This is a genomic window from Nocardioides sp. YIM B13467, assembly GCF_042788075.1.
Classification (GTDB): Bacteria; Actinomycetota; Actinomycetes; order Propionibacteriales; family Nocardioidaceae; genus Nocardioides.
Map to the genome: position 1 here is coordinate 112,725 of NZ_JBHZPJ010000046.1, position 54,890 is coordinate 167,614.

General features: G+C 69.4%; 53 protein-coding genes and 3 pseudogenes (2 of these 56 cut by a window edge). 15 read left to right on the top strand and 41 right to left on the bottom strand.

Annotated elements, in window-relative coordinates; translation table 11 throughout:
• From ACFX43_RS07860 to ACFX43_RS07875, 4 genes are all read right to left on the bottom strand, one after another.
• Nucleotides 1-505, bottom strand: partial view of a PaaI family thioesterase gene (locus tag ACFX43_RS07860; RefSeq protein WP_378819109.1) — the 5' portion only. 29 nt of this gene lie to the left of the window's left edge; only the first 505 of its 534 coding nucleotides appear in the window; its start codon is at nt 503-505; the stop codon falls past the left edge of the window.
• Nucleotides 506-511: 6 nt separating this feature from the next.
• Nucleotides 512-1,678 carry an acetyl-CoA C-acyltransferase gene (locus ACFX43_RS07865; protein WP_378819112.1) on the bottom strand — a complete coding sequence of 389 codons (1,167 nt, stop codon included), beginning with the start codon at nt 1,676-1,678 and terminating at the stop codon, nt 512-514.
• A 71-nt stretch (nt 1,679-1,749) separates the two neighbouring features.
• Complete coding sequence (locus ACFX43_RS07870) at nt 1,750-2,544, bottom strand: thioesterase family protein (RefSeq protein ID WP_378819114.1); 795 nt, start codon at nt 2,542-2,544, stop codon at nt 1,750-1,752.
• A gap of 20 nt (nt 2,545-2,564) precedes the next feature.
• On the bottom strand, nt 2,565-3,260 hold the full coding sequence (locus tag ACFX43_RS07875; protein WP_378819117.1) for an SDR family oxidoreductase: 696 nt from the start codon (nt 3,258-3,260) through the stop codon (nt 2,565-2,567).
• A 101-nt stretch (nt 3,261-3,361) separates the two neighbouring features.
• Between ACFX43_RS07875 and ACFX43_RS07880 the strand changes: the two genes are divergently transcribed.
• On the top strand, nt 3,362-3,796 hold the full coding sequence (locus ACFX43_RS07880) for a winged helix-turn-helix transcriptional regulator (protein WP_378819120.1): 435 nt from the start codon (nt 3,362-3,364) through the stop codon (nt 3,794-3,796).
• Nucleotides 3,797-3,814: 18 nt separating this feature from the next.
• Here the strand turns inward: ACFX43_RS07880 and ACFX43_RS07885 are convergent.
• The 4 genes and pseudogenes from ACFX43_RS07885 to ACFX43_RS07900 form a co-directional block, all read right to left on the bottom strand.
• Nucleotides 3,815-3,965: pseudogene (locus tag ACFX43_RS07885) on the bottom strand (integrase core domain-containing protein); the annotation flags it as partial.
• A gap of 93 nt (nt 3,966-4,058) precedes the next feature.
• Nucleotides 4,059-4,505 carry a class F sortase gene (locus tag ACFX43_RS07890; RefSeq protein ID WP_378819123.1) on the bottom strand — a complete coding sequence of 149 codons (447 nt, stop codon included), beginning with the start codon at nt 4,503-4,505 and terminating at the stop codon, nt 4,059-4,061.
• 218 nt (nt 4,506-4,723) lie between these two features.
• The gene (locus tag ACFX43_RS07895; RefSeq protein ID WP_378819125.1) at nt 4,724-5,701 is read right to left on the bottom strand and encodes an ice-binding family protein; all 978 of its coding nucleotides are present in this window, start codon (nt 5,699-5,701) and stop codon (nt 4,724-4,726) included.
• 532 nt (nt 5,702-6,233) lie between these two features.
• Nucleotides 6,234-6,695: a DUF3817 domain-containing protein gene (locus ACFX43_RS07900; protein WP_378819127.1), complete on the bottom strand. Its 462-nt coding sequence runs from the start codon at nt 6,693-6,695 to the stop codon at nt 6,234-6,236.
• A 65-nt stretch (nt 6,696-6,760) separates the two neighbouring features.
• Between ACFX43_RS07900 and ACFX43_RS07905 the strand changes: the two genes are divergently transcribed.
• The 3 genes from ACFX43_RS07905 (at nt 6,761) to ACFX43_RS07915 (ending at nt 8,489) form a co-directional block, all read left to right on the top strand.
• The gene (locus ACFX43_RS07905) at nt 6,761-7,315 is read left to right on the top strand and encodes a Dps family protein (RefSeq protein WP_378819130.1); all 555 of its coding nucleotides are present in this window, start codon (nt 6,761-6,763) and stop codon (nt 7,313-7,315) included.
• Between the two features lie 9 nt (nt 7,316-7,324).
• Nucleotides 7,325-7,720 (top strand): hypothetical protein, encoded by a 396-nt coding sequence (locus tag ACFX43_RS07910; protein ID WP_378819133.1) that lies wholly within the window; start codon nt 7,325-7,327, stop codon nt 7,718-7,720.
• Between the two features lie 94 nt (nt 7,721-7,814).
• Nucleotides 7,815-8,489: a DUF6766 family protein gene (locus ACFX43_RS07915; protein ID WP_378819136.1), complete on the top strand. Its 675-nt coding sequence runs from the start codon at nt 7,815-7,817 to the stop codon at nt 8,487-8,489.
• A gap of 23 nt (nt 8,490-8,512) precedes the next feature.
• On the opposite strand, the gene ACFX43_RS07920 is transcribed toward ACFX43_RS07915, so the two are convergent.
• From ACFX43_RS07920 to ACFX43_RS07940, 5 genes are read right to left on the bottom strand one after another with little or no spacing between them, the layout of a single operon-like run.
• Nucleotides 8,513-9,532, bottom strand: a complete 1,020-nt coding sequence (locus ACFX43_RS07920; RefSeq protein WP_378819139.1) for a DNA topoisomerase IB — start codon at nt 9,530-9,532, stop codon at nt 8,513-8,515.
• Nucleotides 9,533-9,544: 12 nt separating this feature from the next.
• On the bottom strand, nt 9,545-9,766 hold the full coding sequence (locus tag ACFX43_RS07925) for a CDGSH iron-sulfur domain-containing protein (protein ID WP_378819142.1): 222 nt from the start codon (nt 9,764-9,766) through the stop codon (nt 9,545-9,547).
• Complete coding sequence (locus tag ACFX43_RS07930) at nt 9,763-10,698, bottom strand: iron-containing redox enzyme family protein (protein WP_378819145.1); 936 nt, start codon at nt 10,696-10,698, stop codon at nt 9,763-9,765. Before ACFX43_RS07930 ends, ACFX43_RS07925 begins: the two co-directional genes overlap by 4 nt.
• Nucleotides 10,699-10,716: 18 nt before the next feature.
• A complete protein-coding gene (locus tag ACFX43_RS07935) occupies nt 10,717-11,367 on the bottom strand; it encodes a methyltransferase (protein ID WP_378819148.1) in 651 nt (216 codons plus the stop codon).
• 34 nt (nt 11,368-11,401) lie between these two features.
• Complete coding sequence (locus ACFX43_RS07940; protein ID WP_378819151.1) at nt 11,402-12,541, bottom strand: glutamate--cysteine ligase; 1,140 nt, start codon at nt 12,539-12,541, stop codon at nt 11,402-11,404.
• A 35-nt stretch (nt 12,542-12,576) separates the two neighbouring features.
• Between ACFX43_RS07940 and ACFX43_RS07945 the strand changes: the two genes are divergently transcribed.
• The gene (locus ACFX43_RS07945) at nt 12,577-13,401 is read left to right on the top strand and encodes a class II glutamine amidotransferase (RefSeq protein ID WP_378819154.1); all 825 of its coding nucleotides are present in this window, start codon (nt 12,577-12,579) and stop codon (nt 13,399-13,401) included.
• A gap of 177 nt (nt 13,402-13,578) precedes the next feature.
• Nucleotides 13,579-14,721, top strand: coding sequence for a S1C family serine protease (locus tag ACFX43_RS07950; protein ID WP_378819157.1), 1,143 nt, complete (start codon nt 13,579-13,581; stop codon nt 14,719-14,721).
• Nucleotides 14,722-14,849: 128 nt separating this feature from the next.
• On the opposite strand, the gene ACFX43_RS07955 is transcribed toward ACFX43_RS07950, so the two are convergent.
• Genes ACFX43_RS07955 through ACFX43_RS07980 form a run of 6 tightly spaced genes read right to left on the bottom strand, consistent with a single transcriptional unit; the run spans nt 14,850 to nt 21,774 of the window.
• The gene (locus ACFX43_RS07955; RefSeq protein ID WP_378819159.1) at nt 14,850-15,050 is read right to left on the bottom strand and encodes a ferredoxin; all 201 of its coding nucleotides are present in this window, start codon (nt 15,048-15,050) and stop codon (nt 14,850-14,852) included.
• Nucleotides 15,050-16,234 carry a cytochrome P450 gene (locus ACFX43_RS07960; RefSeq protein WP_378840790.1) on the bottom strand — a complete coding sequence of 395 codons (1,185 nt, stop codon included), beginning with the start codon at nt 16,232-16,234 and terminating at the stop codon, nt 15,050-15,052. The genes ACFX43_RS07955 and ACFX43_RS07960 overlap by 1 nt, the downstream gene beginning before the upstream one ends.
• A gap of 5 nt (nt 16,235-16,239) precedes the next feature.
• Nucleotides 16,240-17,805, bottom strand: a complete 1,566-nt coding sequence (locus tag ACFX43_RS07965) for a bifunctional 3-(3-hydroxy-phenyl)propionate/3-hydroxycinnamic acid hydroxylase (protein ID WP_378819162.1) — start codon at nt 17,803-17,805, stop codon at nt 16,240-16,242.
• Nucleotides 17,802-19,694: an acyl-CoA synthetase gene (locus tag ACFX43_RS07970; protein WP_378819164.1), complete on the bottom strand. Its 1,893-nt coding sequence runs from the start codon at nt 19,692-19,694 to the stop codon at nt 17,802-17,804. Before ACFX43_RS07970 ends, ACFX43_RS07965 begins: the two co-directional genes overlap by 4 nt.
• A complete protein-coding gene (locus ACFX43_RS07975; RefSeq protein WP_378819166.1) occupies nt 19,691-20,644 on the bottom strand; it encodes a fumarylacetoacetate hydrolase family protein in 954 nt (317 codons plus the stop codon). The genes ACFX43_RS07970 and ACFX43_RS07975 overlap by 4 nt, the downstream gene beginning before the upstream one ends.
• On the bottom strand, nt 20,641-21,774 hold the full coding sequence (locus ACFX43_RS07980) for a VOC family protein (protein WP_378819169.1): 1,134 nt from the start codon (nt 21,772-21,774) through the stop codon (nt 20,641-20,643). Before ACFX43_RS07980 ends, ACFX43_RS07975 begins: the two co-directional genes overlap by 4 nt.
• 127 nt (nt 21,775-21,901) lie before the next feature.
• Between ACFX43_RS07980 and ACFX43_RS07985 the strand changes: the two genes are divergently transcribed.
• Entirely contained in the window at nt 21,902-22,597 is a 696-nt protein-coding gene (locus tag ACFX43_RS07985; RefSeq protein WP_378819171.1) for a TetR/AcrR family transcriptional regulator, read from the top strand.
• Nucleotides 22,598-22,751: 154 nt separating this feature from the next.
• Here the strand turns inward: ACFX43_RS07985 and ACFX43_RS07990 are convergent, their stop codons facing one another.
• Together ACFX43_RS07990 and ACFX43_RS07995 are read right to left on the bottom strand one after the other, a co-directional pair.
• Nucleotides 22,752-24,272 carry an amino acid permease gene (locus ACFX43_RS07990; protein WP_378819173.1) on the bottom strand — a complete coding sequence of 507 codons (1,521 nt, stop codon included), beginning with the start codon at nt 24,270-24,272 and terminating at the stop codon, nt 22,752-22,754.
• Nucleotides 24,269-24,493 (bottom strand): hypothetical protein, encoded by a 225-nt coding sequence (locus ACFX43_RS07995; RefSeq protein WP_378819176.1) that lies wholly within the window; start codon nt 24,491-24,493, stop codon nt 24,269-24,271. Before ACFX43_RS07995 ends, ACFX43_RS07990 begins: the two co-directional genes overlap by 4 nt.
• 158 nt (nt 24,494-24,651) lie before the next feature.
• On the opposite strand from ACFX43_RS07995, the gene ACFX43_RS08000 reads away from it, so the two are divergent.
• Nucleotides 24,652-25,521: a family 16 glycosylhydrolase gene (locus ACFX43_RS08000; RefSeq protein WP_378819178.1), complete on the top strand. Its 870-nt coding sequence runs from the start codon at nt 24,652-24,654 to the stop codon at nt 25,519-25,521.
• Here ACFX43_RS08000 and ACFX43_RS08005 read toward each other — a convergent pair.
• Nucleotides 25,415-26,107, bottom strand: a complete 693-nt coding sequence (locus ACFX43_RS08005; RefSeq protein WP_378819180.1) for a response regulator — start codon at nt 26,105-26,107, stop codon at nt 25,415-25,417. The genes ACFX43_RS08000 and ACFX43_RS08005 overlap by 107 nt on opposite strands.
• Nucleotides 26,104-27,228 (bottom strand): sensor histidine kinase, encoded by a 1,125-nt coding sequence (locus tag ACFX43_RS08010; RefSeq protein WP_378819183.1) that lies wholly within the window; start codon nt 27,226-27,228, stop codon nt 26,104-26,106. Before ACFX43_RS08010 ends, ACFX43_RS08005 begins: the two co-directional genes overlap by 4 nt.
• A gap of 138 nt (nt 27,229-27,366) precedes the next feature.
• Between ACFX43_RS08010 and ACFX43_RS08015 the strand changes: the two genes are divergently transcribed.
• A complete protein-coding gene (locus tag ACFX43_RS08015) occupies nt 27,367-28,266 on the top strand; it encodes a crotonase/enoyl-CoA hydratase family protein (RefSeq protein ID WP_378819186.1) in 900 nt (299 codons plus the stop codon).
• A gap of 156 nt (nt 28,267-28,422) precedes the next feature.
• Here the strand turns inward: ACFX43_RS08015 and ACFX43_RS08020 are convergent, their stop codons facing one another.
• A complete protein-coding gene (locus ACFX43_RS08020; RefSeq protein ID WP_378819189.1) occupies nt 28,423-28,920 on the bottom strand; it encodes a gluconokinase in 498 nt (165 codons plus the stop codon).
• Nucleotides 28,920-29,657, bottom strand: a complete 738-nt coding sequence (locus ACFX43_RS08025; RefSeq protein WP_378819192.1) for a dienelactone hydrolase family protein — start codon at nt 29,655-29,657, stop codon at nt 28,920-28,922. Before ACFX43_RS08025 ends, ACFX43_RS08020 begins: the two co-directional genes overlap by 1 nt.
• Nucleotides 29,658-29,700: 43 nt before the next feature.
• On the opposite strand from ACFX43_RS08025, the gene ACFX43_RS08030 reads away from it, so the two are divergent.
• On the top strand, nt 29,701-30,186 hold the full coding sequence (locus ACFX43_RS08030; protein WP_378819195.1) for an SRPBCC family protein: 486 nt from the start codon (nt 29,701-29,703) through the stop codon (nt 30,184-30,186).
• A 3-nt stretch (nt 30,187-30,189) separates the two neighbouring features.
• Here ACFX43_RS08030 and ACFX43_RS08035 read toward each other — a convergent pair whose 3' ends face one another.
• The 5 genes from ACFX43_RS08035 to ACFX43_RS08055 all read right to left on the bottom strand — a co-directional run bounded on the left by ACFX43_RS08035 (nt 30,190) and on the right by ACFX43_RS08055 (nt 36,304).
• Complete coding sequence (locus ACFX43_RS08035) at nt 30,190-30,996, bottom strand: 3'(2'),5'-bisphosphate nucleotidase CysQ (protein WP_378819198.1); 807 nt, start codon at nt 30,994-30,996, stop codon at nt 30,190-30,192.
• Between the two features lie 10 nt (nt 30,997-31,006).
• Nucleotides 31,007-33,070: a protein kinase gene (locus tag ACFX43_RS08040; protein WP_378819201.1), complete on the bottom strand. Its 2,064-nt coding sequence runs from the start codon at nt 33,068-33,070 to the stop codon at nt 31,007-31,009.
• Nucleotides 33,071-33,151: 81 nt separating this feature from the next.
• Nucleotides 33,152-34,498: an exopolysaccharide biosynthesis polyprenyl glycosylphosphotransferase gene (locus tag ACFX43_RS08045; RefSeq protein WP_378819206.1), complete on the bottom strand. Its 1,347-nt coding sequence runs from the start codon at nt 34,496-34,498 to the stop codon at nt 33,152-33,154.
• 140 nt (nt 34,499-34,638) lie between these two features.
• Nucleotides 34,639-35,331 (bottom strand): response regulator transcription factor, encoded by a 693-nt coding sequence (locus tag ACFX43_RS08050; protein WP_091052720.1) that lies wholly within the window; start codon nt 35,329-35,331, stop codon nt 34,639-34,641.
• Nucleotides 35,312-36,304 carry a sensor histidine kinase gene (locus ACFX43_RS08055; protein ID WP_378819210.1) on the bottom strand — a complete coding sequence of 331 codons (993 nt, stop codon included), beginning with the start codon at nt 36,302-36,304 and terminating at the stop codon, nt 35,312-35,314. The genes ACFX43_RS08050 and ACFX43_RS08055 overlap by 20 nt, the downstream gene beginning before the upstream one ends.
• Before the next feature lie 366 nt (nt 36,305-36,670).
• Here ACFX43_RS08055 and ACFX43_RS08060 point away from each other — a divergent pair, with 366 nt between their 5' ends.
• Entirely contained in the window at nt 36,671-37,333 is a 663-nt protein-coding gene (locus ACFX43_RS08060) for a LuxR C-terminal-related transcriptional regulator (RefSeq protein ID WP_378819213.1), read from the top strand.
• Here ACFX43_RS08060 and pth read toward each other — a convergent pair.
• The gene (pth, locus tag ACFX43_RS08065; protein ID WP_378819216.1) at nt 37,323-37,931 is read right to left on the bottom strand and encodes an aminoacyl-tRNA hydrolase; all 609 of its coding nucleotides are present in this window, start codon (nt 37,929-37,931) and stop codon (nt 37,323-37,325) included. The two genes, ACFX43_RS08060 and pth, sit on opposite strands and share 11 nt — an antisense overlap.
• Before the next feature lie 7 nt (nt 37,932-37,938).
• Nucleotides 37,939-38,559, bottom strand: coding sequence for a 50S ribosomal protein L25/general stress protein Ctc (locus ACFX43_RS08070; RefSeq protein WP_378819218.1), 621 nt, complete (start codon nt 38,557-38,559; stop codon nt 37,939-37,941).
• Between the two features lie 222 nt (nt 38,560-38,781).
• Between ACFX43_RS08070 and pepN the strand changes: the two genes are divergently transcribed.
• Together pepN and ACFX43_RS08080 are read left to right on the top strand one after the other, a co-directional pair.
• Nucleotides 38,782-41,229 carry an aminopeptidase N gene (pepN, locus tag ACFX43_RS08075; RefSeq protein WP_378819220.1) on the top strand — a complete coding sequence of 816 codons (2,448 nt, stop codon included), beginning with the start codon at nt 38,782-38,784 and terminating at the stop codon, nt 41,227-41,229.
• A 48-nt stretch (nt 41,230-41,277) separates the two neighbouring features.
• On the top strand, nt 41,278-42,291 hold the full coding sequence (locus ACFX43_RS08080; protein WP_378819223.1) for an LCP family protein: 1,014 nt from the start codon (nt 41,278-41,280) through the stop codon (nt 42,289-42,291).
• A gap of 322 nt (nt 42,292-42,613) precedes the next feature.
• Here ACFX43_RS08080 and ACFX43_RS08085 read toward each other — a convergent pair whose 3' ends face one another.
• The 5 genes from ACFX43_RS08085 to ACFX43_RS08105 form a co-directional block, all read right to left on the bottom strand.
• Complete coding sequence (locus ACFX43_RS08085; RefSeq protein ID WP_378819224.1) at nt 42,614-43,876, bottom strand: DUF222 domain-containing protein; 1,263 nt, start codon at nt 43,874-43,876, stop codon at nt 42,614-42,616.
• A gap of 389 nt (nt 43,877-44,265) precedes the next feature.
• On the bottom strand, nt 44,266-44,787 hold the full coding sequence (locus ACFX43_RS08090; protein ID WP_378819226.1) for a putative immunity protein: 522 nt from the start codon (nt 44,785-44,787) through the stop codon (nt 44,266-44,268).
• A 12-nt stretch (nt 44,788-44,799) separates the two neighbouring features.
• Nucleotides 44,800-45,774: a ribose-phosphate diphosphokinase gene (locus ACFX43_RS08095; protein WP_378819229.1), complete on the bottom strand. Its 975-nt coding sequence runs from the start codon at nt 45,772-45,774 to the stop codon at nt 44,800-44,802.
• Between the two features lie 74 nt (nt 45,775-45,848).
• Nucleotides 45,849-47,315, bottom strand: coding sequence for a bifunctional UDP-N-acetylglucosamine diphosphorylase/glucosamine-1-phosphate N-acetyltransferase GlmU (gene glmU / locus ACFX43_RS08100; RefSeq protein ID WP_378819231.1), 1,467 nt, complete (start codon nt 47,313-47,315; stop codon nt 45,849-45,851).
• A gap of 203 nt (nt 47,316-47,518) precedes the next feature.
• Nucleotides 47,519-48,277 (bottom strand): SDR family oxidoreductase, encoded by a 759-nt coding sequence (locus ACFX43_RS08105; protein ID WP_378819234.1) that lies wholly within the window; start codon nt 48,275-48,277, stop codon nt 47,519-47,521.
• Nucleotides 48,278-48,379: 102 nt separating this feature from the next.
• On the opposite strand from ACFX43_RS08105, the gene ACFX43_RS08110 reads away from it, so the two are divergent.
• Nucleotides 48,380-49,222 carry a helix-turn-helix transcriptional regulator gene (locus ACFX43_RS08110; RefSeq protein WP_378819237.1) on the top strand — a complete coding sequence of 281 codons (843 nt, stop codon included), beginning with the start codon at nt 48,380-48,382 and terminating at the stop codon, nt 49,220-49,222.
• Here the strand turns inward: ACFX43_RS08110 and ACFX43_RS08115 are convergent.
• Nucleotides 49,219-51,348 (bottom strand): SpoIIE family protein phosphatase, encoded by a 2,130-nt coding sequence (locus tag ACFX43_RS08115; protein ID WP_378819240.1) that lies wholly within the window; start codon nt 51,346-51,348, stop codon nt 49,219-49,221. The two genes, ACFX43_RS08110 and ACFX43_RS08115, sit on opposite strands and share 4 nt — an antisense overlap.
• 572 nt (nt 51,349-51,920) lie before the next feature.
• Here ACFX43_RS08115 and ACFX43_RS08120 point away from each other — a divergent pair.
• Nucleotides 51,921-52,820: pseudogene (locus ACFX43_RS08120) on the top strand (HAMP domain-containing protein); the annotation flags it as partial.
• Between the two features lie 72 nt (nt 52,821-52,892).
• On the opposite strand, the pseudogene ACFX43_RS08125 reads toward ACFX43_RS08120, so the two are convergent.
• The 3 genes and pseudogenes from ACFX43_RS08125 to ACFX43_RS08135 all read right to left on the bottom strand — a co-directional run.
• Nucleotides 52,893-53,630, bottom strand: a pseudogene (locus ACFX43_RS08125) (3-keto-5-aminohexanoate cleavage protein); the annotation flags it as partial.
• A gap of 117 nt (nt 53,631-53,747) precedes the next feature.
• Entirely contained in the window at nt 53,748-54,047 is a 300-nt protein-coding gene (locus ACFX43_RS08130; RefSeq protein ID WP_045549621.1) for a DUF1416 domain-containing protein, read from the bottom strand.
• Between the two features lie 2 nt (nt 54,048-54,049).
• Nucleotides 54,050-54,890: the 3' portion of a sulfurtransferase gene (locus ACFX43_RS08135; RefSeq protein WP_378819245.1), read on the bottom strand. The gene runs 8 nt beyond the window's last position; only the last 841 of its 849 coding nucleotides appear in the window; the start codon falls outside the window, past its right edge; its stop codon occupies nt 54,050-54,052.

Here is a 54,890-nt window from a genome sequence, read left to right on the forward strand (position 1 = left end):
CGATCGCGTGACCGATGACGCGGCCGGTCTTGTCGGTGATCTCGGCTTCGGCCGTCGCGGCGCGGCGTCCGATGGTCACGACGCGGCCCTCGCAGGTGAGGGTGCCGCTGTCGAGCGTGGCTGCGCGGGTGAACTTGATGGTCAGGTCGAGCGATGTGTAGCCGGTGCCCGCGTTCAGCTTGGTGTGGACCGCACACCCGAGAGCCGAGTCGGCGAGGGTCGCCAGGATGCCGCCGTGCACGGTGCCGATGGGGTTGTAGTGCCATTCCTCGGGCGTGAGCTCGAAGACGGCCCGGCCGTCGCTGACCTCGACCAGGGCCATGCCGAGGGTCGCGTTGATCGGGGGCGGCGGGAGCTCGCTGTCTCCCAGCTGCTTGAAGAAGTCGAGCCCGTCGAGCTCCCGGGCGGCGGTGGCGAAGAGCTGTGGGTCGGCCCATGAGTAGGTGCGTTCGCGCACCTCTCGGGACTGCTCGGAGGTCGTGTTCTGGGTCGTGGTCTGGGTCATGGCGGTTCAGATCCGCTCGATGATCGTGGCGTTCGCCAGCCCGCCGGCCTCGCACATGACCTGCAGTCCGTAGCGGCCGCCGGTCTGCTCGAGGTTGTTCAGCAATGTGGTCATCAGCCGGGCGCCGGACCCGCCCAGCGGGTGCCCGATCGCGATGGCGCCGCCGTTGATGTTGACCTTGGCGAGGTCGGCCCCCGTCTCCTTCTGCCAGGCGAGTACGACGGAGGCGAATGCCTCGTTGACCTCGAAGGCGTCGATGTCGTCGATGGAGAGTCCGGCGCGGGCCAGCACCTTCTGGGTCGCAGGGATGATGCCGGTGAGCATGAAGATCGGGTCGTCGCCGGCGACCGCGAAGGAGTGGACCCGCGCCCTCGGGGTCAGGCCGAGGCGTGCGGCGGCCTCCTCGGATGCGACGAGGAGCGCGGCGGAGCCGTCGTTGATGGGGGAGCTGTTGCCGGCAGTGACGCGCCAGTCGATGTCGGGGAACCTGGCCACGGAGCCCTCGTCCTTGAATGCCAGTCGAAGACCCGCGAGCGAGTCAGCCGTGGACGACGGCCGGATCGTCTCGTCGACGCGCAGGTCGTTCACGTAGGTGACCTGCGAGTCGAAGTGTCCGTTCTTCCATGCCGCCGCGGCGCGCTGGTGCGACTCCGCTGCGAACTCGTCCAGCTCGGTGCGGGAGAGGTCCCACTTGTTGGCGATCAGCTCGGCCGAGATGCCCTGGAGGACCAGACCACCGTCGTAGCGGGCGTTCACCCTGCTGCCGTAGAAGTCCTTGCCCAGGAACTGCGACCCCATCGGAACGCGGCTCATCGACTCCACGCCGGAGGCGATGGCCACGTCGTACGCGCCGGCGATCACGCCCTGTGCGGCGAAGTGGAGCGCCTGCTGTGAGCTGCCGCACTGCCGGTCGACCGTGACGCCGGGGACCGACTCCGGGAATCCGGCGCCGAGCAGAGCCCAGCGGGCGGTGTTGCCCGACTGCTCGCCGACCTGCCCGACCGCGCCGCTGATCACGTCATCGACGACGGCAGGGTCGATGCCGGTGCGTTCGACGAGCGCGGCGAGCGTGTGCGCATGTAGGTCGACGGCGTGGATCTCGGAGTAGGCGCCGCCGGGCTTGCCCTTGGCTACAGGCGTACGGACGGCGTCGACGATGAATGCGTTCGGCATGGTGGTCCTCTTTCTCGTTCAAGCGGTGGTTTGCGAGTCGGGTCGGAACAGCGAACGTGCTGGAGCGTGGCTCAGCGGGGCGCGACCATCAGCGGCTGCGCGACCATGGCGAAGGTGCCGTGCTCGTCGGCCATGTCGCCCTGGGCGAGGCCGATACCGTCCGGGCCGATGGTGCTGCGGGCGTCGAGCAGCATCCACTCGCTCGTGGGTGGTCGCTCGATGGTGACGGTCACGGTCGGCGGGATGAAGTACCACGAGCTCATCGGCAGTGAGCCGGAGAGGCCGTTGGTGGAGTCGGCCAGGGTGAGGAGGCGCTGCACCGGGGAGGCCTGCTCGCCGGCGACCAGCGGGACACGCAGGCGCGCCCACACCGTCGCCGGGCCGGGCTCGTAACCTCCGCTGACGAACCGCCAGTCGATGGCGCGGCCGTAGCCCCAATCGGGGCTGACTCCCTCGAAGAAGCGCTCGGAGGAGGCCGGCGGGATGTCGGGAACCTTCTCCTCAGGACGCCAGTGTTCGCGAGTCGAGCCCGGCGTGGCCCGGATCAGCCACGCGCTCGCCTTGACGGCGAGCCGGTCACCGGCCCACAGCGAGGCCTCGATGAGCTCGACGCGACGACCCGGCCGAACCACGTTCGCCTCGACGCGCATCGTTCCCTGAGGAATGCCGCCGAGCATGTCGGCCGTGAACCGGGCGATGGACAGGGCCTGGTCGGAGCGTACGGACTCGATCGCCCGGGCCAGCAGCGCAGCGGGCGGGCCGCCGTGCTGCAACGAGTGGTCCCAGGGGCTGGCCGTCGCCGGGGTCGACTCGAACGTTCCGTCCTCGTCGGTCGGTAGGTAGAAGGCGTCGAACTCGAGGGTCATCAGCGTCTCCTGTGCGTGGTTCAGCGGGCCAGCTGCGGGTAGAGCGCCTCGATCGGCTGGGCGAGACCGGCCTTGACGTCGGCGCTCACCTGGTCGGCGAGGATCTCGTACGCGTCCGCCTCGAGGCCGTCGTAGGCACTGCGCACCACGTCGGCCGGGTCGTTCTTCGGCTCGGTGATGCCGACGGTCATCGGGGTGTCGGTGTAGCCCAGGTGCAGCGAGGCGACGTGGATGCCGTCGCCCGCCAGCGCGAGACGCTGGGTGTTGGTCGCCGACCACAGCGCGGCCTTGGTGGCGCTGTAGGCGTCGCCGACGCCGTACCAGCTCAGGACCGAGAGCACGTTGAGCACGACCCCCTTGCTCGCGCGCAGCGACGGCAGGAAGGTGGTCGTGACGTCGAGCGCTCCCCAGAAGTTCGTCTCGAAGAGGTCGCGAGCCGCGCCCAGGTCACCGGTCACGCTGGCGCCGTTGGAGCCGCCCGCGTTGTTGATGACGACGGTGACGTCTCCGGCCGCCGCAGCAGCCTCGACGACCGAGTCGTGGTCGGTGACGTCGAGCCTCAACGGCACGATGCGCGGGTCGTTCCACTCGCGGGGCTGGCGGGCTGCGGCGTACACCTTGGCGGCGCCGCGCTCGAGCGCCTGGTTGACGAAGTGTGTGCCGAGTCCGCCGTTCGCTCCGGTCACCAGGACGACCGTGTTCGCGAGAGTGGGCATGTGGTTCTCCTGTTCGAGGGCGCGGGCGCCGCTCCGTGACGAGTTGGTTTTTCCAACGTACTCGGGTTGGTTTGGTTTTCCAACTCGATTAGGATCGAACCATGATGACGCAGGTACGTGAGTGCTCGGTGGCGCGGACGCTCGAGCTCGTCGGCTCCAAATGGACCCTGCTCGTCGTTCGCGAGCTGTTTCTCGGGAGCCGCCGGTTCGAGGAGATCGCCCGGTTCACGGGCGGCCCGCGTGACATCCTCACCGACCGTCTACGCAGGCTCGAGGCGCACGGACTGGTGACTCGGGTCCAGTACGAGCAGCGCCCGCCGAGGTTCGAATACCACCTGACCGACCTCGGGCGCTCGCTCGCGCCGATCATCGCCACGATGCGCGAGTTCGGTGACCGTCACCTGGCCGGCGACGACGGCCCGCCCGCCAGGTTCGAGCACTCCTGTGGTGCGGAGTATCACCCCGTGCTGGCCTGCAAGGCCTGCGGGGAGGTCGTACGCCGCGGCGAGGTCGAGATCGCAGACGCCGCGACGTGATCGAGCCGCACAGAGGGGTCAGCTTCGCTTGGACCAGCTGTGATGCCCAGCCAGGTTGTTCAGCCTGGTGATGGGGGCTGCCCTTCCCGATTGCTGAGTGGGGCCGGTGGTGGTTGTACTCGTGGACCCATCCTGGCAGGGCGGCGAGCCGGGCTGATTCGGAGTGGTAGGACTCCTTGAACGCCCACCTAGGGCCGGGTTCTCTTCGCCGTGATGCCAGTGACCGCTTCCCGCGCGACCTGAGTTCCAGGGATCGTCCGGGTCAGCTCACCAGGACGGCGAAGACCACGACGTTCTCCTCGTAGCTGTTCGTGTCCGGGTCCAGCCCGCCGCACGTGATCAGCCGCAGGCCGGCGCGTGGGATGTTGCCGTAGACGGCCTCGGTGGGGAAGGCGCTCTTGGCGAAGTGCTCGATCCTGGTCACCCGGAACACGGCGGTGCTGCCGTCCTGGCGTGCGATGTCGACCACGTCGTCCACCTCGAGGTCGGTCAGGTGTTGAAAGACCCCGGGTGTGCCATTCCAGCGCACGTGGCCGGCGATGATCGCCGGGCCCAGCTCGCCTGGCGTCGGGGATCCGGTGAACCATCCCGCGGGAACGGCGTCCGGTGGCACCTCGAGGCTCCCGTCGCTCTGGAGGCCCAGCTCCATCAAGCTTGAATTCACGCCGATGGCCGGGATCCGCAACCGGGTCGGCGCCGACCGCCCCATCGGTTGGACAGTGACTTCCGGATGGCCCGCCCGACGGTCGTCGGCCGCCGACGTGGATGTCGGCGACGGCTGGGAACCGACGCCGGCGTCGGGCGCATCGTGATCGCACGCGCTCGTCCCGAGGGTGATCCCCACGAGGACCGCGGCCGTGGCGACCACCGTCACCGCGGCCGCCCAGAGACTTCTCCTGGGCGGGCGGTGGCGTCGGTGACCACTCGTCACGCTTGTAGGCACCGCCTCGTTGCAGCCAGGCTGAGGCAGCCCGCGATCGAGAGTGCCTGGCCGAGAAGCAGCGGAGCCGGCACGCCTCCCGCACTCACCGCAGGACCGGCGTCACCCGTGTCGACCGAACCGCTCGGGGGCGTGGTGATCTGCGGGGTGTCGTTGCCGCCGCTGCTGCCGTCACCGCTGCTGCCGTTACCGCCGTCGCCGTTACCGCCGTCGCCGTTACCGCCGTCGCCGTTACCGCCGTCGCCGTTACCGCCGTCGCCGTTACCGCCGCCGCCGTCACCGTTACCGCCGCCGCCGTCACCGCCGCCTGCGCGGCAGATGGGATTGGTGATCACGTTGTTGTCCAGGGTGACCGCGCCGATGCGGGCAAGGGCCCGACCCTGAAGCGTTGCGCCGGTCTGCATCGCGATGCTCTGGTCGGCCATGATGTTGCCGACGAACGCGGTGGTGGTGCCGATCGTCGCTGAGCTACCGACCTGCCAGTAGACGTTGCAAGGGTCGGCGCCGTTGATCAGGACGACCGAGGCCGCCGAGCCCGTGATCAGCGTGGTGCCCGCCTGGAACACCCAGACCGAGTCGGGGTCGTTCTGCCCGTCCAGGGTGAGCACGCCGTTCAGCGCCATGGCGGCCGCCCGGTTGTAGACGCCGCCGACCAGTGTCTCGCCGCCGAGCTCTGGGTCGGCCGCAATCGGCGGGGTCTGACCGGCGGCGTTGCCGTACGCGGTGGTGAGGTCGGTCTGCGCCTGCAGGGCAACCGCATCGCCAGAGTGGACCGTGCCGCCGATGACCATGGTGTTCTGTCCTGTGATCGCCGTGCCCGGGTGGACCCCGACGCTGCCTGCCACCGTGGTGGTGCCGGTGTTGGTGACGGTAGACCCGGCCAGGACGGAGAAGTCCGCAGCAGTACCGAGCGGGATCTCCGTCGCGGCAGCCTGGGCAGTGCCCGCGAACGGGACGGTCAGCATGAGGGCCACCAGCGCGGCCAGCGCGGGGCCACGGAATCGGCGGTGTGAGGGGAGGAAGGGAATGAGAGGGCGTACCGAGAACTTCATCGAAGATCCAATGATCATTGGAACAGGGCGCTCTGGCCGGTTCTCGATGACCCAACAGGTGTCGGTGGAAATCGGTGTCCAGACTCCGCCGCGCGCGTTCCCACCGAGCGGCGTCAACGCAGACTAGTTGCCACTGTACGCCTACATTCGCCTGCATTCGCATACATTCGCCTAACACCCATTTGGTGACTGTGCGTTGTGCGCCCACCCCGACCTGGCCCGCGTTCGACGCGAGGGGTCTGCTGTACGGAGGGTGACGCCGTACCAGCTCAGGACCGACAGCACCTTGAGTTTGCCGGCGCGCAGCGACGGCACGAAGGCGTTCGTGACGCCCAGCGCTCCCCAGAAGTTGGTCTCGAAGAGGTCGCGAGCGGCGCCCAGGTCGCCCGTCACGCTGGCGCCGTTGGAGCCGCCGGCGTTGTCGGCCGCGCGGTGCGGCGTGGGTTCAGCCGACCGGCGGCCCGGCGATGAGCGCGACCACGGTCAGCGCGGCGACGCTCGCGAGGCCGGCGGCCAGGCCGCGCACCGGGTTGCGGAGGAGCCACGCGAGCGGACGCTCGAGGGGGCGGATGGGGGACTCGTCGATCAGGCGCCAGGTCGGGGCGAGCAGGCCGCGGCGCTCGGCGTAGCGCTCGAACCAGAGGGTGAGGAGCGGCGGGATCGAGGAGGCGAGGCCGGCGACGACGCGGCCGAGGGACCAGCGCTGGTCGACCGCGATCGCGACGGTGGTCACGCAGTAGGTGATGAACACGATCCCGTGCAGCATCCCGAAGATGCTGACTCCCAGCTCGGTCGTCTCGGTGACGTACTTCAGGAACATCCCGCCGAGCAGACCGGTCCAGGTCACCGCCTCGGCAGTGGCGACGATCCGGAAGACACGAGACGGCGAGCTGAGAAGTGCGGACACGCGGTCGAGTTTATTCGCACCCGCGTACTGGTATGAATCGGGCGGCTACGGGTACCGATCTCGACATGACTACTGAGACGCTGCACTACACGATCCCGGGGCTGGACGAGGGCGCTGCGCGGACGACCATCGACCTGCTGCAGTCGCGCCTCCATGCCACGAACGACCTCCAGCTCACCCTCAAGCACGTGCACTGGAACGTCGTGGGACCGCACTTCATCGCGGTCCACCAGATGATCGATCCTCAGGTCGACGCCGTGCGTGCGATGGCCGATGCGCTCGCCGAGCGCATCGCGACCCTGGGCGGTGCCCCGCGAGGCACCCCGGGCGCGCTGGTCGAGGAGCGGGAGTGGAACGACTACAGCATCGGCCGGGCCACCACCCAGGAGCACCTCGCCGCGCTCGATGTCACCTATCAGGGCGTGATCGGCTCCTACCGCGAGGCGATCAAGACCCTCGACGACATCGACCTGGTCACCCAGGACATCCTGATCGGCCAGACCGAGCAGCTCGAGCTCTTCCACTGGTTCGTCCGCGCCCACCTGGAGGACCAGGGCGGTCAGCTGCAGACCAGCGGCGAGGCCACGGAGGCGGGAGCGGCTCGAGCCGCCCGCGGCTGAGGGGTTCGCATGCGGTGGTGGTTCACTGCGTCGGCGCTGCTCCTCCCGATGATCCTCACCGGATGCGGCTCGGAGCAGGACGAGGCCGTGCGTGGCAAGGCGACCGCCTTCCAGGAGGCGGTCGCCGCCCAGGACTGGGCCCGGGCGTGCGCGCTGCTGGCTCCGGAGACGAGATCCGAGCTGGAGTCCGCCGCGAAGAAGCCCTGCGACGGCGCGTTGGCCGAGGAGGGTCTACCCACTCCCGGCGCGCCCGACGGCGTGGACGTCTTCGGGACCATGGCCGAGGTGCGCTACCGGGGCGAGACCGTGTTCCTGACCCGGTTCGCCGACGGCTGGCGTCTGTACGCGGCCGGCTGCATGCCGCAGCACCCCGAGCCGTACGACTGCGCCCTGCACGGAGGCTGAGATGCGGGCCATGTACGTCGCCTACCTGGCGGTCATCGGCATCGGTCTGCTCTACACGTTCGTCCTCGCGCTGAGGCACGGTTGAGGAGTCCTGATGCGCCGGTTCCTCAAGGAGAACTCGCTCAGCCTCGTCTTCGGGCTGCTCTTCCTGGCCGCCCTCGTCGGTCAGGCGTTCGCCGGCTGGCACCAGCTCAACGACGAGCTGTTCGCGGAGGGCCTCCACCAGATCTCACTGGGTCGCTATCTCACCTCGGCGAACTTCGCCGTGGACGTGACGGAGAACTGGCAGAGCGAGTACCTCCAGTTCCTGCTCTACGTCGTGTTCACGGTCTGGCTGCTGCAGCGAGGCTCCCCGGAGTCGAAGCCGTTGAAGGACGCGGGGCAGGAGTCCGATGAGAAGCAGAAGATCGGGCCGTACGCCCGCTCCGACTCGCCCAAGCTTGCCCGGGTCGGCGGTCTGCGGACCGCGCTCTACTCCCGGTCCCTCGGCATCGTCATGGGCTCCATCTTCCTGCTGTCCTGGCTGGTCCAGTCGGTGGCGGGGTGGGCGACGTACAACGAGTCCAGGCTGCGCCAGCTCCGCGACCCGATCCCGTGGGTCTCCTATCTGACGAACTCGGACTTCTGGGCGCGCACCCTCCAGAACTGGCAGTCGGAGTTCCTGGCGGTCGGCTCGATGGCCGTCCTCGCGATCTACCTCAGGCAGCGTGGATCCCCGGAGAGCAAGCCGGTGGGTGCCTCCCACGAGGCCACCGGGGTCGAGGGCTGAGCGGGGCCGTACGTCGGGCGCCCTCAGTCGTCGTCCGGCGCCAGCAGGCGCAGGACGGCGCGCTCGGCCGCGGCCTGGCGCGCCTGCGGGTCCCCGCCCACGCCGTCGCGTACGCGGATCGTGCGGCCCTGCTCGTGCAGCTCGAGCACGCGCGGGTCGACGTAGGAGCTGCGGGCGATCGCCGGTGTGTTCCCGAGGTACTCCGCGACCTCCTTGATCGCGGCGACCTGCTGCTTGCGGCGGGATCCGGCGGTCGGGGTCGAGCGGCCCGCGGCGTGCGGGTCCTCGGCCAGCGCGAGCGCCGCGAGCACGGTGGCGTGCCAGGTCCGGAAGTCCTTCGCCGACACCTCCAGGCCACTCAGCTCGCGCATGTAGTCGTTGACCATGGCCGGCGTCAGCCGTTGCCACCGCCGCTCCTGGCGGTAGGCGAGAAGCTCCTCGAAGCCGGCGCGGCGGCGACGCAGCTGCGCGATCGCCTCCACCGAGATCGGGTCGTCGATGCGGATGGAGTGGTGGACGCCGGACTTCCCGGTGAAGTCGAAGACGTAGGCCTCGCCCCGCTTGCGTACGTGGCGACGCTCCAGCGTCGTCAGGCCGAAGCCACCGTTCTCGTCGGCGTAGGCGTCGCTGCCGATCCGGAAGCACCCCAGGTCCAGCAGGCGCACCGCGAGCGCTGATGCCCGGGCATCGCTCATCCCGGTGGTGGCGAGATCTCGCACCGTCCGCTCGCGTACGCGGGGCAGGACGGTCCCGAGCTCCAGCACCCGCTCGAACTTCTCCTGGTCGCGCTTCGCCCGCCAGTCGGGGTGGTAGAGGTACTGGCGGCGGCCCGCCGCATCGGTGCCGACGGCCTGAAGATGCCCGTTCTCACGGGGGCAGATCCAGACGTCCTCCCAGGCGGGAGGGATCGCCAGAGCGCGGATCCGCGCGGCCGCGTCGTCCGGCAACCGGTCACCGGAGTCGTCGAGGTACACGAAGCCACGGCCCGCGCGCCGGCGGGTCCACCCCGGCTCCTCCGCCGAGACCCGGCGAAGCCGAACCACCACGTGCCCCTCTCACCCAATGGTCTCGTCGTTGTCGCGCGCTCCCGCGGCCAGCAGCCGATGCGTACCGTCGCACCAGGGCTTGATCGCGGACCCGCCGCACATGCACACCGCGCTGACCGGGCGAACCGTGTGGTGGACCTTCCCGTCGGCGTCGAGGATCTCGTGCTTCCCGCGCAGCAGCATCGGCCCGGCCGGACACAGCACGATCGAGGCGTGCTCGAAGTCGGTCATGAGGCACTCCACCGGGTGAGCATCGTGCGGGCGTAGCGAGCGTCCAGGTCGAGGCAGGTGAAGGCGCCGAGGAAGACCTGGTCGCGCTCGTTCGGGTTCTCGTCCACGAACGCGCCACAAACGTCGCGCATAGCGACCTGCTCGTGAACGGAGTCGGCCTCGACGTGCTCGTCGTAGTAGGCCGCCATCTCGTCGGGGAAGTCCAGGCGCCGCAGTCCCTGGGCGAGCTGTCGTGACGGCACCGAGCTGGTCGACTCGAAGGCGGCGAAGTGGCCGAGCGCCGCTCCGCGGAGCCGGCGGTGGAGCCCGAACAGCGACAGCGCGTTGTTCATCTCGAGGATCTCGACCGGCGCCTCGTCGACGTAGCAGGCGTGGTCGGTACGCAGCCCGGCCGCCTCGATGCCTCGGCGGAACAGGTGGTGATGCAGCCGGTTCGGGTCACCGTCGCCGTACTCGTCGAAGAGGATCTCCATCAGCGCGGCCTTGGGCCGGGTGTCGAGCCGAGGGACGACCCAGCTGGTCGGGTCGGCCTCCTTGAGGTGGTAGAGCGAGCGGTGCTTGAGGATCTCGAGCACCTGCTCCCGGTCGGCCTTGCGCTGCACGAACCGTGCCAGCGACGGTCCGTCGTGCTCGGCGACCAGACCGGGCAGGTCCAGCTCGCGATCCTCCCGGAAGCCGCTGTGCTCCCATCGCCGCCGCAGCTCGGCCTCGAACGACCTCTCCAGGCCACGGCGCAGGCGCAGCAGGTCCGCGTCCCACTCGAGGTCGGGATCGACCTCGTCGAAGCCCCGGTAGTGGAGCTCGTAGAGCGCCCACAGAGCGATCTGGGCGTCCTCGGCTGACTCCGGAGTCGGCTCCAGATCAGCGGTGGCGCCGCTCTGCAGCGCGGTGAACACAGCGGCACTCAGGGTGCCACGCGACTTCGGCAGCATTCTCTGCCCACCTTTCCCTCAGGCTCTCTGGTACCCGCCGGCCGGATCCGACATGCTCGGCGCCTCGGCCCGGGCGATGTGCACGAGCACCCCTTCGCCCGGCGAGGCGCGCACCTCCTCGATCGTCAGGTCGCTGCCCTCGACCATCTCCACCAGGCGATCGGCCTGCCCGGTCGTGCCCAGCTGGAGGACGGCCGCGCCGCCGGGGGAGAGGTGCCGGGCGGTCGTAGCCAGGCACATCTCGGCGACCAGCATCCCGTCGCCGCCGCCGTCGATGGCCGTCCGTGGGTCCTCGGGATACCGCTCGACCTGGGCCGTGGGCACCCACGGCGGGTCCGCGATCACCAGCCAGTAGCGCTCGTCCGGGTCCAGCGCGTGCTCCATGCTGCCCTCGCGTACCTCCACCAGGTGCGCCAGCCCGGCGCGCTCGGCGTTGGTCCGGGCGAACGCACAGGCGACCGGATCGGCGTCGACGCAGACCAGGCTGCGGCCGGTCAGCGCGGCGGCGAGCAGGCCGATCTGGCCGGCGCCGGAGCACAGCTCGAGCATCGGCCCGTCCGGCAGCTCCGCCGCCAGCTTGGCCGCCCACTCGGACTGACGGACGGTCCAGGTACGCGGACTGAGCACGCGGTCGTCGAAGTCGATGTCGAGATGACCGAAGCGGATCATGACAGCAGGTGCCTCCTGTTCAGGGGTGGGAAATTCAGGTGAGCTCGGCCAGCCGGACCACTGCTCGGTCCAGACGACCCTCCTCGTCGTGGATCCGGCGCTGGGTCGAGGAACCCGTGCCGACAGTGAAGATCCGGTCGATGCCCATCTCGACGCGCACCAGGTCGCCGGTCTCACGCAACGCCGGGCCGATGTGTTCGAGCAGCCGCTCCACCACCTCGCGAGCCGGCTTCGGTCGGTGGGTCTGCGGGTCGAGCAGATCGCCGGTGATCCCGTACCGTCCCGCCTGCCACATGGCGAGCCGTAGCACGGCCACCGACACCGGGTCGGGCGGCCGGCCCTCGGCCCACTCCCGGGCTCCGGTCTCGACCAGCGCCCGCGCCAGCGCGGCGACGAGCACGGCGTCGCGGGGGTCGAGGCACACGTCGGCGACGCGAATCTCGAGCGTCGGGTAGCTGCGGGACGGCCGGGCGTCGAAGTACGCCATGCCCTCATCGAGCGGCACGCCGGTGTCGACGAGCAGGCGCAGGTGGTCGGCGTACGCCTGGCCGCTGCCGAAGATCTCGGTCGGACCGTTCGTGGGCCAGCGGGTCATCGCCTGGGACCGGTAGCTCGCGTAGCCGGAGTCGCCGCCCTGCCAGAAGGGCGAGTTGGCGCTCACCGCGAGCAGCAGCGGCAGCCAGGCGCGGATCCGGTCGAGCGCCCCGACGGCCTCGTCGTCGGAGTCGACGGAGACGTGCACGTGGCAGCCGCAGGTGAGCTGCTCGGTGGCGGTCAGCCCGAACTGCTCGGTCATCGCCGCGTAGCGCTCGTCGTCGAAGGTCCGGGGACGCACCGGCAACGGGGTGGTGCCGCTGGCCAGGATCAGCGCGCCCGCCTCGGAGGCGGCTGCGCGTGCCTTGTCGCGCCACCGCCTCAGATCCTGCTCGAGGAGCCCGAGGTACTCCTCCGCCGGAGTATCGGTCTCGACCTGCTGCTCCTGCAGCTCCGGCCCCACCGAGCCACCGACCTCGCCGGCTTCGACCTCGGTGTCGCCGTGCTGCCGCGCCACCCGTAGCACCTCGCTGGCCACCGATCGCGGTGCGCCCGTCTGGGCGTCGACGAGGAGGAGCTCCTCTTCGACGCCGACTGTCCTGAGCTGGTGATGGGTACTGCTCGAATGATGGCTCTTCACTGCTCACGCCTGCCTCTGGAAGGAGCAACTCGACGATGTGTCGCCTGTTCGGATATGTGACCGAGTCCCCGTGTGCCGTGGCCGACCTTCTCGGGGAGGAGGGCTTGGACGCCTTCACCTCGCTCACCGCCGTGCACGCCGACGGCTGGGGGATGGCTTGGCACACGCCAGAGGGCACCTGCACGACGAGCTCGCCGCGTTCGGCGGCCATCGACCAGAGCTATCGCCGGCTCGTCGAGGCCCCGCTCTCCCATGCCGGGTTCGTGCACCTTCGCTGGGCGACGGGCGGGCTCGACGTACGTCCGGAGAACACCCACCCGTTCCTGGCCGACGGCGCCGCGTTCGCGCACAACGGCCACATCTCCCCGATCACCGATCTCGAGGCGCTGCTGACCCCGGAGTCGCGTACGCGGCTGCGCGGCGACACCGACAGCGAGCGCTACTTCCACTTCGTGCACCAGAACATCGAGAAGTACGGCGACGAGGCCGAGGGTGTCACCCGAGCGTTGGCCACGCTGGTCCAGAAGTTCCCACGATGCAGCCTGAACGCGCTGATGCTCACCCGGACGCACATGTTCGCGATCCACATCAACTCGCGTGCCGACTCGCCCCTGCGCGCGCTGCGCGAGCTCTTCGACGACGAGGGCGACATCCCGCCTCGACACACCACGGAGTACTTCGCGATGGACTACCGCAGGACGGACTACGGCATCGAGATCGCCTCCAGCGGTCTGGAGCAGCCGGGCTGGACCCCGGTGCCCGCCGACACCGTGGCGATGGTCGACCTGAGCACCCGGGAGGTCACCAGGCTGGATCCGATCGCTCAGGTCGGTGCTGACGCGATGCGGGCCAGCGACTGACGACGGGGCATCGCCGACCAGCTGTGGGGTGGATTCGGCCATGCCCAGAGGTACCCCATCCGGTACCGCTTCAGCCCGTGTCGCGCCGAATTTCCCAGCCAGTCCGTGCCTTCCTCACAGGAAGTCCACAGCGGGCGGGCGGAATCTTGAGGCATCAACCGCCTCAAGGAGGACCCGATGTCCCGCTCGCGCCGCATTCGTCACTCGCTCCTCGCCGCCCTGGCGATCCCGCTCGTCGCGATCCCGATCGCCACCCCAGCCCTCGCGGTGGCTGCGGTCGACGCCACCAAGACGTACGCAGCCGAGTCCGGCCCCGGATACGGCTACGGCGGTTCCGTCGAGAGCTACGGCGGCGGCTACGGCGGCGGGATGGTGGACCCCTACCGGCAGGGTCTCGGCACCTCGGCCGCGACCGTCGACTCCGAGCCCGCGACCGAGGCCGAGTCGACCGGCGTCGTGCTGATCAACACCACGGTCGGCTACGGCACCGGGCAGGGCGCGGGCACGGGGCTCACGATCACCGGCGACGGCATCGTGGTGACCAACCACCACGTCGTCGAGGGCGCGACCTCGATCACCGTGACGGACCCGGGCACGGGGGAGACGTACGCCGCGACGGTCCTCGGCTACGACGACGTCCATGACGTCGCGGTGCTGCAGCTCGAGGACGCCTCGGGGCTCTCGACGGTTGCGACCGACCGAGACGCCGCGACCCGGGGTGAGGAGGTCACCGCCGTCGGCAACGCCGAGGGCCAGGGCTCGCTCTCGGCCGCCGACGGTACGGTCACCGACCCGAGCACGGCGATCACCGTCAACGACGAGGACGGAACCGCCGCCGAGCTCAGCGACCTGATCCAGACCGACGCCGATGTCGTCTCCGGCGACTCCGGTGGCGCGCTGCTCGACGAGGACGGCGAGGTCATCGGGATGAACGTCGCCGCGACCTCGGGCTCGGCCGAGATCTCCGGTTACGCCATCCCGATCGACACCGTGCTCGACATCGCCGCCCAGATCCTCGCCGGGAAGGAGTCGGGCGACGTCGAGATCGGTGGCTCGGCCGCAGCGCTCGGGGTGCAGGTCGACACCACCAGGTCGACGCTGGTCGTCGGCGTGGTCGAGGACGGCGCCGCCGAGGCCGCCGGAATCACCGAGGGCAGCACGATCACCTCCGTCGACGGGACCGCCGTGGCCGGCATCGACGACATCACCTCGGTGCTCGGCGACCACGAGCCCGGTGACGAGATCTCGGTCAGCTGGACCGATGCCGCAGGCGAGTCCCGCACTGCCACCGTGACCCTCGGCGAGGGTCCGGTCGCCTGACGGTCAGGGTCAGCTGCCCGGTCCCTCGTGGTCGCCTGGGCCGACCGTCGTGTCATGGGTCTGGTACCTGACGCACCCCGGACTTCTGCGCGCGCACCCTGCAGAGCTGGCAGTCGGAAACTTCAGTGCTATCCCCGGGCAACGAGCAGGGCGGCGACCGGGCAGGACGCGGCGGCGACGCGGCCGGTCGACTCGTCGGCCTCGGACAGATCGTTGCCGGCGTCGAGCACCACGACGATGTCGTCGTCATCCAAGTCGATCAGGGTTGGAGCTTGGTTGACGCAGATGCCGTGGCCTTCGCACCGTTCGCGGTCGGCGATGAGCTTCATCAGGTCTCCTCGATCGGTCGTAGGGTGACAGGCAGGGTGGCCAGTGATCGGATGATGTTGTTGCGGCCCCAGGTGGGCTTCCCGGCCAGCTCGATGCGTTGGACGCGGTTCGCCAGAGCGTTGAGGAGAGCGTGGGACTCCAGGCGAGCAAGTCCCTGACCGGCGCAGCCATGAGTGCCGTGGCCGAAGCCGATGTGGCGCGTGGCGTCGCGGTGGATGTCGAACACGTCGGGGCTGTCCCACGCCTTCTCATCACGGTTGCCGGAGGCGTACAGGACGACAACGCGCCGACCCTTGCGGATGCTGATGCCGGCAATGTTGGTGTCGGTTGCCGTCAGGCGACTGAAAGCGCGTAGCGGGGACTCGAGGCGGATGACCTCGTTGACGGCATTCGGGATGAGCGTGCGGTCCGCGCGGACCTCGGCCCATTGGTCGGGGTGAAGCGCGAAGAGCAGCAGGGCGCTGGAGATGGCGCTGATCGTGGTGTCCAGTGACGGCGCGAGGTAGTCGATCATGAGTGCCGATGCCTCATCCTTCGGGATGAGGCCGGCGTTCGCGGCGGCGACGACCTCCGCTCCCATGCTCCCGGCCAGCACGTTCTCGGTCCGGGCGATGCGCCTGGCGAACCGCAGCATCCCCAGCGAGGCGGTGGCGCTACGCATAGAGGTGCCGTTGATGGGTCCGAGGATGTCGAAGGTGGCACTGGCCCACTTCAGGAGGTTCTCCCGTTCATCCTCGGGCCAGCCGACGAGGTCGGGGACAACCTGAAGCGGCAGCGAGCGGGCGAGCGCGACTCCGTCGACCTGACCCCGGGCGACGGCCTGGGTCGCAACCTGTTCCGCCGTCGTCTCGATCGCCTCCTTCATCGATCGCAGTGCGCGTGGGGTGAGGCGATGGGCGACGAGCTTGCGTCGATCGGTGTGGTCCTCACCGTCGCTGTTGAGGGTGGTGCCGCGGCTCAGACGGTTCGCGATCGCGTTGAGGGCCACCCCTTTGCCGGAGATGAAGGCGCTGTCGTTCAGCAGAGTCGCTCTGCACTGCTCATATCCGGTGATGGCGTACGCGCGGTGCCGCTGAAGCCAGACGACCGGGCCGAGGGCGCGCAGCTCGGCGTAGACAGGATAGGGGTTCGAGATCGCCTCCGGGCTGTACAGGTTCCCGCGGTACGTCGGCGCCTTGTTCATCGTTCTCACAGAGCCTTCTCCTTCGGTGAGGTCGTGCTGGGTCGGCACAGGGGAATGCGGCGCAGGACCGTGTCGAGGCGCCCGGCGGCGAGAACAGTGCGGTCAGGACGGACAAGGGCGGCTTGGGCCCGGCCGAGCCATCGGTCGAGATCGGGGGCCGCTTTGGTGCTCACGGCGGTGATGTCGAGGGCAGCCAACCGCTGTGCGGCGCGGCCGGATAGCCGGTTGCGGGTCACCAGCGTGAATCGGTAGCCGGTGAGATCGTCGAGCCGTGCGCCGGATTCCAGGAGGACGTTCGGGCACAGGGTGCCGGGCAGGCCTCGGCCGAACCGCCCCCGGTCGTTCAGGCTCGAGGCGGGCAACGCCGGGGTCGCGCTGTTCAGAATCTGGCCGTGCAGGCCCGGCAGGCGAATGAGTAGAGGCAGGATGATCCGGCGTGCCCGGTCGCCGGTCGGTCCGCCTCCGGTCATGGAACGGCCGACGATGACGGCGAGCTGGATCATGGCTCGGGCGTGAGATCTGCGCTCGGTCTCGTAGCTGTCGAGCACGCTCGACGGCAGGGACCCGCTGATGACGGCTGCCGCCTTCCAGGACAGGTTGGCCGCATCACGGATACCGGCTCCCATACCTTGCCCGATGAACGGCGGAGTGAGGTGGGCGGCGTCACCGAGGATGAACGCACCACCTCGGTGCCACGTGTCGGCCAGCTGGGCACGGAAGGTGTACTCGGCCAGTCGGATGACCTCGAAGTCGCTGGTGTCGGTGTGCCAGCGGGCCAGCAGTGGGGTGAGCGCCTCGAGAGTTTCGTAGTCGGCTGCGCTTTCGTTCTCGAGGAGCTCGAACTCCCACCTGTGACGAGTCTTGCCGATACGCATGTAGGTGGCGGCTCGCTCGCTGTCGCACACCTGGTGGACGCCACCCCACTTGCCGAGCTCGCGGGGCGTGGCGACGTCTACGACGAGCCACCGCTGTTCGCGGAAGTCGAGGTCTTTCATGGTCGAACCGATAGACCTTCGGGTGAGGCTGTTCGCGCCATCGCAACCGAACACGAACCGGGGCCGTACGGTGTGCTGCTCTTGGCTGTCCAGGTCCACGTAGATGACCTCGGGTCGGTCGCTGACGTCGGTCCGGACAGCGCACACCTCGACGTTGCCGCGGAAGGTGACCTGGTCGAGCTCGTGCATCCGGTTGCGCAGGATTGCTTCGAGGTCAGGTTGGTCGAACATGTTGGCCTGGGGGTAGCCGTTGGAGGTCTGCGGGTCGGTCCGGTCGAACTGGGCCAGTGTCCGGTGCTCTGGTGAGAGCAGCCGCAGGCCCGCTCCGGGGATGGAGATGCCGTCGAAGTCCCTGGCGACGCCGAGCAGGCCCAGGATGCGGTAGATCTCGTCGTCGAGATGGACTGCACGCGGCTGCGAGAAGACGTCTGGCCACCGGTCCAGGACCAGGGTTCGTACTCCCGCTTCGGCCAGCAGGACGGCCGCCGTGACACCGGTCGGGCCCGCACCCACCACGACGACATCTGGATCCTGTAATGCTGCAGCGGACAGATCGCTGTCGATGGTCGGGTTCATGACTCGATGACGTCGCTGGCGATTGCGTACTCGTCCAAGCGCTTGCGGAGCGCCACCGGGTCCGCCGTGGCGCCGGTGCGCACGATGACACGCACCGACCCGTCGGAGACGACTCCCTCGATCTCGGCGATGCCCTCCAAGTCGGCAAGCGCTTCCTCGATTGCCCTCCTCGCTGCATCAGCGCGGAGGGCGAGCTTGTACGGCTTGCCGACATCCGTGACGGGGAGCGCATCGATCACGGTTATCGCCTTCGGCTTCGCCGCAGGTTCCAAGTCGGAGGACGCGATGAACGCCTCGAGCTCCGCCTCCGTGCATCCGACGCCGGGCGTGAGGGTCACATAGGCGACGGGGACCTCCCCGGCACGTGGGTCGGGTCGGCCGACCGCGGCAGCGTCGGCGACGGCCGGGTGCATGAGGAGGGTGTCCTCGATGGCGCTCGGGTCGATGTTGTGCCCGCCGCGGATGATCAAGTCCTTGGCGCGGCCGGCCAGATAGATGAAGCCGTCCTCGACACGGGCCAGGTCACCGGTGTCGAGCCACCCGTCACGAACCTTGCCCAGGTAGTCGAGGACGAGCCCGTTGACGTCACGGCCGGTCACGTATCCGGCGAACACCGTCGGTCCGCTGATGAGGAGCGTCCCGATCTTGCCGGGGGACACGTCGGTCCAGGTGCCGTCCGTGGCGACGTCGACGACTCGCACCGACTGGTAGGGCAGGCGCTTGCCGACCGAACCATGCCGCTGCTCGGTGACGAACGACCGCGCGCTGGCGCAAGTGCCCTCGGTCAGGCCATATCCCTCCAGCAGCGGGACACCGGTGTGCTCCTCGAACGACCTACGGACCGCGTTGGGAAGCGCGGAGGCGCCAACGACTGCGAACTTCAGTGAGGAGATGGCGGCGTCGACCGGGCAGCCGGCCATGACCGCATACACGGTCGGCACGGCACTCATGGTCGCGACGGAGAAGTGCTCGATGATCCTCCAGATCTCCGCGTACAGGAACGGGTCGCGAAACCCGAGGGGGCCGGCCCAGACAGCCCGCTGTCCTTTGAACATCGGGGCCAGCATGGTGACGTGCAGCGCGTTGACGTGGAACAACGGCAGCGCGGCGAAGATGGTCGCCTGCTCGCCGGTGGCGTCGGCGGTGGAGTCCGCGGCGATGAGCCAGGCGTCGGCGACCTGGTTGGCGTGGGTGTGAGCCGCGAGCTTCGGGACGCCCGTTGTGCCGCCGGTGTGGAACACGGCGGCGATGTCGTCGCAGGTGTGCGGATCCTCGAAGCCGTCGCTCTCTGTCCCGGCGGCGTCGAAGAGGAACTCGGTGGCGACGCCCTCGACGATCGGGTCGGTGGTGCGGTTCCCCTGGGTGGGTTCGAGCAGGTAGACGTTCTCCAGCCGTGTTCCGGCGGCGAGCTCGGCCGCCTTGGCCCAGACGGGTTCATCGAGGTCGGGAGATGCGGTGATGAGGTGCGTGACGCCGCTGCGTTCGATCAGCGTGGTGAGGTGTTCGCCGCTGAGGCCACCGTTGAGTGGAACGGCTATGCCCGCGGCCTGCGCTCCGAGCATGGCCGGGATCAGCTGGAGACAGTTCGGGGCGATGATGCCGACCGGTGTGGTCGGGGTGACGCCTCGGCGCACGAGCGCGTTGGCGACCTTCTCGGTCATGGCGAGCAGCTCGCCGTAGGTGACGCTGACGGCCTCGGCCCACCTGGAGGCGTCGGGCATGACACTGATCGCGACCCGGTCCGGCCACTGTTCAGCCGCCCGCTTGAGAATCTGGTAGGTGGTGGCGGGCAGGTCGCGATCGGCAAGGGGGATGGCCTCGATGCGCTCGACATCGCCTGGTGCCGTGAAGGAGGGCCATCCGGTAGCTCCAGTCGTCGCCCTGGTCATCGCGAAGCCTTCGCGGCGTGGCGGACCGTGGTGCACTGGCGGCCCAGGTCGAGCTTGCCGTCTTCGGTGCTGATGTGGACCTCGACGACGTCGCCCTCAGCGAGGTACTCGGCGTTCTTGGCCTGCGCCCGGAAGAAGGCCTTCCACTTGGTCGCCGGCGGTAGGAGCGCACCGATCATCTCGATGGGCTTGGGGGGTGCCTTCAGGGCGGTTCCGCCGGGCGTGCCGGTGAGAACGAGGTCGCCGGTGGCCAGCGGTTGGAACTCGGCGAGGGCCTGGAGCGCCTGGAGCGGCTTGTACAGCATGTCGTCGCGGACCAGCGCGTCCTGGCGGACCTCCCCGTTGACCCACAGCTTCAGGCGCAGGTCCTCGAACCGCTCCCAGTCGCCGGGCTCGAGGACGACCAGTCGAGGACCGGTCGGGGTGAACGTGGGGTAGGACTTCGCCTCGAAGAACTGGGTCTTCGGTAGTTGCAGGTCACGGGCGGAGACGTCGTTGGTCACGACGACCCCCGCGACGTGGTCGGTGATGTTGTCGCGAGTGATGGCGGTTCCCACCGGTATGTCGTCGCCGATGACAAGGCCGACCTCGACCTCGTAGTCGAGGAATCGGACGTGGGTCGGCTTGATGATGTCTTCGGTGGGGCCGCTGATGGAGTGTGAAGTCTTGCGGAAGAACGTCATCGGGACGGTCTTGGGGTTGAGTCCTGAGTCCTCGATGTGGCTGATGAAGTTCGTCATCTGTGCCACGACTCGGCATGGCGCGGTGACCGGTGACTGCAGGCCGCTCTTCGGCAGGTGGCTCGCCTCACCGGCGACCGCGGCGTCGATGGCGGCCCTGTTCGCGAGAAGCTCGCCCGTCGTCGTGGCGTTCGCGTCGATCAGAGTGCCGGTGGTCTCGGACTTCTGGACGTACCAGTGGTCGTCGGTGCGGATGATGTTGATGCTCATGAGTTGGCCACCTTCAGGAGCCCGCGCAGTCGGGCCATATCGAATTCGTTGTCTGACTTCCGCAGAGCGGAGAACATGGAGCGGAGCTCGGCGAGGGATTCCCTGCCCGGCCTGATGCCCAGGAAGTCCGCGGATGCCGGCGGCCCCCACTGCGCGAGCCCGGAAGCGGTCATCGGTGCCCAGCCGGGCTCGAGGCTGTTGTCGAACATGTCACCGTCGGTGAAGTGCTCGACGAGGAAGCCGTTGTCGTCGCGCCAGTAGTCGAAGATCTGGCTGCCCTGAATGTGTCGGCCGATGCCCCAGGACCGCTGGTAGCCGGCTTCCTTCAGGAACTCCCCACCCGTGGCAAGCGAGTCGAGGTCAGCAACCTGGTAGGCCGAGTGGACGTACCGGTTGCGGGGGCCGAGGGTTACCGCGAGCGTGTGGTGGTCGGTGAGCTCGCTGCCGCGATCGCAGCGGATGAAGCTCATGGTCGGCCCCTTGGCGCGCTGCCCGTCGTAGTAGAGGAAATCGCTGACGATGAGACCGAGGTTCTCCAGGTACCAGTCAAGTGTTTCTCGGTAGCGGGTCGTCTGGAGTACGACATGACCGAGTCGTTCGACCTTGGCGGGTTCTCGGGGCGGCCGTTGGGTGCGGTTCTTGCGAACGATGTTGCTGCCGAAGTTGTGGATCAGGGGTGCCTGGCCGGGCAGCGCGGTGAGCTGGCGGCAGCCGCTGACGACGCGAACCCTGGCGCCGCTGGGCTCGCGGGTATCGACCGTGAGACCACCGAGGTTCTCGGGCAGTGCGGACACGGTGGCCCCCAGATGGTCCGCCAGCCGTGGCAGGTCGCGGTCGTCGGCTGCCAAGAACGCGGGACCGGTGAACCTGGACCTCGCTCCCTTGCGGATGATGACCGCCGGGCTACCGGCGCGGGTGCCGCGCAGGTGCAGCTCATCGACGTCCTTGTAGCTGGTGGCGAAGCCGAAGGCGTGCGCGAACGCCTCCGCTCCTTCGAGCTCGGGTTTCTCGAACTCGAGCCAGGCCAGGTCGCGCACCTTGATGACCGGGTTCGTCGACCGGCCAGGGTGCTCACCGGTCAGTGCGCCCTGCTCGCTGTGCAAGCCGTTGTGGGTGTGGTGAGTGCTCATCCCCGCACCTCCAATCTTGATTGACGAAATCATCATGTACGGCGATCGAGTCAGTCAAGACTGTTTGACGAATTCGTCAGAACTGGCGCGGGCGGTGTTAAAATCCGGTCTCCGACGAGGAGGTTCGATGTCCGAAGCAGCTGCAGCCGCAGCGCGCAAGCGTGGTGAACGCCGCAAAGCACAGACCCGCGCCGCGCTGATCCGTGCGGCTCAGCAGGTCTTGGCGGAGGGGCGTACGAGCGTTCCGATCTTGGAGATCACCGAGCTGGCCGACGTCGGCATGGGGTCGTTCTACAACCACTTCGAGACCAAGGACGAGCTCTTCCAAGCCGCAGTGGAGTCCGCCCTCGAGCTCCAGGGTGCGGTGCTGGATGCTTGGACCCAGGATCTCGAGGATCCTGCCGAGGTGTTCGCACGCAGCTTCCGTCTGACCGGTCGAATCCACCGGATCGAGCCGCAGTTCAGCCGTGTCATCCTGTCTTGCGGGCTGACGATGATCACCTCCGAGTACGGTCTGGGCCCGCGAGCTCTGCGTGACATCGAGCGCGGTCGCGAGACCGGCCGATTCGCGGTGGCGGACCCGTACTCGGCGTTGCTCATCGCCGGGGGTGCAGCCATGGCCCTTGCGCAGGCGATCCACGACAGCCCTGAGCGCGACGACGCCGCGCTTACCGATCAGGTCACCGAGGACATCCTGCGGATGCTCGGCCTGCCGCCCGAGGAAGCCGCGGCCATCTGCCGATCGCCGCTGCCGAACGTGGTCGACCTGCTCGATGAGGCCATGCCAGGGCTGCCACACTTGTTGAGGCGCGACTCCGCCTGAGGTCTTATGGCAGCGGTCGCGCGACCCGGTAAAGCCTCCGTCGTCGCGGAGTCGTCGGCGCGTACCAGGGACACGGGGTCTCGGATTCGATCCCCATCGGCTTCGAGACGGCGACCGGCGCTCGGCGACGGGCCGGTCGCTTGACCGCTGGGGGTCAGCTGCTCGGTCCGTCGTCCTCGCCGGAGCCGCCCGTCGCGTCGTCGGAGATCGGACGCTCCGCCCTGATCGGGATCGCACCGGTGTAGCCCTCGCGTTCGAGGGCGATCTGCTGGACGCGGTCGCGGACGAGTCGCCAGCCGATCATCAGTGCCGGGATGATGATGACCAGGGTCGCGACCGTCCAGGTGCCGATCGGGTAGTCGAAGCCCATCAGGACCAGCACGGTCGCGAGGAACACGAGGGTGGCGTAGCCGGTCCACGGCGATCCCCACAGCCGGAAGTCGGGCCGGTACATCAGGCCCTTCTTCCAGCGCCGGTAGAGCTGGATCTGGCAGATCACGATGGTCGCCCAGGAGGCGATGATGCCGAGCGCCGACATGTTCAGCACGATCTCGAACGCCTGGCCCGGCACGATCGCGTTGAGGCCGACGCCGAGGAGCGTGATGCAGCCGGTGAGCAGGATCCCGCCGAACGGCACCCCGTTCCTCGACATCCGCGCGGTGAAGCTCGGCGCGCTCCCGCTCATCGCCATGGAGCGCAGGATGCGCCCGGTCGAGTAGAGGCCGGCGTTGAGCGAGGAGAGCGCCGCGGTCAGCACCACGAGGTTCATGATGGTGCCGGAGTTCGCGATCCCGAGCTGGTCGAAGAAGGTCACGAACGGGCTCTCGTCCGCTCGGTAGGTCGTGTAGGGCAGCAGCAGCGCGAGCAGCACCAGCGAGCCCACGTAGAAGACCGCGATCCGGGCGATGACGGAGTTGATGGCCCGGGGCATGATCTTGGCCGGCTCGGCGGTCTCGCCGGCGGCGGTGCCGACGAGCTCGACCGCTGCGTACGCGAAGACGACGCCGGAGATGACGATGACGAGCGGGAGGGCACCGACCGGGAACAGCCCGCCGTTGTCGATGACCATGCCGATCCCGGTCTCCTGGCCGTTGAGCTCCTCGCCGCCGGCGAGCACGATCATCCCGAGCACGAGGAAGCCCAGCAGCGCGACCACCTTGATGAGCGCCGCCCAGAACTCCAGCTCGCCGAAGAGCTTCACCGAGATCAGGTTCATCGAGAGCACGACCGCGAGCGCGACGAGCGCGATCACCCATTGCGGGACGACCTCGAACGTGCCCCAGAAGTGCATGTACGTCGCGATCGCCGTGACGTCGACGATGGAGGTCATCGCCCAGTTCAGGAAGTACATCCAGCCGGCGGCGAACGCGGCCGGCTCACCCAGGAACTCCCGGGCGTAGGAGACGAACGATCCCGACGAGGGTCGGTGCAGCACGAGCTCGCCGAGCGCGCGCAGGATGAGGAAGACGAACACGCCGCAGAAGGCGTAGACGAGAAACAGGCCCGGTCCGGCTTCGTGGAGGCGGCCGCCCGCTCCCAGGAACAGGCCGGTGCCGATGGCGCCGCCGATCGCGATCATCTGCAGCTGCCGCGGGCTGAGGCTCTTGTGGTAGCCCTCGTCCTCGTCGGTCAGGCCGCTGACCTGGCCGCTGGTCTGGTCTTCGGTGTCTGTCATCGGCTCGCTCCCGGTCCGGAGTGCGGTGGCTCGGGCACGTCCTTGAACAGGAGCCACCCGCCGACCACGGCGACGACCGCCGCCACGGCGTAGCCGATCAGCGACCACCAGCCGAGATGCAGGTACGCCGTCACCCCGACGATCGCCAACGCGAGGAACACCATCGTCATCCCGATGAACGGCGTCCGTGGCCTGTATGGATCCCGTGCCAATGCGATCACCTCACCTGCAGGGCCCCCGATGGCCCCGCTCCGGGGACCAATTACAGCGCATCGAGCGGGTTCTCGCGGTGACCGGACGTCGCCCGGCGTTTCCGTTCCGCTCGACGGCAAATAACAGTAAGGTCGCTTTACAGTTAACCCCCATGAAGGAGCGTTCGATGCGTAGCTCGAGGATCCGCACCATCCGCACCACACTCACGGCGACCGCCGCTCTGGCTCTCGTCCTGGTCGCCCCGCTGGCCGCGCCGGCCGCCGTGCCCGGCCCCGACGCGGGCAGCGCGGCAAGCCGCACCGGAGACGTCGAGGCGGCCGCCCTGACCTGGTCCGACGAGTTCGACGGGCCCGCCGGCAGCGCCCCCAACGGCGCCAACTGGAACTTCGAGACCGGAGGCGGGGGCTGGGGCAACAACGAGCTGCAGACCTACACCGACTCTCGCGACAACTCCGCCCTCGACGGCAACGGCAACCTGGTCATCACCGCTCGCCAGAGCGGGAGCGGCTACACCTCGGCCCGGCTCACCACCAAGGGCAAGGTCCAGCCGAAGTTCGGCCGCCTGGAGGCGCGGATCCAGATCCCGCGCGGCCAGGGGATCTGGCCGGCGTTCTGGATGCTGGGTGGCCAGTTCCCGAACACGCCGTGGCCGAACGCCGGCGAGATCGACATCATGGAGAACGTCGGCTACGAGCCCCACCTGGTCCACGGCACCCTGCACGGCCCGGGATACTCCGGCGGCAACGGCATCACCGGTCAGTACATGCACCCGCAGGGCTGGTCCTTCGCCGACACCTTCCACACCTTCGCCATCGACTGGCGGCCCGGCTCGATCACCTGGTCCGTCGACGGGGTCGCCTACCAGACCTTCACCACGGCCAACACCGGCGCCAACCCCTGGGTCTTCGACCAGCCGTTCTTCTTCATCCTCAACGTCGCCGTCGGCGGCAACTGGCCCGGCAACCCCGACGGCACGACCCAGTTCCCGCAGAGCATGGTCGTGGACTACGTACGCGTCTACGACTCCCAGCTCTGAGCGAGCTCGGTCGGTGCGGGGCGGTCGCGGCCGCCCCGCNGAGACGGCGACCGATCTCGGCGTTGGAGAGCCCGGCGCCGACCAGAGCCATCACGTCGCGCTCGCGGTCGGTCAGGCCGGCGACCTTGGCACGCGCGTCCGCGGCCCGCGACATCCGGTCACCGGCCCCGGCGCCGAGCTCGGCGATGACGCGCTGGGCGACTCGTGGCGAGAGGAAGGCGGCACCGTCGGCGACCGCGTGCACGCCGGCGAGCAGCTCGCGGGGATCGCCGGACTTCAGCAGGAACCCGCTCGCCCCGTCGCCGAGTGCCCGGGCGATGTAGGCGTCCTCGGAGAAGGTGGTCAGCATGACTCGCGCGGTCTCCGGGGCGGTCCGGGCGATCTCCGCTCCCGCCGCCAGACCGTCCATCCGCGGCATCCTGACGTCGAGCAGCGCGACGTCGGGCCGGTGGCGCTGGGCCGCCTCGACCGCCTCGCGCCCGTCGGCGGCCTCGGCGACCACCTCGATCGTCTCGTCGGTCTCCAGGATCGCGCGTACGCCGGCCCGCACCATCGCCTCGTCGTCGGCCAGCAGCACCCGGATCACAGGCGCGCCCCGCGCCGCTGGTCCTCGCGGGCCGGCAGGTCGGCGACCACCTCGAAACCCCCGCCGGGGGCGGGGCCGTGGCGCAGCGTGCCTCCGGCTGCACGCGCCGCCTCCTCCAGCCCGGCGAGGCCGAGGCCGGTAGTGGCCCCGACGCGCGGAGGGAGGGTTGCGCGGCCGTTCGTCACCGAGAGGCGTACGCCGTCGGCTCCGGTCTCCACCGAGACCGTCACCGACGACCCGGGAGCGTGCCGGGCGGCGTTGGTCAAGGCCTCCTGCACGATGCGATGGGCGGCGACGTCCCGCACCCCTTCGCCGTCCTCGAGCGATCCCGCCAGGCGTACGTCCATCCCCGACTCACGCGCGCGCTCGACCAGGCCGTCGATCCCGGCCGCGACCGGAGTCAGCGGCGCCTCCTCGGCGGCGGGGCGAAGGACGCCGACGATCTCGCCGAGCCGCTCGGTGGCCCCGGCTGCGGCCGCGCGGATGGCGCCGACCGCCGTCTGGTGGGCGTCGCTGAGCCCCGGTGCCACCTCGAGCGCACCGGCACGCAGCGCGATCAGGCTGAGCTCGTGCCCCAGCGAGTCGTGCATCTCCTGGGCGATCCGGGCACGCTCGGCGAGCTGGGCCTGCTCGATCTCGGTCGAATGGTTGCGAGCGACCTGGCGCAGGTAGCGGCCGCTGAGCCACGGCAGCGCCATGAAGATGATCATGTTGCCGGCCATCGCGACCTGCACTCCGCCGCCGTTGACGACGGCGTCCAGCGCGGTCAGCGCCATCACGGCCACGCCCGCCACGACCGCCGAAGGCCACACCTGGTCGGCCCATCTGCCGACGAGGAAGCTCACCAGGGCCGCGAACGCGATGTAGCTGATCAGGACCCACCCGTCGTTGGCCACCACCGTGCCGCCGACCAGAGCGCACACGAGCGCCACCGCGACGGCAGGCTGCCTCTGCCGGACCCACATCGCGAGCGTGACGCCGAGGACTCCCACCAGGGCCGACCAGCCCGACCACTGCGGGTGGCCGGCGTCGCTCATGTAGAGGTGCTCGCCGGCGACCGCCACGACCAGGAGGCCCGACAGGATCGGTTCTGACAGGCGGGGCCGTCGCAGCAGACTCACGCCAACCACGGTAGTTGCCGTCTCGACCGGGCTGTACCGACTTTCGACAGTACTTGGACCCGCCGATCCGCGACTGAACGGACCCATTACGCGAGAGGGGGTCTCGACAAGCTCGACCACCGGTGCAGACTGTGAGGCATGGCTTACGAGACCCTGACCTTCGACGTGGACGCCGATGGCATCGCGCTCCTGACCCTCAACCGCCCCGACGCGCTCAACTCGTTCACGGTGACGATGGCGCGCGAGCTGGAGGAGGTCTTCACCACCGACGCGATGGCCGACGAGGTGCGCGCGGTCATCGTGACCGGCGCCGGGCGGGCGTTCTGCGCGGGGATGGACCTCTCCGCCTCCGGGAACGTGTTCGGCCTCGACGAGTCGCTGCACCCGACGCCCGAGAGGCTCGCCGAGCACCTCGCCGACCCGGCCAACCACCCCGAGTACGCCGAGGGCGTACGCGACACGGGCGGGAAGGTCACCCTCGCGATCCACGCACTCCCGAAGCCCGTGATCGCCGCGATCAACGGCCCCGCGGTCGGCATCGGCGCCACGATGCTGTGCGCGATGGACGCGCGGCTGGCCTCCTCGAAGGCGAAGATCGGCTTCGTCTTCGGCAAGCTCGGCATCGTTCCTGAGGCCTGCTCGTCCTACTTCCTGCCGCGCGTCGTGGGTGTCCCCCGGGCCCTGGAGTGGCTCTACACCGCGGAGATCCTCGACCCCGACCAGGCCCTCGACGGCGGTCTCGTCCGCAGCATCCACCTTCCCGACGAGCTGCTGCCCGCGGCCTTCGAGCTGGCCCGGAGGTTCACCCAGAACCGGTCGCCGGTCGGCACCGCGCTCGTCCGCCAGCTGATCACCCGCAACGCCTCCGCACGCCACCCGCTCGAGGCCCACCTGTCCGACTCGCTGGCGATGTTCTACGCCTCGATCGGCGACGGCAAGGAGGGAGTCGCCGCGTTCCTGGAGAAGCGGGCCCCCGAGTTCACCTCGAAGGCGTCCGAGGTCCCGGACGTCTTCCACGGACAGATTTTTACGGGCTGACCTGCAGCGATAGCCGTTGACCCCCTGTTGTGGGGCCGCATCCTGAGCTACGGTCGAAAGTGGGCCCGCCCGCTGGTCCCTCACCCGGGTGTGGCCGCGGCCGGCACGCAGTGCCCAACCCGAGATGGGCGCGTGTCGGCCGCATCTCGGTGCCGATCAGGCGCCGATCCGGCCCGCGTACTCCTCGACGATGGCGTCGACCGGCTGGTCGACGGCGATGGCCATCCCGGCCTCGTCCGACTCGAGCGGCTCGAGCGTCTTGAACTGGCTGTCCAGGAGCGCGGCCGGCATGAAGTGGCCGGGGCGGCTCGCCTGGCGCCTCGCGATCACGTCGCGGGTGCCCTCCAGATGGAGGAAGGTCACCTCCGGGCAGTGCCGGCGGAGCTGGTCACGATACTTCCGCTTCAGTGCGGAGCAGCCCATCACGCCACCGCGCTCGGCGTGCCGGGCGAGCCACTCCCCGACCGCCTCGAGCCAGGGGTAGCGGTCATCGTCGTCGAGCGCGATCCCAGCCGTCATCTTTTGGATGTTCGCCTGCGGATGCAGGTCGTCGGCATCCTCGAACGGCACCCGCAGCCGCCCCGCGATCGCCGCCCCGATGGTCGACTTCCCCGAGCCCGAGACTCCCATCACGACAAGTACCGGTTTCGCCATCACGCCATCGTACGGGCGTAGAGCGCCTCGAGATCGGTGAAGTGCCGATGAGTCCCCGCCTCCTGGTAGGACGAGGTGTCCGCCATCGTGTAGCCGTGCGGGGCGTCGGGGTAGATGAGGTTGGTGTAGATCACCCCGGCGTCGTCGAGCGCCCTGCTGAGGCCCTCGACGTTCTCCGGCGTCATGGAGCGGTCGTGGTCCGCGTGCCCGAAGTAGTACTCCGCCCTCGTCCCGGCGATGCAGGTGTGCGGCGAGGCGGCGTCTGCGGTGACCAGCCCGCCGCCGTGGAAGCCGCCGACCGCGACGAACTCGTCGGGGAACCGCCCTGCGGTCCGCACCGCCAGCCGCGCGCCCATGCAGTAGCCGTGGGTGGCGAGCGGGCCGGTGACGTACGTCTGGAGGGTTTCGACGTACGCCGGGATGTCGATCGCCAGCCGGGCGACGCTCAGGCCCCGGACCCTGGCCATCGCGTCCACGAAGAACGCCTCCCTCGCAGCGGGGTCGCGAAGGTCGGCCGTCGGGGCCAGCTCCGCCACGCTGCCGTCGCGGTAGAACGTGTTGGGTGCGAGCACGACGTAGCCCCAGGAGGCGACCCGCTCGACCATCTCGGCCAGCCGCGGCCGGAGGCCGATGGCATCCATGTAGACGAGCACACCGCCCTTCGGTGCGCTCTCGGGCCGGGCCAGATAGGCCCCGGCGGTGCCGTCAGGTGTCTCGATCTCGATCTGCTCGACCACGCCCTCACGCTACCGGCAGCACCTTGGTGCCATGCTCGTCCCCATGACCCAGCACCCAGAGGCACTGCACCTCGAATCCTCCCGAGCGATCCCGGTCGCGTACGAGACCGCCCTCGCCCGCGTCCTCCCGGCGCCGCTGCCGCAGATCTTCGGTCGCCGGTACGCCGCGATCGGCCCGATCGCCGAGGTCCGCGACCAAGCCGGCGGCTGGGATGCCGCCGGCGAGACCCGCACGATCGTCCTCGCCGACGGCGCGACGATGCGCGAGACCCTGACCGGCATCGACGCCCCCTCGTCGTTCTCCTACGAGATCACGCCGCTCTCCGGCCCGCTCAAGCTCCTGGTCGGCCACGTCGCCGGGCGCTGGTCCTTCGCCCCGGCCGGCACCGGCACCCGGGTCACCTGGTCCTGGGACGTCACGCCCACGTCCCAGGCGGCGTCGTACGCGATGCCCGTCTTCGGCTGGATGTGGAAGGGCTACGCCAGGCAGAGCCTGGAGTCGCTCGAGGGGCTGTTGCTCTCCTCGTGAGCCTCACTCCACCCCGTGCCGCTTGATGAACGAGAGGATCTGCTCAGCGAGCTCCGGCCGACACACGATCACATCGGGCAGATAGACATCGTCCTGGTTGTACCGCAGCGGCGAGCCATCGATGCGCGAGGTGAACAGCCCAGCAGCAGCCGCGACCGCCACGGGGGCGGCGGAGTCCCACTCGTACTGCCCGCCCGCGTGGACGTACGCGTCGGAGATGTCGCGCACGACCGACATCATCTTCACGCCGGCCGATCCCATCGGCACCAGCTCGGCGCCGAGCTCCTCGGCCAGCGCCTCCACGAACGCCGGCGGGCGGCTGCGGGAGACGGCGATCCGGGGACGGGCCGAGGTCGAGGGCGGCACGACCGGAACGGCACCGGTGTGGAACGTGCTCTGCACGGATGCGTCGGCAAGCGCAGGCTGCGCGACGGCACCGGCGATCAGCTCCCCGTCGTTGGACGAGGCCCACAGCGCCACGTGCACCGCCCAGTCGTCGCGCGGCGGCTCGGAGAACTCGCGGGTCCCGTCGAGCGGATCGATGATCCACACCCTGTCCTTGGTGAGCCGCTCCTTGGAGTCCTTCCCCTCCTCGGAGAGGACGGCGTCCTGCGGGCGGTACTCGGCGACGAGCTCCATCAGCAGCTCGTGGGCCGCCAGGTCACCGGCGTCCTTGAGCTCCTTGCCCTCCAGGCCGGAGGTGGCACGCACCTCGAGCAGCCGGCGGCCGGCGGTCTCCGCCAGCCAGGCGGCCAGCAGGTGGTCGGAGGCGAGGATCTCGGTCGTAGGCACACCAGGCACGAAGGTCACCCGCGGCACTCTATCCAGCCGACCGCCGAGTCCGATAAAGGCCCAGCCCGAGTCCGATCGCGGCGACCAGCGCCACCCCGGTCAGCACCGCGCGCAGGATCAGCCCGGTCTTGGCACGCTCGTGCACCTCGGTGACGTCGTTGGCCATGGTCTCGGCGGACTTCAGGATCACCTGGAGAAGGCTCTGGATGTATTCGACGGCGCCGTCGGACCAGGTGCGGACGATCGGCTCACCCTTCGATGCTGCCCTCAGCTCGGTGGCGACGCCTTCGATGCTGCCCTTGGCGGCGACATCGCGGACCGTACGCTGCACCATCATCGCGCCCGAGCCCTTGTCGAAGGTGCCGTCGGAGACCCGGTCGAGCTCCGCCTGCAGCTGGGGCGAGGCGCCGGAGTAGAACGCCGAGGACGCCTTCACCCAGGCGGTCTCCGCGTCGGTGAGCTCCTTGACCGACTTCGTACCGATCTCGTTCTCGGACAGCGCGACGACCATGAGTTCCCGCTCGATGCTGAACGCCTCCGCCGCCTGTGTCAGCTTGCTGAGGTTGCGGACCTGGTCGCCGGTCTGGTTGTCCTCCAGCTCCGGCACCTGCCCCGCGAGCATCAGCAGGTTGCTGGCCAGAGCGGTGTAGACCTCGCGAGCGGCGTCCTGGCTGGCCCGGTCGCCTTCCTGCATCTCGACCCGGTAGAGCTCGAAGTCGTCGAGCACCTCGGTGATGTCGTGGTGGAGCCTCCGCAGCTCGGCGTCACCGTCGACGTCGATCTCGGCCGCCGCCGTCCGCCACTCCTCGACCGCGAGGTCGGTCGTGTGCAGGTAGGTGGAGCGTACGTTGACCGGTGCCTGCGCGACGGGCTGCAGCGCGTCCCGCTCGAAGATCACGTCGACGGCGAGCTCGATGGTCTCGGGGAGCGCCTCACTGAGCGCGGCCGCCCGGCCGGTCTCCGATGCGCTCCGGAAGGAGGCGAAGGTCGCCAGGCCGCCGACAGCGACACCGACCAGGGCCACCGCCAGCAGGATGCTCAACGTCCGGCTCGCGCCGGAGCGCTTCGCCACCCGGGACCCGCCGGTCGGGAACGACCCGCTGGCCCCGATCTTCGCGAACGCCCCCGAGGAGCCGGTCGACCCGGTCCCGGCCGCGGGGAACGAGCCGCTCCCGCCGAAAGCCTCGTAGGCACCGGAGGTGCTGATCGGGCCCGACGCGTGCACCGGACGCTGCCTCGGCACCTGCGCGTCGAAGACAGGCAGCGGGCCCGAGCCGGTGAGCACCCCGACGACGTCGTGAGCGCTCGGCCGCTGCGTGGGGTCCTTGGCCATCATCATCGCGACCAGGTCGTCGATGATCTTCGGCACCTGGACCGCACCGCTGACCCGCGGGATGGGCGCGGTCGCGTGCTGGTAGACCATCGTCGCCGGCGCGCCGCCGGAGTAGGGGGTGTGGCCGGTGAGCATCTCGTAGAAGACGCAGCCCAGGGAGTAGATGTCGCTCGGCGGACCGACCTCGCCACCCGAGCCACGCTCGGGCGAGAGGTAGCCGAGGCTTCCGACCACGTCGTGGGTCGAGGTCAGCCGCTGGTCGCCCAGCCGGGCGAGCTGGGCGATCCCGAAGTCGACGATCCTGATCCTGCGGTCGCTGTCGTAGACGAGGTTGGACGGCTTGATGTCGCGGTGGACGATCCCCTGGGCGTGGACCGCGGCGAGCGTACGCGCCGCCTGGACGATGACCTCACCGGCCTCCCGGGCGATCAGCGGGCCGTGCGAGCGCAGGCGTTCGCCGAGGTCGGGGCCGGTCAGGAGCTCCATCACGAGGAAGGCCATCGGGCCGTTGCCGGTGCGTTCGATCCCGGCGTCGTGGACCTGCACGGTGCCTGGGTGGCTGGCGGCCGCGGTGGAGAGCGACTCGCGCCGGAACCGCTCGATCATCGTCGGGTCGGCCGACGTCCTCACGACCTTGACCGCGACCCAGCGTTGCAGGGTGAGGTCCATGGCCTGCCATACCTCGCCCATGCCGCCTCGCCCGATCAGGCGGTGCAGCTCATAACGGCCGGCAATCATGGGGTGGGGGGAGGTTTGCATGGGGGACGTTCCCGTCGAGGATCCAGTTGTTCGTACGTGTTGGGTTGCTCACACAACGGCCTGGGAGTTTAGGCGAACTCACTAGTAGGCGCCAGAGCCACGCACAACAGCTTTTACTGTACGAACGACGATTCCGAAGTCCCGCAACAGCGTCCAGTTGTCCACATAGTCCAGGTCCAGGCGGACCGTGTCCTCCCAGGAGAGGTCCGAACGCCCCGAGACCTGCCACAGCCCGGTCAGACCGGGTGCAACCGCAAGTCGGCGATGAGAGTCCCGATCGTACATCGCCACCTCGCTCGGCAGCCCCGGCCGGGGCCCGACCAGCGACATCTGGCCAAGCACGATGTTGAACAGCTGCGGCAGCTCGTCGATGGAGTACTTCCGCAGCACCCGTCCCACGCGGGTCACCCGGGGGTCGGCGCGGAGCTTGAAGAGGACGTGGCCCGGCCGGTGGTCGAGCGTGCGCAGCAGCGACTCGGCGTCGACGACCATGGTGCGGAACTTCCAGATCCGGAACTGCTGGCCGTTACGGCCGACGCGCACCTGCCGGAAGAAGACCGGACCCGGGGAGTCGAGCTTGATCACCACGGCCATGACGGCGAAGACGGGGAGGAGCACGGCGACGGCGGCCGCCGCGGCCAGCCACTCCCACACGTACTTGGCCACCCGGGTCAGCCGTGCCCGCAGGGCCTCGTCGACATAGAGCAGGGTCATCGAGCCCAGCCGCATCGAGGACGTACGCTGCGGGGTCACGTCCTGCATCCGGGTGCTGACCAGCAGCGGCAGGCCGAAGGACTCGCTCGTCCAGGCCAGCCGCTGGATCTCCCGGCCGGCCAGGTCGGGCCCGGGGACGACCAGCACGGCGTCGGGCGCGACCGAGGCGATCGCGCCGGAGAGCCCGTCGGCCCGGCAGACCGCGGCTGCCTCCATCAGGCCGCCGCTGAGCCGGTGGGTCCACTCCGGGATCACACCGTGGTCATGAGCCGCCTCCACCACGACGACCCGCAGCGGGGTGCGCGGCCGGGAGCTGAAGATGTAGCCCACGATCCGGAACGCGAGCGCGGTCACCAGCCCGAGGATGGTCTGCACGACCAGCTGCGCCTGCGGCAGCTCGACCACCGCACCCAACAGCCAGGTGAACATGCTCATCGCCATGAACGCCTTGAAGACCCCCGAGACCGTCGCCCGCAGACGCTCGGCGCCGGGCAGGATCTTCGGAGCGGTGATCCTGGTGGCCAGTCCCCAGATCAGACCCCACGCCAGCGCGGGGACGATCTCCTGTCCCACGATCAGCGGCGCGAGGATCATCAGCGCGAGCCCGTCGACCATCGAGGCCTGCAACCGAAGGGAGGGTGCCTTGGCGGACACCCTCCGGCGGTTGATGTCGAGCGGGACTACTGTCTCCACCGACGCCAGCTCTATTGTCATCCATCTCCCCCATAGCTGCTGGGCGCCCGAACGCTTACTTCATGCCAGAACAATGCGGGAAGAAAGCGGTCATTGGGGCCGATGGGGGTCCGGTTAGACCAAATGAGGGAACCGGAACCCACTGGTCCAGACCAGTCGTCTCACTCCAGCGACTGCGGGGACCGCCAGCCGAGGCGATGGGCCAGTCCGACGGCGGCGATCTGGGAGGTGACCTGGAGCTTGGCGAGGATGGACTTCACCTGGGTGCGCACGGTCGCCTCGGAGACCACGCCGATGACGGCGATCTCGTGGACGGTGCGCCCGAGCATCAGGTGGCCGAGGACCTGCGACTCGCGCTTGGTGAGCAGCTCGATCCGGCGGCTCAGCTCGGAGACCTCGTGCTGGCGCTCGAACCAGACCCGGATCAGCCGCTCGCGGTCGCTCACCGCGAGCACGCAGGCGCCCTGGTAGAGCCGCCTGACGGTGCCGAGGATCTCGCCGAGCGGGCGGGACTTGGACAGCACCGTGCGGGCGCCGTTGCGCAGCGCCTGGCCCCAGCGCGCCTCCTCGATCGCACCGGTCACCACGACCACGTCGACGCCGGCCTTGGCCAACGGCTCGATGAGGCGTACGCCGTCGCCGTAGCGACCCAGGTCGAGGTCGAGGAGCACGACCTTCGGCTTGTTGCGGAGCACGACGGAGACCATCGTGGCGGTGGAGACGGGCTCGCTGGGCATCGGGATGCGGCGTACGTCGTATCCCTCCATCGAGACGGCGAGCTCGAGCGACTCGGCGAAGAGGACATGGTCCTCGACGATGACTACTCGATACTGACTACGCGGCGACAACGTCATCGGAGGCGCCTTCCTTGTCTGCTTCGGCGGTGGGGCGCTGGATCACGGCGCTGGGAAGGGTGACCACGAAGGTCGTACGGTCCGTGGCGGCGAGGCGGAGCGAGCCGCCCATCCGCTCGGCGACGGTGTGGGCCTCGTTGAGCCCGATGCCCTGGCCGGCCGAGTCCGGCCCACGGACGCCCCACTCGAAGATCCGTTCGCGCACCTCAGGGGCGACGCCGGGGCCGTCGTCGGAGACCTCGATCACGACCATCTGACCGGACTCGCCCGGCTCGTGCCGGACGGTGACATCGACAGCGCCGGAGCCGTGCTTGGCCGCGTTGTCGAGAAGAATGTTGACGATCTCCGCCGCCGCGTCCGAGCTGCCAGAGGCGAGCGCGTTGCTGGGCTCGTGGACGACCGTGGTGCCGCTGGCCCCATGAGCCAGAGCGAGGTTGTGGATCACGGCGTCGACATCGATCACGCCGACGTCGATCGGCATCGTGTCCGCGCCGCCACGCTGGGCACGCACGAGGCGCTCCAGGCGCCTGAGCTCGCTGCCCATCATGGTCATCATCGCGACGCGACGCTCCGGGTCGAGCGTCTCGGAGTTGCACAGCAGCTCACTGGCCGAGCGGACACCGGCGAGGGTAGAGGTCACCTCGTGCATCCGGGCCCGGTGGAGACGCTGGGTCTCACGCGCGCTGAGCAGGTCGTGGTAGATCTCGTCGGCTGCCTTCGCCTCCGCCGCGCACACGCGCCGGTAGATGCGCACGCCACCGAACAGCAGCGCTGCGGCGGCGACGAGCGAGGTGGTGACGACGATGGCCGTGAGGAGGGCCCAGAGGACTGCTCCGTGGGCGTGGAAAGAGACCCAAGGTCCCTGAAGAACGGCGATCAGAAAGCTCTGAATACCGATGAAGACGGCGGTGGTCGTCGCGTAGGCGGTGGTTAACCAACCCGAGTTGATCCGCTGGAAAATGGACGTAGACATACTGCTCCCCAGGTCGGGTCGGCCAGTGAGGTATGAGTCCCGAATAGGGCCGTGTCCAGGCCCTGCTCCCCCAGCCCGAGCTTGTCGGGCCGTCCCAATTTGAATGTTGTGACCGAAACCTTCACAAGGCAACGTAATCAGCACCGTATCGCCACGCGACCGCATTCCGGGCCAATACCGAGAATTGAGGAGTCATAGAATTTCGAGGTCGTCCACAAACTACATTGCGGGACACGTTGTCCCAGGTCATCCCCAAACTTGGGGCACTGTAGAACAGGTTCCCGATCTCCGCCTGCGGCTCCCCAGAATAGCCATACCCCCAGGGAGATCTGGCGGGGCCCGAGACGACCGAACGGCGCGGCAGACATGGCAGGCTCGACCGTACGACTCAGGGTTGCTGTCTCAGCCGACGAGACGATGACCCTCGATGCCGTGACGGTTGCGCTGGACGAGCGCGGTATCACGGTCACGGCGGCGGCGCCCACCATCGCAGAACCCGACGAGCTGCTCGGCGGAGATCCCTCCGCCTGGCTGGTGGTCACCGACCTGGACGGCTGGACCCATCTCGCCGAGGTGTGCGAACTGATCCGCGGCGTACGCCTGCCCGGGGTCGTGCTGACCCCCGCCCCGCGCGGCGGCCTCTGGGGTGCCCTGCTCGAGGCCGGTGCGGTCGCGGTGCTCTCCGCCGACACCGACTCGGACACGATCGAGGACACGCTGCGCGACGCGGCCGACGGACGGCGCGGGCACACTCCGAGCGAGGTCGAGGGGCTCATCGCGCAGTGGCACGTGCTGCGGGACGGTCGCGAGCGCATGCACCGCCTGGTCCGTTCGCTGACCGTGCGTGAGCACGAGGTGCTCGAGCTGCTCTACGACGGGGCCACCGTCGCCGAGATCGCGGCGCGCTTCGGCGTCGCCCAGACGACGGTGCGGACCCAGGTGAAGTCGATCCTGCGGAAGTTCGAGGTCGGCTCCCAGCTGGCTGCGGTCGCAGCGTACGACCGGTATCTGCGACCGCCTAGGAGTTGAACCGCTGCTGGGTCTTCTCCAGGCCCTCGTTGATCAGTGTCTCGATGGCGTCTGCGGCGGTGTCGACCACGAACGGCAGCACCTTGCGCTCGGTGGTGGAGAAGTTGGAGAGCACGAAGTCGTGCACCTCCTGGCGACCGGGCGGGCGGCCGATGCCGACGCGCACCCGGTGAAAGTCGCCGGTGCCGAGGGAGGACCGCATCGACTTGAGGCCGTTGTGGCCGTTGTCGCCACCGCCCAGCTTGACCCGCATCGTGTCGAAGGCGATGTCGAGCTCGTCGTGGATGGCGATGACATGGTCGGGCTGGACCTTGTAGAAGGTCGCGAGCGCCTTGACCGGCCCGCCGGACTCGTTCATGTATGTCCGGGAACGGGCGAGTACGACGCGTGGGCCGGGCAGCCCCGGAGTCGCCCCCGGGAGCCGCCCTTCCACGACGTCAGCACGGCCGGACTTGTGGGCACGCCACTTGCCGTCCAGCCGGTTGGCCAGCTCGTCTGTGACGAGATAGCCGATGTTGTGACGGTGCCCGGCGTACGTCGGCCCGGGGTTGCCCAGGCCGACGACCAGCCAGACGCCGTCGGTCACCGAATCGGTCACCGGTCGGTCACTCGCCGTTGGTGGCCTCGGCCTCGGCGGACTCGGCGGTCTCGCCCTCGCCGGCCTCGTCGGCAGGCTCCTCGTTGGTCTTGGCCTCGGTGATGTTGACGACCAGGGTCTCCGGGTCGGTGACCAGGGTGGTGCCCTTCGGCAGCTCGACGGCGCCGGCGAGGATCTGGGTGCCGGCCTCGAGGCCCTCGACGCTGATCTCGATGCTCTCGGGCACGTGGGTGGCCTCGGTCTCGACGGTCAGGGTGTTGGCGTCGGTGACGACCATGGTGCCGGAGATCGCGTCGCCCACGACGTGGACGTTGATGTCGACGGTGACCTTCTCGCCGGCGCGGACGGCGACGAAGTCGACGTGCTCGATGACCCGGCGGACGTCGTCGACCTGGACCTGCTTGGTCATGGCGAGCTGGATCTTGCCGTCGATGTCGAGCTCCAGCAGCGCGTTGGCACCGTGGTTCTTGAGCGCCATCATGGTGGCGTGGCCCGGCAGGCTCAGGTGGATCGGGTCGGCGCCGTGGCCGTAGACGACCGCCGGAATCTTGTTCTCACGGCGGATGCGGCGAGCGGCACCCTTGCCGAACTCGGTGCGCTTCTCGGCGACGATCTTCTCGCTGGACATGCGTTGAACTCCTCGATGAGTGGTGCTGACGTCAATGGCGCCCGGCTGGTCCAACGAAGGCCGTGCGACGAAGGCACGGCGTCTCCCGAAGAGACGTCCACCTTGTCGATCACGGAGCGCGATGCGCTCCCTCGCCGAGGCAACTGCCACAGACTATCCCCGGATCACGCTCACAGCGAAATGCGCGCGCGTGCTGACCTGCGAGGACGTACGTTGGAGGTCGTGTCCCTCACACTCGACGAGGCCCGCACACGGGCCGGCGTGCTCAGCTCCGTCTCCTACTCGCTCGATCTCGACCTCACCGGTCCCGAGACCTTCCGGAGCCACACCCGGGTCCGGTTCCGTTCCACGGTCGCCGAGACGTTCCTGGACCTGAAGGGCGCCGTCGCGGTGTCGTTGGTCGTCAACGGGGAGGCGGTCGAGGCCGCGTACGACGGTGTGCGGGTGGGCTTGACCGGCCTCTCGACCGTGCTGACCGACGGGGCGGTCAACGACGGGGCGGTCAACGAGGTGGAGGTGACCGCGACCCTGCCCTACACGACCGACGGCGACGGGATGCACACGTTCACCGACCCCGTCGACGGATCGCGCTATGTGTCGGCCTACCTGGGCATGGACAACGCCTCGAAGGTCTACGCCTGCTTCGACCAGAACGATCTCAAGGCGTCGTTCGCGGTCGCGGTCACCGCAGATCCGGCCGACACCGTCCTCGCCAACGGCGCCGTCGTCTCGCACGACGCCGGCCGCTGGGTCTTCGCGACCACTCCCCCGATCCCGCCGGCGCTGCTGATCGTCGCCGCCGGGCCGTGGCACTCGGTGCGGTGGACGTACGCGCTCGATTCCGGGGAGAGCCTCGACTTCGGCTGGCATGCCCGGCGGTCGCTGGCGGCCGAGCTGGACCGGGACGCGGACGAGCTGCGGCGTACGTCCGAGGCGTGCTTCGCCCACTACGCCGACCTCATCGACGAGCCCTACCCGTTCGACTCCTACGACCAGGTCTTCGTGCCCGGGCTCAACTGGGGCGCACAGGAGATGCCGGGGTGCGTGACCTACCGCGACGAGCTGTTGCCGCGCGGAGCGATCACCGACACCCAGCGGGCGATCCGCGCGGTGATCATCGCCCACGAGATGTCGCACATGTGGTTCGGCGACTCGATGACGATGACCTGGTGGGAGGACACCTGGCTGCAGGAGTCGTTCGCCGACTACATGGGCTACCGGGTCGCGGAGGCGGGCGCCGGCTTCTCGGACCTGCGGGTCGAGGTGGAGGTCGGGAGCAAGCCGTGGGGCTACCGCTCCGACGCGCGCCGCTCGACCCATCCGGTCGCTCCGCTGGCGGTGGACGTACCCGACGTGGACACCGCCGCCACCATCTTCGACGGCATCTCCTACGCCAAGGGCGGGGCCTGCCTGGTGCAGCTCGCCTTCTGGCTCGGTGACGAGGAGTTCATGGCCGGGGTCAACCGCCACCTGACCCGCTTCCGGTTCGCCAACGCGACCCTGGCCGACTTCGTCGAGTCGCTCGCGGCGAGATCCCCGAAGGACGTACGCGGGTGGGTGGACGCCTGGCTGCGGCGACCGGGGTTCGACACGGTGTCGGTGCGGCGCGACGTGGACGTCCCGGTCCTGGAGCGCGAGGGGAGCCGGCCGCATGCGTTCACGGTCGCCGGCTACGACTCCTCGCTCCGGCTCGTGGAACGCAAGCGGGTCGAGCTTGGTGCCGAGCCGGTGCCGCTGCCGGAGTTCGCCGGGCTCGTCGTGGTCCCCAACGCCGGCGGCGAGACCTTCGCCGCGCTCCGCCTCGACCCGGGGTCGTGGGAGGCGCTCTCCGGCGGGCTCTCCCGGCTCGAGGACCCGCTCGTACGTGCTGTGCTCTGGTCCGCCACCGCCCTCCGGGTGCGATCGCGTGACCTGTCGGCCGACGACTACCTCGACCTGGTCGAGACCCACCTGCCCGCCGAGACTCGGGCGGACATCATCGAAGGGGTGCTCGCCGAGACCCGCTCCGTGGTGATCCCGCAGCGGGTGCCGGCCTCACGCGCGGCCGGAGCGGTCGCGCGGGTCGCCGCCGCGTCCGCCGCAGGCCTGGCGGCTTCCGCGGACGACGAGCAGCGGGCCCTGGCCTGGGCCGCCGCCCTGGCCGCGACCAGCGCGGACGCCGACCTGCTGCGCGGCTGGCTGGACGCCGACAAGGTCGGGGGCAGCATCCCGCTGCTGCCGACCGCACGCTGGGCGGCGATCGTACGTCTCGCCTCGCTCGGTGAGGCCGACGCGCGCTTCATCGCGACCGAGCGCGACCGGGACGGCACCGCCGAGGGAGACCTCGGGGCGCTTCGGGCCCTCGCCGCCCGCCCCTCGACCAGCGCGAAGGACGCCGCCTGGGAGGCGATGCTCGCCCCCGGTGTCGACAACCGCCGCTTCGGGGCGCTGGCATCGGGGATGTGGATCGCCGAGCAGGCGCATCTGCTGCGTCCCTACGTCACGGCCTATCTCGCCGAGGCGCCGGCCCTGGCCACCCGTGGTCAGGCCTTCGCCATCGAGGTCGGCCGAGCCTTCCCACGGATCGCTCTCGACGACGGTCAGCTCGACGCGCTTCGCGCGGCCCTGGCCGGCGACGTACCGACGATCCTGCGACGGTCCTGGGAGGACCACTTCGACGACCGCGCGTAGCGACCACTAGCCTCTATCCGCCCTCGACCCCCACCACTGAGGACGGCCATGAAGAAGACGCGCATCTGGCTCGGCGTCGGTATCGCGTTCGTCGTGCTTGTCGGCGCCGTGACCGGCACCGGCTGGTACCTCGCCCACCGGCTCGACCGTCAGGTCCGGACCGTCGATGTCTTCGCCGGGCTCGAGGAGCGTCCCGAGGCGGCCGGCGAAGCCGCGGGCGCCCTGAACATCCTGCTCCTCGGCACCGACGGGCGCACCGGCGGTAAGGCCACCACCGGCAGCGAGGCCACGGCATCGTGGACGCCCGGCGAGCAGCGGGCCGACACGATGATGCTGCTGCACCTGAGCGCCGACCGCCGCTCGGCCTCGGTCGTCTCCATCCCCCGGGACTCCTGGGTACGGATCCCCGGGCACGGCAAGGCCAAGGTCAACGCCGCCTTCTCCCAGGGTGGCCCGAAACTCAGCGTGCAGACGGTCGAGAAGCTCACCGGCGTACGCATCGACCACGTCGCCTGGGTCGACTGGGCAGGCTTCGAGGAGATCGGCGACCTCCTCGGTGGCGTCGAGGTCTACATCCCCGAGACCGTCCACGACTCCGCGCGCCACCGCACCTGGACCAAGGGCACCCACCTGCTCAGCGGCGAGGAGGCCCTCCTCTACGTACGCCAGCGCTACGGCCTCCCCGGCGGCGACCTGGACCGGGTGAAGCGCCAGCAGTACGTGCTGCGCTCCATCCTCCGCGGCTTGAGGCAGAGCGTCGACCCGAAGAACCCCAAGAAGGCCTACGACCTCCTCGACATCATCACCCGCCACCTGACCGTCGACTCCGGCTTCTCCGGCGGTGACCTTCGTAGCCTGGCCCTCGATCTCGCCCGGATGCCCTCGTCGGACCTGACCTTCTTCACCGCCCCCGTAGCGGGGCTGGGCAAGGAAGGCGCGCAGAGCGTCGTCCGTCTCGACAAGCGCGAAGGTCGCCGTTTGTGGGCGGCTATGCGTGAGGACGACATGGATGCGTGGCTGGCTGAGAACCCCGAGCTCGTGACTGGCGGGACGGTGAGCTGAGGTTTCTTCGGGCTGGTGGCCGCCGACCCGTTACGGGAGGGTGTTCTCTGGCTATCGGGTCGGCGGCGGGGTTTGGCGCGGATTCCATGGGTTGGGTACGGGCTTGGGATCTCCGGCCGATGGCTCCTGGTGGGTGAAGGTCTTGCTCGTGCTTTTACAAGACGATGACACCTTGTGAAACGTTCACAAGCAGGGCCATCCGCTGGCGGCACGCACGCAGAGGACTGCTGCAGCGACGCGACGGCGCGCGAGAACACGGATCAGCGATCGTCGCGTGATGGGCTCGAGTCAATACGGGCACGGCAGCGCCGGGCCAGCTCGCTCACGTACGCCGAGTGAACCGGATCCGCCCACTCGGAAGTCGCTCATAGTTGTAGTTGGGGTCGTGGATTCGGCGATGGTCACTGGAGCAGAGCAGGACCATGTTGGCCAGATTCGTGAGGCCGCCTTCGGACCAGGGTTTCAAGTGATGCGCTTCGGTCCAGGCTGCGGGCGCGCCGCAGTCTTCGGCTTGGCAACACGTGTCCCGTAGCCGGAGTGCTCGGTGTTGGATCGGATACGCCAACCGGGCGGTGCGACCGAAGTCCAAAATCTCGGAGTCGGTACCCAACACCACCGGGACGAGGTCGGCGTTGCAGGCCATCCGGCGGGCCTCGGCGGCGGTGATCTGCGCCCCGTCGAACCCCAACGCGGCGGTGCCGAGGTCCTTGCGGAGGTCCTCCACGCTCATCGTGATGAACACCGTCGTGCCGTGGCCACCATGCCGGGGCAGTTGGTCGGCGTCGTAGGTCTCGACCACCCGGGCGAAGGCCTGCCCCAGCAACCGGTCATAGGGCGCCTTGCGGCCCTTGTCCTCGGCCGACAGCTTCCTCGGTTGCGCCAACGAATCCAACAGAGTCCGCAGCCGCAACCCGACAGCACGCGAGACCCGCGCTTGGATGTCGATGGTGCCGTCGCCGTTGTCGCGGGACTGGAAGAAGGTGCGCCGCTGGGCGTGCTCCTCCTCGCGCTGCAGGGCTTGGGCCTCGGCGGCTTCGAACCGCTCGGGGTCGATCTCCGCGAGAATCCGTCGCCCGACGATCTTCAACTCATTCGCCGTCAACCGGGTCGCATAGTCGACCAGCAGCTTCTCGGCCAGGACCAGGTCCTCAGAGCTGGCAGCCGGGTCGGATTCGATCTGGTCGAGGGCCTGGGTGATCACCCGGGCCTTGTCCTGCGACACCACACCCTCGGCGAGCCCGGCAGCTACGAGTTCGTACTTCGCGACGCCGGCGGCGAGCTTGATCTGGGATCGGGCCACGGCCTTGTCGACCAGGAGTTCGGTCCGCATCCACCCGGACGCATCTTTCGCGCCGGTCTCTTCGGCGATGTCGCCGGCAGACGCCAGCACCCTCAGCTTCAACGCGGCTTGTTTGGCCTGGAGCTTCTCCACTCGTTCGAGGAAGTCCTTCTTCTGCCCTGTGCGCCAATAGGCGGGGTCGGTCGAGAGGAGTTCTTGAATGGCGGTCTCGATGGCCCTCAAGGCAGCGTCGATCGCGTCGCCGGGGTTGGTGCCCCAGTGGTCGATCTCGCGGCCGAGACTCATCGCGTCTCTCCTTCAGAGGTGTGCTGTGATGGGTCTGATTCTACTATTTCCAACCCCTATTGGACACCTATTTTCCCTGGTCAACCCCTGTTTTCGCGGTCAGCGAACCGCCCCGCTTCTGTGGATGATAAATGGCCCGAAGCCCCCCTCGACGCCAACCCAACGCGCAAGAACTTCTCCGCACCACACCCGGGCGCCGCCCGATGGTCTATCCCAACGGCGATCGTGCGGTCTATGTGGACCTCACGTTCAGCTGCACGTGGCGCTCGGGCGAGGCGTACGTCGCTGATGCGGTGTATCGGGCTTGTCGAGATGACGAGTCAGCGGATGTCGGCTGGTTCCGCGTGGGCGAGCTCCCGGAGGTCGCACCCCGAGCGCCCAGCTGGTCGTCAGCGAGACGCTCTCAGTCGGCTGTCGAGGGTACTCATGAGCTCTGCGACACGGTTCTTGCCGGCCGGCACGACGGGATAACGCCCGAGAACGTCGAGCAGCACCGGTCCCGCACGCTCGACCGCACGGTCCAGGGAGGCCACGGCAGCCCCAGGCTCGGAGAGCTCCTCGATCCGGGCGACGCTGGCCGCGGCGCGCAGGATGTGCCCGACCTGAGCGGCATCGGCGAGCGGATGGAGGTAGGCGGCCGAGGCAGCATCACCGGCGCTTCGGGCGGCCAACCGAGCCGCCTCAGAAGGGGCCTCCTTGGCCGCCCGATGGGCGTCCAAGGAGGTGACGCGCTGGAGCTTGGTACGCCTTGAACCACCGACGAACTCCCAGGCCGCATCCAGCGCCAGCCTCGGTCGAGGATCGTCGGGGCAGGCCGCCTCGAACAGGGGCAGGACCTCGGCAGCAGCCTCCGCGACGTAGCGGGCGACGACACGGAGCTCGTCGGTCGTCAGCTCGAAGTCGCCCGCCACGACGAAGGAGTATCAGGCGTGACCGTCGAACATCGAGGTCACCGAGCCGTCCTCGAAGACCTCGCGGATCGCGCGGGCGAGCATGGGTGCGATGGAGAGCGTCGTGAGCTTGTCGAACTGCTTCTCCTCCGGCACCGGGAGGGTGTTGGTGATGACGACCTCGGTGGCGGTGGAGTTCTTCAGCCGGTCGACGGCGGGGTCGGAGAGGATCGCGTGGGTGGCGCAGATGATCACGCCGGCTGCGCCGTCTGCCATGAGCGCGTCGGCGGCCTTCACGATCGTGCCACCGGTGTCGATCATGTCGTCGGTGAGGATGCAGATGCGGTCCTTGACCTCACCCACGACGCGGTTGGCGACGGTCTCGTTGGGCCGGTTGATGTCGCGGGTCTTGTGGATGAACGCCAGCGGCGCGCCTCCGAGCCGGGCCGCCCAGCGCTCGGCGACCTTGATCCGGCCGGCGTCGGGAGAGACGACGGCGAGCGGCTGGTTGCCGTACTTGTCCTTGATGTAGTCGGTCAACAGCGGCAGCGCCATCAGGTGGTCGACGGGACCGTCGAAGTAGCCCTGGAGCTGGTCGGCGTGCAGGTCGACGGAGATGATCCGGTCGGCACCCGCGGTCTTGAACATGTCGGCGACCAGACGGGCCGAGATCGGCTCGCGACCGCGGTGCTTCTTGTCCTGGCGGGAGTAGCCCCAGAACGGCATCACGACGGTGATCCGCTTGGCCGAGGCACGCTTCAGCGCGTCGACCATGATCAGGTGCTCCATGAGCCACTGGTTGATAGGCGCCGTGTGCGACTGGATGACGAACGCGTCCGAACCGCGCACCGACTCCTCGTAGCGTACGTAGATCTCGGAGTTGGCGAAGTCGTAGGCCGAGGTCGGCGTCAGCTTCGTTCCCAGAAGGTCGGCGACCTCCTCGGCGAGGACCGGGTGAGCCCGGCCGCTGAAGAGCATCAACTGCTTCTCGGTGGTGCGCTTGGTCATGTGCTGGCTCCTACCCCCGGGGTCACTGCACTTGGATTCTCCATCAACTTCGCTGCCGGACCCAACCCCGGGGGTCACTCGCCTGTCGCCGAGGGTTCACCGACGATGGGTACGCCCGACTCGAGTGCCTCCTCGGCCGCGGCCGCCTGCGGTGTGCCTGCCCTCTTCGTCAGCGCCCACCCCTCGATGATCCGCTGCTGACCTGCGGAGACGGCCAGCGCACCGGGCGGCACGTCCTCCCGGATGAGGGCCTCGCCACCGGTCGTCGCGCCGTCTCCGACGACCACCGGGGCGACAAAGGTCACACCTGACCCCGACTTCACGTGGCGCCCGATCCGCGTCCTGTGCTTGTTGACCCCGTCGTAGTTGGCGAAGATCGTGCCGGCCCCGATGTTGGAGCCCTCGCCGATCGTCGCGTCGCCGACGTAGGACAGATGAGGCACCTTGGCGCCGGGCCCGATGGTCGAGTTCTTGACCTCGACGAAGCCGCCGATCTTGCCCTCTTCCCCGAGCACCGTGCCCGGGCGCAGGTAGGAGAACGGTCCGACGTTGGCACCGGGTCCGACGACGGCGAGCTCGGCCTGCGTACGCACCACCCGGGCGCCGTGGCCGACCTCGGTGTCCTTCAGCGTGCAGTCGGGGCCGACCACCGCGTCCTCGTCGATCCGGGTGGCGCCGATGAGCTGGGTGCCGGGAAGGATGGTGACGTCGGGCGCGAGCTCGACGTCGGCGTCGATCCAGGTCGTGGCCGGGTCCATCACCGTGACCCCGTCCTTCATCCACCGGGTCACGATCCGGTCGTTGAGGATCTTCCCGAGCGCGGCGAGCTGGGCCCGGTCGTTGGCGCCCTCGGCCTCGCTGACGTCGTCGAGGACGAACGCGTCCACCCCCAGCCCGTCCGAGACCGCCAGCGCGATCGCGTCGGTGAGGTAGAACTCCTTCTTCGCGTTGTCGTTGCCGATCCGCGGAAGCACCCCGGCCAGGAAGCCCCCGTCGAAGGCGATGATCCCCGAGTTGATCTCGTTGATCGCCCGCTCCTCGTCGGTCGCGTCCTTCTCCTCGACGATCCCGGTGACCCCGGCACTGGGCCCACCACTGGCGCGCAGGATCCGGCCGTAGCCGGAGGGCTCCGGGACGATCCCGCTCAGGATCGTCGCGGCCCGGCCGGCGGCCTCGTGGTCGGCCACCAGCGCGCGCAGCGACTCACCGCGCAGCAGGGGCGTGTCGCCGTACGTCACCAGGACCGTCCCGCCGGAGACCGCGCCGGCCTCGACCGCCACCCGCACGGCGTGCGCCGTGCCGAGCTGCTCGGTCTGGACCGCGATCACGGCCTCGGGCAGGATCTCGGCGATGTGGGGCTCGACCAGCTCCCGCTGGTGTCCGACGACCGCGACGACGCGGGACGCCCCGGCCTCCGAGACCGCGGCCAGGACATGGCCCACAAGACTGCGGCCCGCGATCTGATGGAGCATCTTGGGAGTCTTGGACTTCATCCGGGTGCCGCCACCGGCGGCCAGCACGATCACGGTGAGCTCGCTCATGTTGGCTCAGTCTAGGGTCCCAATCCGATGGGCCGTGCCGCAGGTCGTGCGATGCGTGCGTGCATCGCAAGGCGGCTCCGCGACGGCATACCGGGTGTCTTCCGAGCGGGGCCAACGCGGCGAGGTGCGTGCGCAGCGTGCGACCTGGGGTGCGGACCCGAGGTGCGGGACCCTAGCCGCCAGGCCCGGCCGCCGATCCGGGGTCAGCGGACCCGTTCCTCGGCCGCGTTGAGGACCCCGATGATCTGGTCGTAGTCGCCGCGGACCTCGGCGAAGCGCAGCAGCTTGACCTGCTCCACGAGCACCTCGTGGGCTTCCGGATCGGCCTCGAGCAGCGTCATCACCTCGTCGACGTACGCCTCGAGCGGCATGGCGTGCTCGGAGCTCTCGTGGCCCGGCATCAGGGCCGTCCGGACCGCCGGCGGGACGAGCTCGGTGACCTGGATCCCGATCGGCTCCAGCTGCATCCGGATCGACTCGGAGAGCTGGTGGATCGCCGCCTTGGTCGCGTTGTAGGTGGGCGTGAACCGCAGCGGCGTGTGGGCCAGCCCCGAGGAGACGGTGAGGATCGTGGCACCGGGACGCTCGCGCAGCTGCGGCAGCAGCGCGTCGATGAGCCGGATCGGACCGAGCAGGTTGGTCACCACGGTCTCCTCGGCATCGGCGAGGAAGCCTCGCGTGGTCCAGTCCTCAGGGCGCATGATCCCGGCCATCGCGACGAGCACGTTCAGCTCCGGGAAGCGGCTGACCACGTCGGCGGCCGCCTCCGCGATCGAGGCGGCGTCGGCGGTGTCGATGCGGACGGTCTCGAAGCCGTGCACCTGGGCCAGCTCGGAGAGCAGCGACGTACGCCGACCGCCGATGATGACGGTGTTGCCGCGCTCCTTCAGGCGCAGGGCGAGAGCGAGGCCGATACCGGAGGTCGCTCCGGGGATGAAGATGGTGTTTCCGGTGATGTTCATGCCTCCACCTTGCGGCGGCGGCTCCGTCTGCGGGAGAGACCTGGCGATCGTGGGATCGGCGGTCCCTGGTTAGGCACAAGCCGACGCCGCATGATGGTGCCCATGGACCGCGCCTCCCTCGCCGACTTCCTCCGACGCCGCCGTGAGGCCCTCCGCCCGCAGGACGTCGGCCTGATCACCGGACCGCGGCGGCGTACGCCCGGCCTGCGCCGCGAGGAGGTCGCCGCGCTGACCGGGATGTCGACCGACTACTACGTACGCCTCGAGCAGCAGCGCGGCCCGCAGCCCTCCGAGCAGATGCTCTCCGCGCTCGCCCGGGCGCTGCGCCTGACCGTCGACGAGCGCGACCATCTCTACCGGCTGGCCGGTCACAACGCCCCGCGGCGTACGTTCGAGGACGGCCACGTCGCCCCGGCGCTGCTGCGCGTGCTGGACCGACTCGAGGACACTCCGGCGATGATCATGTCCGCGCTCGGCGAGACGCTGGTCTCCAACCGGCTGGCGACCACGATCTTCGGGGACCGGCCGGCGCTGACCGGATGGGACCGCTTCGAGGCCTACCGCTGGTTCACCGATCCCTCGACGCGGAGCGTCTACCCGCCGGACTACCACGTCACCCACGGCCGTGGCCTGGTGGCGAGCCTGCGGATGGCCTACGGAGCGCTCGGCGAGCGCGGGCGCGCCGGCGAGCTCGTACGCCTTCTGCTCGCCAGGTCCGAGGAGTTCCGCGAGCTGTGGGAGCGGCACGAGGTGACACATCGATACGAGGACCACAAGACGCTGCTGCATCCGCAGGTCGGCCGTATCGACGTCGACTGCCAGGTGCTGTCCACCCAGGACCAGGGCCAGGCCCTGCTGGTGTTGACGCCGGTGCCCGGCAGCGAGGCGGAGGAGAAGATCCGGCTGCTCGCGGTGCTCGGCCACGAGGAGTTCAGCGCGCCCTAGGACGCTGGGCCCTTGCCCAGGTCGAGGACGAGAACGGCCATGTCGTCGGAGGGCGGCGCGGCGGAGAAGTCGGTGACCGCTCGCAGCAGCCGGTCGGCGACGACCTGCGCTCCCACGTCGATGCCCGTGGCGAGCACGGCCTCGACCCCCGCCTCCTCGAACATCTTGTCCCCGGCACGCCGCTCGAGGACACCGTCGGTGACGACGACGAGCCGGTCGCCCCGCTCCACCGTCACCTCCTCCTCGATGTAGTCGACCGCGTCGAGCACCCCGAGGAGCGCCTGCGACCGGCCGACCCGTCGGGCGGAGACGCCGGGCCGGGCACGGGTGACCAGGAACGGCGGCGGATGGCCGGCACAGACGAGCCGCACCCGGAACCGGGACGCGGAGGTGATCTCGAGCGTGCCGCACACCAGCGTGATGAACCGGCCCCGCAGCCCCTCGTCGCTGATGGCGGAGTTGAGTCGCTCCAGGGTCGGCGCGATCGGGATGCCGGCCCGCATCAGCGCCCGCACCGTATGTCGCGACATACCGGCGACCGCGGCCGCCTCCGGCCCGACGCCGCACACGTCGCCCACCATGAAGCCCCAGCGCCCGGCGCCGAGCGCGAAGATGTCGTAGAAGTCGCCGCCGGCGTCGTTGAACTCCCCCGTCGGCTCGTAGCCCACTCCGATGTCGACGCCCGGGATCTCCGGCAGCACCGCCGGCAGCAGGCTGCGCTGCAGGGACCGGCCGATCTCCTGGAGCTCGGTGTGTGCGCGGGCGTTGTCGATGGCCAGGGCCGCCCGGCGGGCCACCGCCTCCGCCACCATCAGGCGCTCGCGACGCAGCGGCTCACCGGCCGGCCGCCCGAGGGTGAGCCAGCCGATGATCCGGTTGCGTGCCTCCAGCGGGAGGATCGCGACCTCACCGTCGACATCAGGCTGGGCTGGAGGCTCGGGGCCTTCCGGCTCCGCCTCCTCCAACGCGTCCTGCACCACGTCGAGCTGGTGCTCGTCGGCGTGCCAGGCGAACTGGAGCCGAGGATGGTCGCGGGCGTCGTTGAGGTAGATGCCGCACCACGTCGCCAGCCGCGGCACCACGATCTGCCCGGTCATCGCGGTCGTCGTCTCCAGGTCCAGCGACGACGCCAGCATCACGCTTGCCTCGCTCTGGAACGTCAGCCATGCGCGGCGCTCGCTGTCGGCAGCCCGCGTGGACGCCCGGTCGACGCTCGGCGCGGCCCAGTCCGCGACGCGCTGCAGCTCGGCGCCGTCCTCGGTCGTGAAGCCGCCAGGCTGGTTCTTCGCAACCGCCAAGGTGCCGATCACCCGGCCCTCGAAGGCCACCGGCGCAGTCACCAGCGACCGCAGCTCGAGCCCTCGGAGCAGCTCGACCGGCGTCGCCCGCAGGTCGCCGATCGCCAGCGGCCGGAACGACGCCTTGAGGCTCGGCGCACCGCCCTCGCCACGGCGCACGCTCCTCCCCTTGATCGGCATTGCCGCCCCGCTTGTCGCGGCCACCACGAACCGGTCCTCCATCTCGTCCTCGGTCAGCAGGTACGCAGCGTCAGCATCGAAACGCTCCCTGGTCTGCTCCACCACGAGGTCGAGCATGTCCGCGAGCGCGAGCTGGTTGAGGGCGAGCCCGCTCAGTCCCAGCGGGTCCTGCCCGGTCGTGGCCACGCTCTCCCGGCGGCGTACGTCCTTGCCCTCCGGCACTCCCCCGTTGGGTGAATCCACGTCGAGGGTCGCCTCAACGAGCGCGAACGCGGCCCACACCCGCTTGTGGTCCCGTCGGTACTCCACCCCCCACGCCGTCGCCAGCGCCGAGGTGATGAGCAGCCCGCGGCCGTGCTCGCCGGCCCCGGGATGGGCGTTGGCGCCGACCGGGAGCACCCGGGTCGGGTGCTGGTCGACGACATCGATGCGGAGTCGGTCCTCTTCGCGTACGACCGCAACCGTCATCGGTGTGCCCGCATGAGTGACGGCGTTGGTGACCAGTTCGCTGGTCAGCAGGACGGCGTCGTCGAGGAGGTCCTCGAGGCCCCATTCGGCCAGCACCGTCCGCGCGAAACGGCGCGCTTCGGAGACCGACGTAGGTGCCGGTTCGAAAGTGCGCGAGAGCGTCTTGACTCCAGTGCTCATGGCCAACGCCGATTCTGCACCCGTTTGGGCACGGAAAGGGACTGATCCAGGCAAGGTACCCGCAGGTAGGCCAAGTAATGACCAGAATCGGTGGGGAACAACCCTTTTGTCAGCCGTGACCAGCCGAGGAGTGCGACACTTCAGCAGACGCGCAATTCAGCGCGAGAGGAGGCGAGATGCCCTCATCGGACGCACCGACTGGCACCAGGATCCCCGAGCAGGTGTCGGTCGATCCGATCGCATTGCGCCACCTCAGGGACGCGATGACCGCGATGCGAGACGGCATCTTCACCGGACGTCTCGAGCCGGTCGACGGGCCGCTCGGTGACCTCGCCTCCATCCACAACGAGATCGCCGAACGGCTGAGCCACCTGACCGGCGAGATCGCGCGCGTGCGCCGCGAGGCCGGCCGCGACGGCCACCACGACGAGCGGCTCCGGCCGAGCATCGGCGGCGGTGCCTGGGCCGGCGCGGTCGAGGACGCCAACAAGCTGGTCGCCGACCTGGCACGCCCCACCGCCGACGTCGCCCGGGTCGTCGCCGCCGTCTCCGCGGGCGACCTCACCCAGACGATGGACGTACGCCACGGCAGCCGCGCCCTCAAGGGCGACCCGCTGTTGGTCGCCAAGAGCGTGAACGGCCTGGTCGCTCAGCTCGCCACGATCACCGAGGAGATCGCCAGGGTCACCCGCGAGGTCGGCACCGAGGGCAAGCTCGGTGGCCGCGCCCGGGTGCGGAACGCCTCCGGCACCTGGCGCGACCTCGTCGACGCGGTCAACACGATGTCCTCGCGGCTGACCGCCCAGGTCCGCGACATCGCCGAGGTCACCACCGCCGTCGCCAACGGCGACCTGTCCCGCACCGTCACCATCGAGGTCTCCGGCGAGATGGCGCAGCTCAAGGACACCGTCGACCGGATGGTCGGCCAGCTGTCCTCGTTCGCCGCCGAGGTCACCCGTGTCGCCCGCGAGGTCGGCACCGAGGGCCGTCTCGGCGGCCAGGCCGACGTGCGCGGCGTCTCCGGCACCTGGCGCGACCTGACCGACTCGGTCAACACGATGGCCTCCAACCTGACGTCCCAGGTCCGCGGGATCTCCTCGGTCGCCAAGGCCGTCGCCCGCGGCGACCTGTCGCAGCAGATCACGGTCACCGCGCGCGGTGAGGTCGCCGAGCTCGCCGAGACGCTCAACTCGATGACCGCCACCCTGCAGACCTTCGCCGACGAGGTCACCCGCGTCGCCCGCGAGGTCGGCACCGAGGGCATCCTCGGCGGCCAGGCCGAGGTTCCCGGCGTCGCCGGCCGGTGGAAGGACCTCACCGACTCGGTGAACTCGATGGCGTCCAACCTGACCAACCAGGTCCGCGACATCGCCCAGGTCACGACCGCGGTGGCCGGCGGCGACCTGTCCCAGAAGATCACCGTCGACGTACGCGGCGAGCTCGCCGAGCTCAAGACCACCGTCAACACCATGGTCGACCAGCTCNGCCTCGTCCGTGCTCATCGGCTCACGCTGAGCGACCGCCGCGGCCTCGACGGCTCGCTCGACGAGCTGGCGGTTGGCGTCGACCGGGACACCCTTGGCGAGGGTGAGTACGTCCTCCATCCCGACCCGCAGGTGCCCGCCCATGGCCAGCGAGGTGAGCATGACCGGGAGGGTCGAGCGGCCGATGCCGGTCGCCGACCACGAGGTCACCTCGTCCGGAAGCGCGGCGACGCCGGCGACCAGCGCGGCAGAGGTGCCGGGCATGCCACCGGGCACGCCCATGACGAAGTCGACGTGGACCTTGCCGCCGGCGGGCAGGCCGTACTTCCCCAGCAGCCGCTGCAGCGCGGCGACGTGGCCCAGGTCGAAGAGCTCGAACTCCGGCACCACGCCGCGCTCCTGGGTGAGTTGGTAGAGCTCGGCGATGAACGGCCACGGGTTGGAGAAGACGTCGTCGCCGAAGTTGGTCGTGCCCATCGTCAGCGAGCACGAGTCCGGCCCGGCGTCGAGCACCTTCAGCCGCTTGTCCAGCGGGTCGTGGACCGAGCCGCCGGTGGAGAGCTGCACGATCAGCTCGGTCTTCTCGTGGAGCGCGTCGACCGTCTCGGTGAGTCGCCCCAGGTCGAGCGTCGGCGCGTGCTCGTCGTCGCGGATGTGGACGTGGATCATCCGCGCCCCCGCCTCCTCGCACTCGACGGCCGTCGCCACCAGCTCCTCCAGCGTCGTCGGCAGCTGCGGGCAGTCTTCCTTCGCGGTCTCCGCGCCGGTCGGGGCAACGGTCACAAGCAGTCCAGTCATCCGGACAATCTAGCGCCATTCAACCGATTGGCCGCAATATCTCCACCCGATGAGGGCACAACGACACGGGAGCCCCGGTGTCAGCCAGTGACACCGGGGCTCCCACGTCAGGGATCGTCAGCCGATCGGGATCGTCACCTCGGCGACGTTGCCGACCGCGGCGTGGACCTTCTTGTCCACAGGCTCGGCCTTCGGCGCGAGCGTACGCAGCGTCCACTCGCCGTCGCCGGCGAAGAACCGGAAGTGACCGGTGGCCGAGGTGGGCACCTCGGCGGTGAACTCGCCGGTGCGGTCGAGCAGTCGGACGTAGGCACCGTGGACCGGCTCGCCGCCGCGGGTCACCTGACCCTGGATGACTGCTTCCTTGGCGACATCGACGCCGGCGAGCGAGAGCCCGCCCTCAGTTGCTCCGCACATGCTCAGGCCTCCCCGGGCTCGTCGCCGAGGGCCACGGGCACGCCGACGAGCGAGCCGTACTCGGTCCACGAGCCGTCGTAGTTCTTCACGTTCTGGTGACCGAGCAGCTCCTTGAGCACGAACCAGGTGTGCGAGGAGCGCTCACCGATCCGGCACAGGGCGATGGTGTCCTTGCTGTCATCGAGGCCGGCCTCGCCGTAGATCTCGCGCAGCTCGTCGTCGGACCGGAAGGTGCCGTCGTCGTTGGCCGCCTTGCTCCACGGCACGTTGATCGAGGTCGGCACGTGGCCGGCGCGCTGGGCCTGCTCCTGCGGCAGGTGCGCCGGGGCGAGCAGCCGGCCGGCGTACTCGTCGGGCGACCGCACGTCGACCAGGTTCTTGACGCCGATGGCCTCGACGGTCTCATCGCGGAAGGCGCGGATCGAGAGGTCCTGGTCCTTGGCGGTGTAGCTGGCCGGCTCACGGGTGACCGTCTCGTCGGTCAGCTCACGGGAGTCGAGCTCCCACTTCTTGCGGCCGCCGTCGAGGAGCTTGACGTCCTGGTGGCCGTAGAGCTTGAAGTACCAGAAGGCGTACGCGGCGAACCAGTTGTTGTTGCCGCCATAGAGCACAACGGTGTCGTCGTTGGAGACGCCACGCTCGGAGAGCAGTGCGGAGAACTGGTCCTTGCTGACGAAGTCGCGGCGCACCTGGTCCTGCAGGTCGGTGGTCCAGTCGAGCTTGATCGCGCCCTTGATGTGGCCCTTGTCGTAGGCGGTGGTGTCTTCGTCGACCTCGATCAGCACCACCTTGGGGTCATCGAGGTGCTCCTCCACCCACTGGGCGGAGACGAGGGAGTTCTCG

Excerpts from the sequence above, each read along its gene's own strand:
- ACFX43_RS08050 (WP_091052720.1), bottom strand. The coding sequence starts at position 35,331 with ATGACGTTGTCGCCGCGTAGTCAGTATCGAGTAGTCATCGTCGAGGAC.
- ACFX43_RS08045 (WP_378819206.1), bottom strand. The coding sequence starts at position 34,498 with ATGACAATAGAGCTGGCGTCGGTGGAGACAGTAGTCCCGCTCGACATC.
- ACFX43_RS07925 (WP_378819142.1), bottom strand. The coding sequence starts at position 9,766 with ATGACCGACTTCGAGCACGCCTCGATCGTGCTGTGTCCGGCCGGGCCG.
- ACFX43_RS08015 (WP_378819186.1), top strand. The coding sequence starts at position 27,367 with ATGGCTTACGAGACCCTGACCTTCGACGTGGACGCCGATGGCATCGCG.
- ACFX43_RS07955 (WP_378819159.1), bottom strand. The coding sequence starts at position 15,050 with ATGAAGCTCATCGCCGACCGCGAACGGTGCGAAGGCCACGGCATCTGC.
- glmU (WP_378819231.1), bottom strand. The coding sequence starts at position 47,315 with ATGAGCGAGCTCACCGTGATCGTGCTGGCCGCCGGTGGCGGCACCCGG.
- ACFX43_RS07890 (WP_378819123.1), bottom strand. The coding sequence starts at position 4,505 with ATGGGGCGGTCGGCGCCGACCCGGTTGCGGATCCCGGCCATCGGCGTG.
- ACFX43_RS08040 (WP_378819201.1), bottom strand. The coding sequence starts at position 33,070 with ATGCAAACCTCCCCCCACCCCATGATTGCCGGCCGTTATGAGCTGCAC.
- ACFX43_RS07990 (WP_378819173.1), bottom strand. The coding sequence starts at position 24,272 with ATGACAGACACCGAAGACCAGACCAGCGGCCAGGTCAGCGGCCTGACC.
- ACFX43_RS08095 (WP_378819229.1), bottom strand. The coding sequence starts at position 45,774 with ATGACCAAGCGCACCACCGAGAAGCAGTTGATGCTCTTCAGCGGCCGG.
- ACFX43_RS08030 (WP_378819195.1), top strand. The coding sequence starts at position 29,701 with ATGACCCAGCACCCAGAGGCACTGCACCTCGAATCCTCCCGAGCGATC.
- ACFX43_RS07970 (WP_378819164.1), bottom strand. The coding sequence starts at position 19,694 with ATGACCAGGGCGACGACTGGAGCTACCGGATGGCCCTCCTTCACGGCA.
- ACFX43_RS07985 (WP_378819171.1), top strand. The coding sequence starts at position 21,902 with ATGTCCGAAGCAGCTGCAGCCGCAGCGCGCAAGCGTGGTGAACGCCGC.
- ACFX43_RS07915 (WP_378819136.1), top strand. The coding sequence starts at position 7,815 with ATGCGCCGGTTCCTCAAGGAGAACTCGCTCAGCCTCGTCTTCGGGCTG.
- ACFX43_RS07980 (WP_378819169.1), bottom strand. The coding sequence starts at position 21,774 with ATGAGCACTCACCACACCCACAACGGCTTGCACAGCGAGCAGGGCGCA.
- ACFX43_RS08115 (WP_378819240.1), bottom strand. The coding sequence starts at position 51,348 with ATGAGCACTGGAGTCAAGACGCTCTCGCGCACTTTCGAACCGGCACCT.
- ACFX43_RS07905 (WP_378819130.1), top strand. The coding sequence starts at position 6,761 with ATGACTACTGAGACGCTGCACTACACGATCCCGGGGCTGGACGAGGGC.
- ACFX43_RS08130 (WP_045549621.1), bottom strand. The coding sequence starts at position 54,047 with ATGTGCGGAGCAACTGAGGGCGGGCTCTCGCTCGCCGGCGTCGATGTC.
- ACFX43_RS08070 (WP_378819218.1), bottom strand. The coding sequence starts at position 38,559 with ATGTCCAGCGAGAAGATCGTCGCCGAGAAGCGCACCGAGTTCGGCAAG.
- ACFX43_RS07965 (WP_378819162.1), bottom strand. The coding sequence starts at position 17,805 with ATGAACCCGACCATCGACAGCGATCTGTCCGCTGCAGCATTACAGGAT.
- ACFX43_RS07950 (WP_378819157.1), top strand. The coding sequence starts at position 13,579 with ATGTCCCGCTCGCGCCGCATTCGTCACTCGCTCCTCGCCGCCCTGGCG.
- ACFX43_RS08085 (WP_378819224.1), bottom strand. The coding sequence starts at position 43,876 with ATGAGTCTCGGCCGCGAGATCGACCACTGGGGCACCAACCCCGGCGAC.
- ACFX43_RS07895 (WP_378819125.1), bottom strand. The coding sequence starts at position 5,701 with ATGCTGACCGTCCCGTTCGCGGGCACTGCCCAGGCTGCCGCGACGGAG.
- ACFX43_RS07935 (WP_378819148.1), bottom strand. The coding sequence starts at position 11,367 with ATGATCCGCTTCGGTCATCTCGACATCGACTTCGACGACCGCGTGCTC.
- ACFX43_RS07930 (WP_378819145.1), bottom strand. The coding sequence starts at position 10,698 with ATGCTGCCGAAGTCGCGTGGCACCCTGAGTGCCGCTGTGTTCACCGCG.
- ACFX43_RS08105 (WP_378819234.1), bottom strand. The coding sequence starts at position 48,277 with ATGAACATCACCGGAAACACCATCTTCATCCCCGGAGCGACCTCCGGT.
- ACFX43_RS08080 (WP_378819223.1), top strand. The coding sequence starts at position 41,278 with ATGAAGAAGACGCGCATCTGGCTCGGCGTCGGTATCGCGTTCGTCGTG.
- ACFX43_RS08020 (WP_378819189.1), bottom strand. The coding sequence starts at position 28,920 with ATGGCGAAACCGGTACTTGTCGTGATGGGAGTCTCGGGCTCGGGGAAG.
- ACFX43_RS08060 (WP_378819213.1), top strand. The coding sequence starts at position 36,671 with ATGGCAGGCTCGACCGTACGACTCAGGGTTGCTGTCTCAGCCGACGAG.
- ACFX43_RS07910 (WP_378819133.1), top strand. The coding sequence starts at position 7,325 with ATGCGGTGGTGGTTCACTGCGTCGGCGCTGCTCCTCCCGATGATCCTC.
- ACFX43_RS07875 (WP_378819117.1), bottom strand. The coding sequence starts at position 3,260 with ATGCCCACTCTCGCGAACACGGTCGTCCTGGTGACCGGAGCGAACGGC.
- ACFX43_RS07865 (WP_378819112.1), bottom strand. The coding sequence starts at position 1,678 with ATGCCGAACGCATTCATCGTCGACGCCGTCCGTACGCCTGTAGCCAAG.
- ACFX43_RS07880 (WP_378819120.1), top strand. The coding sequence starts at position 3,362 with ATGATGACGCAGGTACGTGAGTGCTCGGTGGCGCGGACGCTCGAGCTC.
- ACFX43_RS07870 (WP_378819114.1), bottom strand. The coding sequence starts at position 2,544 with ATGACCCTCGAGTTCGACGCCTTCTACCTACCGACCGACGAGGACGGA.
- ACFX43_RS07945 (WP_378819154.1), top strand. The coding sequence starts at position 12,577 with ATGTGTCGCCTGTTCGGATATGTGACCGAGTCCCCGTGTGCCGTGGCC.
- ACFX43_RS07960 (WP_378840790.1), bottom strand. The coding sequence starts at position 16,234 with ATGAACAAGGCGCCGACGTACCGCGGGAACCTGTACAGCCCGGAGGCG.
- ACFX43_RS08055 (WP_378819210.1), bottom strand. The coding sequence starts at position 36,304 with ATGTCTACGTCCATTTTCCAGCGGATCAACTCGGGTTGGTTAACCACC.
- ACFX43_RS07975 (WP_378819166.1), bottom strand. The coding sequence starts at position 20,644 with ATGAGCATCAACATCATCCGCACCGACGACCACTGGTACGTCCAGAAG.
- ACFX43_RS08110 (WP_378819237.1), top strand. The coding sequence starts at position 48,380 with ATGGACCGCGCCTCCCTCGCCGACTTCCTCCGACGCCGCCGTGAGGCC.
- ACFX43_RS08000 (WP_378819178.1), top strand. The coding sequence starts at position 24,652 with ATGCGTAGCTCGAGGATCCGCACCATCCGCACCACACTCACGGCGACC.